Annotated in this window: 56 protein-coding genes (1 of these 56 running past the window's edge); 35 read left to right on the top strand and 21 right to left on the bottom strand. The window is 65.8% G+C overall.

What is annotated here, in order from left to right; genetic code table 11:
• Positions 1-7, top strand: the 3' end of a protein-coding gene (locus tag VGN93_RS16880; protein ID WP_319322659.1) for a pyridoxal phosphate-dependent aminotransferase. 1,196 nt of this gene lie to the left of the window's left edge; only the last 7 of its 1,203 coding nucleotides appear in the window; its start codon lies off the left edge, out of view; its stop codon occupies positions 5-7.
• Between the two features lie 116 nt (positions 8-123).
• Entirely contained in the window at positions 124-372 is a 249-nt protein-coding gene (locus tag VGN93_RS16875) for a hypothetical protein (protein ID WP_327508361.1), read from the top strand.
• Here VGN93_RS16875 and VGN93_RS16870 read toward each other — a convergent pair.
• The 5 genes from VGN93_RS16870 to trxB form a co-directional block, all read right to left on the bottom strand.
• Positions 369-1,463, bottom strand: coding sequence for a calcium:proton antiporter (locus tag VGN93_RS16870; protein ID WP_327508360.1), 1,095 nt, complete (start codon positions 1,461-1,463; stop codon positions 369-371). The two genes, VGN93_RS16875 and VGN93_RS16870, sit on opposite strands and share 4 nt — an antisense overlap.
• A gap of 248 nt (positions 1,464-1,711) precedes the next feature.
• Positions 1,712-2,833: an alkene reductase gene (locus VGN93_RS16865; protein ID WP_327508359.1), complete on the bottom strand. Its 1,122-nt coding sequence runs from the start codon at positions 2,831-2,833 to the stop codon at positions 1,712-1,714.
• Between the two features lie 29 nt (positions 2,834-2,862).
• Complete coding sequence (locus VGN93_RS16860; protein WP_319322651.1) at positions 2,863-3,168, bottom strand: metalloregulator ArsR/SmtB family transcription factor; 306 nt, start codon at positions 3,166-3,168, stop codon at positions 2,863-2,865.
• Between the two features lie 515 nt (positions 3,169-3,683).
• A complete protein-coding gene (locus tag VGN93_RS16855) occupies positions 3,684-4,580 on the bottom strand; it encodes a LysR family transcriptional regulator VtlR (RefSeq protein WP_256117466.1) in 897 nt (298 codons plus the stop codon).
• A gap of 113 nt (positions 4,581-4,693) precedes the next feature.
• A complete protein-coding gene (trxB, locus tag VGN93_RS16850) occupies positions 4,694-5,683 on the bottom strand; it encodes a thioredoxin-disulfide reductase (RefSeq protein ID WP_327508358.1) in 990 nt (329 codons plus the stop codon).
• A 248-nt stretch (positions 5,684-5,931) separates the two neighbouring features.
• On the opposite strand from trxB, the gene VGN93_RS16845 reads away from it, so the two are divergent.
• Positions 5,932-6,399 carry an Lrp/AsnC family transcriptional regulator gene (locus VGN93_RS16845; protein WP_319322644.1) on the top strand — a complete coding sequence of 156 codons (468 nt, stop codon included), beginning with the start codon at positions 5,932-5,934 and terminating at the stop codon, positions 6,397-6,399.
• Here the strand turns inward: VGN93_RS16845 and VGN93_RS16840 are convergent.
• Positions 6,371-7,354, bottom strand: a complete 984-nt coding sequence (locus VGN93_RS16840) for a mitochondrial fission ELM1 family protein (RefSeq protein ID WP_327508357.1) — start codon at positions 7,352-7,354, stop codon at positions 6,371-6,373. The two genes, VGN93_RS16845 and VGN93_RS16840, sit on opposite strands and share 29 nt — an antisense overlap.
• Before the next feature lies 1 nt (position 7,355).
• The gene (locus VGN93_RS16835; protein ID WP_327508356.1) at positions 7,356-9,578 is read right to left on the bottom strand and encodes a glycosyltransferase; all 2,223 of its coding nucleotides are present in this window, start codon (positions 9,576-9,578) and stop codon (positions 7,356-7,358) included.
• 128 nt (positions 9,579-9,706) lie between these two features.
• Here VGN93_RS16835 and VGN93_RS16830 point away from each other — a divergent pair, with 128 nt between their 5' ends.
• The gene (locus tag VGN93_RS16830) at positions 9,707-10,438 is read left to right on the top strand and encodes a hypothetical protein (protein ID WP_327508355.1); all 732 of its coding nucleotides are present in this window, start codon (positions 9,707-9,709) and stop codon (positions 10,436-10,438) included.
• 57 nt (positions 10,439-10,495) lie between these two features.
• On the opposite strand, the gene fcl is transcribed toward VGN93_RS16830, so the two are convergent.
• From fcl to greA, 4 genes are all read right to left on the bottom strand, one after another.
• Positions 10,496-11,428: a GDP-L-fucose synthase gene (gene fcl / locus VGN93_RS16825; protein WP_327508354.1), complete on the bottom strand. Its 933-nt coding sequence runs from the start codon at positions 11,426-11,428 to the stop codon at positions 10,496-10,498.
• Position 11,429: 1 nt separating this feature from the next.
• Positions 11,430-12,500, bottom strand: a complete 1,071-nt coding sequence (gene gmd, locus VGN93_RS16820) for a GDP-mannose 4,6-dehydratase (protein ID WP_327508353.1) — start codon at positions 12,498-12,500, stop codon at positions 11,430-11,432.
• An 80-nt stretch (positions 12,501-12,580) separates the two neighbouring features.
• Entirely contained in the window at positions 12,581-13,621 is a 1,041-nt protein-coding gene (locus tag VGN93_RS16815) for a glycosyltransferase family 10 domain-containing protein (RefSeq protein ID WP_327508352.1), read from the bottom strand.
• A gap of 81 nt (positions 13,622-13,702) precedes the next feature.
• Positions 13,703-14,179 (bottom strand): transcription elongation factor GreA, encoded by a 477-nt coding sequence (gene greA, locus VGN93_RS16810; protein WP_256117457.1) that lies wholly within the window; start codon positions 14,177-14,179, stop codon positions 13,703-13,705.
• Between the two features lie 228 nt (positions 14,180-14,407).
• On the opposite strand from greA, the gene VGN93_RS16805 reads away from it, so the two are divergent.
• Genes VGN93_RS16805 through VGN93_RS16785 form a run of 5 tightly spaced genes read left to right on the top strand, consistent with a single transcriptional unit; the run spans position 14,408 to position 19,025 of the window.
• A complete protein-coding gene (locus tag VGN93_RS16805) occupies positions 14,408-14,671 on the top strand; it encodes a hypothetical protein (protein WP_327508351.1) in 264 nt (87 codons plus the stop codon).
• A 10-nt stretch (positions 14,672-14,681) separates the two neighbouring features.
• Entirely contained in the window at positions 14,682-15,305 is a 624-nt protein-coding gene (locus VGN93_RS16800; protein WP_327508350.1) for a hypothetical protein, read from the top strand.
• A 10-nt stretch (positions 15,306-15,315) separates the two neighbouring features.
• Positions 15,316-16,281, top strand: coding sequence for an SDR family oxidoreductase (locus tag VGN93_RS16795; RefSeq protein ID WP_327508349.1), 966 nt, complete (start codon positions 15,316-15,318; stop codon positions 16,279-16,281).
• A gap of 60 nt (positions 16,282-16,341) precedes the next feature.
• Complete coding sequence (locus tag VGN93_RS16790) at positions 16,342-17,571, top strand: putative DNA modification/repair radical SAM protein (RefSeq protein WP_327508348.1); 1,230 nt, start codon at positions 16,342-16,344, stop codon at positions 17,569-17,571.
• Positions 17,571-19,025: a UdgX family uracil-DNA binding protein gene (locus VGN93_RS16785; protein WP_327508347.1), complete on the top strand. Its 1,455-nt coding sequence runs from the start codon at positions 17,571-17,573 to the stop codon at positions 19,023-19,025. Before VGN93_RS16790 ends, VGN93_RS16785 begins: the two co-directional genes overlap by 1 nt.
• Here VGN93_RS16785 and VGN93_RS16780 read toward each other — a convergent pair whose 3' ends face one another.
• From VGN93_RS16780 to carB, 3 genes are read right to left on the bottom strand one after another with little or no spacing between them, the layout of a single operon-like run.
• Positions 19,026-19,220, bottom strand: a complete 195-nt coding sequence (locus VGN93_RS16780; protein WP_256117451.1) for a DUF2283 domain-containing protein — start codon at positions 19,218-19,220, stop codon at positions 19,026-19,028.
• A complete protein-coding gene (locus tag VGN93_RS31325; protein WP_414714100.1) occupies positions 19,217-19,474 on the bottom strand; it encodes a DUF4258 domain-containing protein in 258 nt (85 codons plus the stop codon). The genes VGN93_RS16780 and VGN93_RS31325 overlap by 4 nt, the downstream gene beginning before the upstream one ends.
• A gap of 10 nt (positions 19,475-19,484) precedes the next feature.
• Positions 19,485-22,967: a carbamoyl-phosphate synthase large subunit gene (gene carB / locus VGN93_RS16775; protein WP_319322619.1), complete on the bottom strand. Its 3,483-nt coding sequence runs from the start codon at positions 22,965-22,967 to the stop codon at positions 19,485-19,487.
• A gap of 251 nt (positions 22,968-23,218) precedes the next feature.
• Between carB and VGN93_RS16770 the strand changes: the two genes are divergently transcribed.
• Positions 23,219-24,400 carry an FAD-dependent oxidoreductase gene (locus VGN93_RS16770; RefSeq protein WP_327508346.1) on the top strand — a complete coding sequence of 394 codons (1,182 nt, stop codon included), beginning with the start codon at positions 23,219-23,221 and terminating at the stop codon, positions 24,398-24,400.
• A gap of 7 nt (positions 24,401-24,407) precedes the next feature.
• On the opposite strand, the gene blaOXA is transcribed toward VGN93_RS16770, so the two are convergent.
• On the bottom strand, positions 24,408-25,214 hold the full coding sequence (gene blaOXA / locus VGN93_RS16765; protein ID WP_327508345.1) for a class D beta-lactamase: 807 nt from the start codon (positions 25,212-25,214) through the stop codon (positions 24,408-24,410).
• 110 nt (positions 25,215-25,324) lie between these two features.
• Between blaOXA and VGN93_RS16760 the strand changes: the two genes are divergently transcribed.
• Positions 25,325-26,212 (top strand): LysR family transcriptional regulator, encoded by an 888-nt coding sequence (locus tag VGN93_RS16760; RefSeq protein ID WP_327508344.1) that lies wholly within the window; start codon positions 25,325-25,327, stop codon positions 26,210-26,212.
• A 3-nt stretch (positions 26,213-26,215) separates the two neighbouring features.
• On the opposite strand, the gene VGN93_RS16755 is transcribed toward VGN93_RS16760, so the two are convergent.
• Together VGN93_RS16755 and VGN93_RS16750 are read right to left on the bottom strand one after the other, a co-directional pair.
• A complete protein-coding gene (locus tag VGN93_RS16755) occupies positions 26,216-27,244 on the bottom strand; it encodes a zinc-dependent alcohol dehydrogenase family protein (RefSeq protein WP_327508343.1) in 1,029 nt (342 codons plus the stop codon).
• A 52-nt stretch (positions 27,245-27,296) separates the two neighbouring features.
• Positions 27,297-27,956 carry a dihydrofolate reductase family protein gene (locus tag VGN93_RS16750; protein WP_327508342.1) on the bottom strand — a complete coding sequence of 220 codons (660 nt, stop codon included), beginning with the start codon at positions 27,954-27,956 and terminating at the stop codon, positions 27,297-27,299.
• A gap of 259 nt (positions 27,957-28,215) precedes the next feature.
• On the opposite strand from VGN93_RS16750, the gene ypfJ reads away from it, so the two are divergent.
• Positions 28,216-29,151, top strand: a complete 936-nt coding sequence (ypfJ, locus tag VGN93_RS16745) for a KPN_02809 family neutral zinc metallopeptidase (RefSeq protein WP_319322607.1) — start codon at positions 28,216-28,218, stop codon at positions 29,149-29,151.
• On the opposite strand, the gene VGN93_RS16740 is transcribed toward ypfJ, so the two are convergent.
• Entirely contained in the window at positions 29,135-29,446 is a 312-nt protein-coding gene (locus tag VGN93_RS16740; RefSeq protein WP_327508341.1) for a phosphoethanolamine transferase domain-containing protein, read from the bottom strand. The genes ypfJ and VGN93_RS16740 overlap by 17 nt on opposite strands.
• Before the next feature lie 133 nt (positions 29,447-29,579).
• Here VGN93_RS16740 and VGN93_RS16735 point away from each other — a divergent pair, with 133 nt between their 5' ends.
• Together VGN93_RS16735 and VGN93_RS16730 are read left to right on the top strand one after the other, a co-directional pair.
• Positions 29,580-30,833, top strand: coding sequence for a TCR/Tet family MFS transporter (locus VGN93_RS16735; protein WP_327508340.1), 1,254 nt, complete (start codon positions 29,580-29,582; stop codon positions 30,831-30,833).
• A 157-nt stretch (positions 30,834-30,990) separates the two neighbouring features.
• Positions 30,991-32,370 carry an MATE family efflux transporter gene (locus VGN93_RS16730; RefSeq protein ID WP_327508339.1) on the top strand — a complete coding sequence of 460 codons (1,380 nt, stop codon included), beginning with the start codon at positions 30,991-30,993 and terminating at the stop codon, positions 32,368-32,370.
• A gap of 77 nt (positions 32,371-32,447) precedes the next feature.
• Here the strand turns inward: VGN93_RS16730 and carA are convergent, their stop codons facing one another.
• Positions 32,448-33,656 (bottom strand): glutamine-hydrolyzing carbamoyl-phosphate synthase small subunit, encoded by a 1,209-nt coding sequence (carA, locus tag VGN93_RS16725; protein WP_327508338.1) that lies wholly within the window; start codon positions 33,654-33,656, stop codon positions 32,448-32,450.
• A gap of 323 nt (positions 33,657-33,979) precedes the next feature.
• On the opposite strand from carA, the gene VGN93_RS16720 reads away from it, so the two are divergent.
• From VGN93_RS16720 to VGN93_RS16700, 5 genes are all read left to right on the top strand, one after another.
• Positions 33,980-34,429 carry a GatB/YqeY domain-containing protein gene (locus tag VGN93_RS16720; RefSeq protein WP_319322599.1) on the top strand — a complete coding sequence of 150 codons (450 nt, stop codon included), beginning with the start codon at positions 33,980-33,982 and terminating at the stop codon, positions 34,427-34,429.
• A gap of 251 nt (positions 34,430-34,680) precedes the next feature.
• Positions 34,681-35,019, top strand: a complete 339-nt coding sequence (locus VGN93_RS16715; protein WP_327508337.1) for a hypothetical protein — start codon at positions 34,681-34,683, stop codon at positions 35,017-35,019.
• A 199-nt stretch (positions 35,020-35,218) separates the two neighbouring features.
• Entirely contained in the window at positions 35,219-37,186 is a 1,968-nt protein-coding gene (gene dnaG, locus VGN93_RS16710) for a DNA primase (protein ID WP_327508336.1), read from the top strand.
• A gap of 245 nt (positions 37,187-37,431) precedes the next feature.
• On the top strand, positions 37,432-39,294 hold the full coding sequence (gene recQ / locus VGN93_RS16705) for a DNA helicase RecQ (protein WP_327508335.1): 1,863 nt from the start codon (positions 37,432-37,434) through the stop codon (positions 39,292-39,294).
• A 73-nt stretch (positions 39,295-39,367) separates the two neighbouring features.
• Positions 39,368-39,841, top strand: a complete 474-nt coding sequence (locus tag VGN93_RS16700) for a VOC family protein (RefSeq protein WP_319322595.1) — start codon at positions 39,368-39,370, stop codon at positions 39,839-39,841.
• A 34-nt stretch (positions 39,842-39,875) separates the two neighbouring features.
• Here the strand turns inward: VGN93_RS16700 and VGN93_RS16695 are convergent, their stop codons facing one another.
• Positions 39,876-40,646, bottom strand: coding sequence for an SDR family oxidoreductase (locus VGN93_RS16695; RefSeq protein WP_327508334.1), 771 nt, complete (start codon positions 40,644-40,646; stop codon positions 39,876-39,878).
• 127 nt (positions 40,647-40,773) lie between these two features.
• On the opposite strand from VGN93_RS16695, the gene VGN93_RS16690 reads away from it, so the two are divergent.
• The 7 genes from VGN93_RS16690 (at position 40,774) to VGN93_RS16660 (ending at position 47,593) form a co-directional block, all read left to right on the top strand.
• On the top strand, positions 40,774-41,502 hold the full coding sequence (locus VGN93_RS16690; RefSeq protein ID WP_327508333.1) for a class I SAM-dependent methyltransferase: 729 nt from the start codon (positions 40,774-40,776) through the stop codon (positions 41,500-41,502).
• A 127-nt stretch (positions 41,503-41,629) separates the two neighbouring features.
• Positions 41,630-42,085 carry a GFA family protein gene (locus VGN93_RS16685; protein WP_327508332.1) on the top strand — a complete coding sequence of 152 codons (456 nt, stop codon included), beginning with the start codon at positions 41,630-41,632 and terminating at the stop codon, positions 42,083-42,085.
• A gap of 34 nt (positions 42,086-42,119) precedes the next feature.
• Positions 42,120-43,307, top strand: coding sequence for a glycine C-acetyltransferase (locus VGN93_RS16680; RefSeq protein WP_327508331.1), 1,188 nt, complete (start codon positions 42,120-42,122; stop codon positions 43,305-43,307).
• 33 nt (positions 43,308-43,340) lie between these two features.
• Entirely contained in the window at positions 43,341-44,378 is a 1,038-nt protein-coding gene (gene tdh / locus VGN93_RS16675) for an L-threonine 3-dehydrogenase (protein WP_319322590.1), read from the top strand.
• Between the two features lie 14 nt (positions 44,379-44,392).
• Positions 44,393-44,533 carry a hypothetical protein gene (locus tag VGN93_RS16670; RefSeq protein ID WP_319322589.1) on the top strand — a complete coding sequence of 47 codons (141 nt, stop codon included), beginning with the start codon at positions 44,393-44,395 and terminating at the stop codon, positions 44,531-44,533.
• Between the two features lie 422 nt (positions 44,534-44,955).
• Positions 44,956-47,010: an RNA polymerase sigma factor RpoD gene (rpoD, locus tag VGN93_RS16665; RefSeq protein WP_327508330.1), complete on the top strand. Its 2,055-nt coding sequence runs from the start codon at positions 44,956-44,958 to the stop codon at positions 47,008-47,010.
• 1 nt (position 47,011) lies between these two features.
• Positions 47,012-47,593, top strand: coding sequence for a GNAT family N-acetyltransferase (locus VGN93_RS16660; RefSeq protein WP_327508329.1), 582 nt, complete (start codon positions 47,012-47,014; stop codon positions 47,591-47,593).
• A 15-nt stretch (positions 47,594-47,608) separates the two neighbouring features.
• Here the strand turns inward: VGN93_RS16660 and VGN93_RS16655 are convergent, their stop codons facing one another.
• The gene (locus tag VGN93_RS16655) at positions 47,609-48,928 is read right to left on the bottom strand and encodes a glycerate kinase (RefSeq protein WP_327508328.1); all 1,320 of its coding nucleotides are present in this window, start codon (positions 48,926-48,928) and stop codon (positions 47,609-47,611) included.
• An 89-nt stretch (positions 48,929-49,017) separates the two neighbouring features.
• Between VGN93_RS16655 and VGN93_RS16650 the strand changes: the two genes are divergently transcribed.
• The 9 genes from VGN93_RS16650 (at position 49,018) to VGN93_RS16610 (ending at position 55,119) form a co-directional block, all read left to right on the top strand.
• Complete coding sequence (locus VGN93_RS16650; protein ID WP_327508895.1) at positions 49,018-49,314, top strand: DUF1244 domain-containing protein; 297 nt, start codon at positions 49,018-49,020, stop codon at positions 49,312-49,314.
• A gap of 200 nt (positions 49,315-49,514) precedes the next feature.
• Positions 49,515-49,748, top strand: coding sequence for a DUF2312 domain-containing protein (locus tag VGN93_RS16645; RefSeq protein ID WP_327508894.1), 234 nt, complete (start codon positions 49,515-49,517; stop codon positions 49,746-49,748).
• Entirely contained in the window at positions 49,748-50,209 is a 462-nt protein-coding gene (locus tag VGN93_RS16640) for a DUF427 domain-containing protein (protein ID WP_327508327.1), read from the top strand. The genes VGN93_RS16645 and VGN93_RS16640 overlap by 1 nt, the downstream gene beginning before the upstream one ends.
• Before the next feature lie 28 nt (positions 50,210-50,237).
• Entirely contained in the window at positions 50,238-50,870 is a 633-nt protein-coding gene (locus tag VGN93_RS16635) for a flavin reductase family protein (protein WP_327508326.1), read from the top strand.
• Between the two features lie 53 nt (positions 50,871-50,923).
• Positions 50,924-51,910 carry a 2-hydroxyacid dehydrogenase gene (locus VGN93_RS16630; protein ID WP_327508325.1) on the top strand — a complete coding sequence of 329 codons (987 nt, stop codon included), beginning with the start codon at positions 50,924-50,926 and terminating at the stop codon, positions 51,908-51,910.
• A 127-nt stretch (positions 51,911-52,037) separates the two neighbouring features.
• A complete protein-coding gene (locus tag VGN93_RS16625) occupies positions 52,038-52,556 on the top strand; it encodes a YbjN domain-containing protein (RefSeq protein WP_327508324.1) in 519 nt (172 codons plus the stop codon).
• A 110-nt stretch (positions 52,557-52,666) separates the two neighbouring features.
• Positions 52,667-53,656 (top strand): tripartite tricarboxylate transporter substrate binding protein, encoded by a 990-nt coding sequence (locus tag VGN93_RS16620; RefSeq protein ID WP_327508323.1) that lies wholly within the window; start codon positions 52,667-52,669, stop codon positions 53,654-53,656.
• A 6-nt stretch (positions 53,657-53,662) separates the two neighbouring features.
• Positions 53,663-54,337 (top strand): cyclase family protein, encoded by a 675-nt coding sequence (locus VGN93_RS16615; protein WP_327508322.1) that lies wholly within the window; start codon positions 53,663-53,665, stop codon positions 54,335-54,337.
• Positions 54,334-55,119, top strand: a complete 786-nt coding sequence (locus VGN93_RS16610; protein ID WP_327508321.1) for a glucose 1-dehydrogenase — start codon at positions 54,334-54,336, stop codon at positions 55,117-55,119. Before VGN93_RS16615 ends, VGN93_RS16610 begins: the two co-directional genes overlap by 4 nt.
• Positions 55,120-55,184: the final 65 nt, after the last annotated feature.

Raw genomic sequence — 55,184 nt, 5'->3', positions numbered from 1 at the left:
CAAGTAAGGACCTTCAGCCTCGACATCGAAACCCGCCGGAGACGGCGGGTTTTTTGTTTTGGGGCCATGACATTTCCGCTTTCGCTTCCGATATAGGAAAGAGACGAACATCGGAGCAGGACCATGAAAGCCAAGCCACTCCCCATCGCCGGCCTCGTGAGCCTTCTCGCCGCCACATCCGCGCTTGCCGCGGACGGTTATGGCAAAGCGGAACGGGGCGACGGGACGCCGCGCGGCCGCGTCGTCGTCAGCGACCGCGTCGAGGCGATGTCCTTCTACGATTATTTCCTGAACAATCCGGACAAGTCCCGCACCCTGCGCTTCGATCCGGGCGAATATTACAAGGGCCTGACCCGCGAGTACGACCGCTAAAGGCCGATCATCGTCAGCATGATGAAGGTGGCGAAGAGGATGAAGTGCGTCATGCCCTCAATGGCGTTCGTCTCGCCGTCGTTGAGGTTGATGGCGGCGGCGATCAGCGTGATCGTCACCATCACCGTCTGAACGGGCGTCATCGCCATCACGAAGGGCTGGCTAGTATAGAGCGCGATCGCCTCCATCACCGGCACCGTCAGGATGACGGTGGAGAGCGAGGCGCCCATGGCGATGTTGACGACCGATTGCATGCGGTTGGCAAGCGCCGCGCGCAATGCCGTCAGGATTTCGGGCGCGGCCGAGATCGCCGCCACGACCACCGCCATCAGCGCCGGCGGCGCGCCGGAGCCCTTGAGGCCGACGCCGAGCAGCACGGACATGACTTCGGCAAGCGCGCCGATCAGCACGACGCCGAGAACGATGATGATAATCGAGAAGGTCGCCGGTTCGTTCTCGTCCAGCGCCTTGCTCGGCAGACCTTCCTTCCGCTCGGCGCGCGGATAGGCGTAGCTGAAGAAATAAGAGTGCGGGCCAACCTGCATGCGCAGGAAGACGCCGTAGAGCGCGATCATCGCGCCGATGGTGAAGGCGGAATAGAGGTGCCAGCTTTCGCGCGGCACGAATTCCGGCACGACCATGGAAATGCCCATGGCCGTCAGGATCATCACGCCGTAGGTCTTTCCCGAATCGTCATTGTAGGGCTGTTCGCCATGGCGGATGCCGCCGAGCAGGGCCGCGAGGCCGAGGATGCCGTTGATGTCGAGCATCACCGCGGCATAGATCGTATCGCGCACCAGCGTCGGCGAGGTTTCGCCCTGCATCATGATCGCCAGCACGACGACCTCCACCAGCACCGCCGCCAGCGTCAGGATCATCGTGCCATAGGGATCGCCGACCTTGGAGGCGAGGATTTCCGCGTGGTGCGCGATGCGGGTCGAGACGAGGATGATCGCGACGACCAGCGCGAAGGCCGCGACGAGCAGCGGCAGGCGCCCCATCTCCAGGAGGCTGTGTTCCGTCGCATAGGCGAGGATTGCGGCCGCGAGGCCGACGAACAGGAAACGTTCCTTCATGAGGCTGGAGAGCATGGGCGGGCGGGCTCCTCGGCAGATGCGGCTGCCCTAGATGTAGCCGAGCCGCGCCAAAAGGAAACGCCCGCGGTGTAGGAAACCGCGGGCGTTTTTTACCCTCCCCTTGAGGGGGAGGGTCGGGCCGAAGGTCCGGGGTGGGGTGATACACGCCGACGTCGGAGTTTGCCGCGGGGTCACCCCCACCCGCCGCTTCGCGGCGACCTCCCCCTCAAGGGGGAGGTAGGCCAGGCTGGGGTCGCCTGAAATCAGGCGACGTTTTCCAGGATCGGGTAATCCGTGTAGCCCTTGGCGCCGCCGCCGTAGAAGGTGCCCTGGTCGGGGGCGTTCAGCACGGTGTCGTTCTTCAGGCGCTCGACGAGATCGGGATTGGCGATGAAGAGCTTGCCGAAGGCGACGAGGTCGGCCTTGTTTTCTTCGATGGCGTCGATCGCGAGTTCGCGGTTGTAGCCGTTGTTGACCATCCAGGCCGCCTTGCCGCCGGCAGCCTGGTAGGCTGCGCGCAGTGCCGCATAGTCGAACGGCGTGTCGCCCTGCTGGTGATCGCGTGCGCCGCCCGTGGCGCCTTCGATGACGTGGATATAGGCGAGGCCATATTTGGCGAGGCCTTCGACGACATGGGTGAAGAGCGGCTGCGGGTTCGGATCGGAAGAATCGTTGGCGGGCGTTACCGGCGAGATGCGGATGGCCGTGCGGCCGGCGCCGATTTCGGCGGTGATCGCATCGACGACCTGGAAGAGCAGGCGGGCGCGGTTTTCGATCGAGCCGCCATATTCGTCGGTGCGCTGGTTGCTGCCGGAGCGCAGGAACTGGTCGATGAGGTAGCCGTTGGCCGCGTGGATCTCGACGCCGTCGAAGCCGGCATCGATCGCGGCGCGGGCGGCGCGGCGGTAATCCTCGATGAGGCCCGGAAGCTCGTTAAGCTCAAGGGCACGCGGCTCGGAGGTTTCGGCGAAGGTGCCGCTGCCGTCCTCGTTGATGAGGTAGGTCTTCGACTTGGCGCGGATCGCCGACGGGGCGACAGGTTTGCCGCCGTTCGGCTGGAGCGTGTCATGCGAGATGCGGCCGACATGCCACATCTGCACAACGATCTTGCCGCCGGCCTTGTGCACGGCGTCGGTGACCTGCTTCCAGCCTTCGAGCGCTTCCGGCTTGTAGAGGCCCGGCACGTCGGCATAACCCTGGCCCTGGTGGGTGATGGCGGTCGCCTCGGTGATCAGCAGGCCGGCGGAGGCGCGCTGCTCGTAATAGGCGGCGTTTAGCGTGTTCGGCACGGCGCCCGGCGAACGGTTGCGCGTCAGCGGTGCCATGACGATGCGGTTGGCGAGCTGGATGTCACCGATCTTGAGAGGGTCGAAAAGCGTGGTCATGAAGGATCCTGTTCTGGCTTGGGAAGCGCTCAGAGTGCGCTGTTGATGTGGTGGAGGAAGGCCGCGATCTTTTCGTCGTCGCGTTTGAAGAACACCCACTGGCCGACCTTGCGCGTGGTCACGAGACCGGCGCGCTGCAAGGTGGCGAGGTGGGCGGAAACCGTGGACTGCGAGAGGTCGCAGCGCTTCTCGATCTGGCTGGCGCAGACGCCGAATTCCAGCGGATGCTCCTGCCCGGCGAAATGCACGCCCGGCTCCTTCAGCCAGGCAAGAATCTCCAGCCGTTTCGGATGGGCAAGCGCTTTGAGGATTTCGTCGGTGTCGGGCGCGGTCATGTCTATCGTGATCTGTCGATGGTTATATCGGGTATGTCCGATATTGGGTTCGCCACGTGCCGATACAAGGGGAGCGCTCAAAAAAATCGGCAAAAAAAGAGGGCCACAAGCGAAGCTTGGGCCCTGCAGTTGTGAAGGTTTAAGAACCTCCAGAGGGGAACAGCCAACGCGCGGCACTGGGAGGAGAAAGACCGCAAGTGCGTTGACTGACATGAATATGGGGGAGGCCCGGCCTTTCTTCAAGAGAAGGACGTGCCAAGTTTTCTAACAATGTTGAAAATTTTGCCTTGGTTAACGAAAGGCAAAAAAAGAGGGCCACAAGATCAACTTGGGCCCTTTATAGTTTTGAAGGTAATAAAACCTCCAGAGGGGAACAGCTGCTGCGGTGGCACTGGGAGGAAAAAGCCACCAAAATGCATCAGCTGGGCGCGATATGGTGGTTTTTTGGGCATACATCAATCATTTAATGTGCATGCCAGCCATGCATTGGGCGCAGGCCTTGCCGATCGCCCGTTTTAGAAGTTCCAGTTGCGCGCCTTGGCGACGATGAAATCCCTGAAAACCTTGAGTTTCGCGGAGTTCTTCATCTCGCTCGGATAGCAGAAATAGGTATCGAAGGACGGGATGTCGGCGCTGACCGGCAGTTGCAGGAGGCCGGGATCGCGCCCGACAATATAGTCCGGCAGCATCGCGACGCCGATGCCGAGCAGGCAGGCGCGCTTGATCGACGTCTGGCTGTTGATTTGCAGGATCGAGGGGCGGGGATTGTCCGAATCACGGCCCGCGATCTCCAGCCAGTTGACGTCGAGCAGGTAGTTCGGCGCAGGCTCCCCGAAGGTGATGATCTTGTGGTTGTCGAGATCGTCGATCGACTGCGGCTCGCCGTAGCGGTTGATGTAGGAGGGTGCGGCATAGACGTGCATGTGCACGGTGAAGAGCTTGCGCTGGATGAGGTCCGACTGCTGGGGTTCGCGCAGCCGAATGGCGCAGTCGGCGTGGCGCATGTTCACGTCCAGCTCCTCGTTGTCGAGGATGAGCTGAACCTGCATGTCCGGGTAAAGCGCGAGGAATTCCTGCACCTTGTCCGTCAGCCAGCCCTGGCCGAGGCCGACCGTGGTGGTGATGCGCAGCTTGCCGCTCGGCTTCTCGGTGTTTTCGGTGAGCTGCACGCGCACGCTTTCGAGCTTCATCAGCACGTCGTGGGCGGTGCGATAGAGGATTTCGCCCTGCTCGGTGAGGATCAGGCCGCGGGCATGGCGGTGGAAGAGCTTGATGCCGACATCCTGCTCCAGCGCACTCACCTGGCGGCTGATGGCCGACTGCGAGAGGTGCAGCTTGTCTGCCGCATGCGTGAACGAGCCGGCCTCGGCCGCGGCATGAAAAATCCGCAGCTTGTCCCAATCCAGCGGCATTCTATCCCCCATATGTCTTTATGGCGGGGAACCGTGGGTTTCCCGCCTGGTCGCTGATCAACTGTTCCCACGTGGGAGGTCGGATCAATTCCGCCTCCCTTAGTTGGCGGCTTCTACTCGGCCGCAATTGCGACAGGCATATGACCTGCAAGGTATTTTTCGGTTTCCAGAGCCGCCATGCAGCCCATGCCGGCGGCCGTGACCGCCTGGCGATAGATGTCGTCGGTGACGTCGCCTGCGGCAAAAACGCCCGGCACGTCCGTCGCCGTGGAATCGGCCGCCGTCCACAGATAGCCGTTCGGCTTCTGGCGCAGCTTGCCCTTGAACAGGTCTACCGCCGGCGCATGGCCGATCGCCACGAAGACGCCGTCGATGGCGACGTCGCGTGTCTCGCCGGTCTTGACGTTGCGCAGCTTCACGCCGTTGACGGAGGCCGGCATCGGCGGCTTGGGGTCGGCGCCGAGATATTCGACGACCTCATGGTCCCAGACGATCTTGACGTTGTCCTTGGCGAACAGGCGCTCCTGAAGGATCTTTTCCGCGCGGAAACCGTCGCGGCGGTGCACGACCGTCACCGTCTTGGCGAGGTTCGAGAGGTAGAGCGCCTCCTCGACGGCCGAATTGCCGCCGCCCACGACGATGACGTCCTTGTTGCGGTAGAAGAAGCCGTCGCAGGTGGCGCAGGCCGACACGCCGAAACCCATGAACTTGTGTTCGGTCTCGATGCCGAGCCACTTCGCCTTGGCGCCCGTCGCGATGATCAGCGCGTCGGCGGTCCATTCGGTGCCGCTGTCGGTGGAGATGCGGAACGGGCGCACGTTCATGTCGACATTGGTGACGAGGTCGTTGACGATCTCGGCGCCGACATGCTGCGCCTGCTTCAGCATCTGCTCCATCATCCACGGGCCCTGCACCGGATCGGCGTAGCCCGGATAGTTCTCCACGTCCGTGGTGATCATCAGCTGGCCGCCCTGTTCCATGCCGGCGATCAGCACGGGTTCCAGCATGGCGCGGGCGGTGTAGATGGCGGCGGTGTAGCCGGCAGGGCCGGACCCGATGATGAGCACCTTTACATGGCGGCTAGAAACAGAAGGGCCGGGCATGGTCGTTCCTTTCGGGGTTCTCGCCCCAATCGCCGATCCGCGCGGTTGCGCGCAGGCATCGGCCAGCGTGTCGTTGTTCGACCTTCATTTATGAAGGGAGTGCCGCGAGTTTCAAGTGCGCGCGCGGCTTTGCCAACAGACAAGCGAAGGCGCGTGACATATTTGTGCCTCTTGCACTAACAATGTTGCGCTGATGCGGCGATTCGGGTCACATCCGGTCGTCATCCTGAAAGGTTTCGAAAAGTCCCATGTTCCGTGCCGAACTCGACGCCATCGACATGCGTATCCTGAAAGAGCTTCAGGCCGACGGCCGGATGACCAATGTGGAGCTGGCCACCCGCGCCGGAATTTCCGCGCCGCCCTGTCTGCGCCGGGTGCGAAAACTGGAGGAGGCGGGCATCATCGAGGGTTATACGGCGCTCCTGAATGCGCCGTCGCTCGGTTACGATCTCGTCGCCTTCTGCATGGTCGGGCTGAAGCATCAGTCGGAGGCGAACCTCAAGGCCTTTGCGGCCGCCACCGGCGAATGGTCGATGGTGCGCCAGGCCTGGATGGTCTCCGGCGACAGCGATTTCCTGCTGCACTGCGTTGCCGAAAATCTCACCCGCTTCCAGGATTTCGTCATCGAGGTGCTGACGGCCAATGCGCAGGTCGATACCGTGCGCACCATGCTGACCATCCGCCAGGTCAAGAAGGTCGGGCTGGTCGAGCTCTGAAATCCCGAAAACGCGACAGGATTTCTTCCGCAAGCGCCGGCGTGGAATTCACCAGCGCGTGGCCGCCGCTGGCCGGTGCCTCGGGAAACCGGCCGATGGTGGCTTCCCGGGAAAGTGCCGCGATGAAGCGGTCTATCTTGTCGTGCCGGCCGGAGGGCTGGAAAATCTGCACGGGCACGCCGAGGGCAGCAGCCTCGCCCACCATATTGGTCGAATCGCCCGTGACGACGATCTCGTCGGCCCAGGCGAGATAGGCGAGCAGCGGGTTTTCACCCGTGCCGTCCCAGAAGCGGGCGTTCGGTTCCTTCGCGAGATCTGCGAGCGCCTTGGCGAGCGAGGGCGGCGTGCGGCGCGAGGCCGTGATCATCAGACCACATCCCTCGTGGAGTTTTGCGCGCAGCCCGCGGAGCAGGCGGTCGATGTCGCCTTGCGTGAATCGATGATGCCGGCCGTTGCCGCCGACGAGTACGGCGATCCTCGGCCGGGGCAGGGGTGCGAGCGCCGCTTCAAACGCGGCATGCGCTTCCGCCAGCCGTTGCGGCGAGAGCCGGTTGGGGGCGGTGGTGACGACGAGCACATCGTCGCCGCGCGGTGCGTCGTGCTGCTGCACGATCATCAGGTCCGCGCCGTGCCGGCGGGTGCGCGGGTCCTTGAAGAGCACGCAGAAGGTCGCCGGCGACAACGCTTTCAGCTTGCGCAGATAGGGCACCGCGCGCCGGCCGGTCGCGAGGCAGATGTCGGGCCAGGGTGGCGCGAGCGGCGAGCCCGGTTTCGACGGTGCGTCCTTCGGGTCGATCGGCCCCCAGGGCATCAGCCAGGTGAAGGCGCGGCGCGGCGTCACGCGGCGCAGGACCGGTGTCGCGCCGAGCGCTTCCGCAAGGCCGATCAGCGGCTGTTCGTCGCCGGCCTTGCCGTCCGTCAGGACCCAGACGACGGGGGCGCCGGTTTCCGCCATCTCAGGACCGCGGCCCCGACAGGAGCTTTTCGTAGACGGAAAACTCCTTTTCCAGCATCTGCCGGGTGGTGAAATTCGCCAGCACATGTCGCCGGCCGTTTTCGCCCATGGCGGCCAAGCGCTCGGGGTTGGAAAGGGCGTCTTCCAGTGCCGCAGCCAGCGCTGCGATGTCGCCGGGCGGTACGAGCCAGCCGGTCTCGCCGGGCAGCACGGTTTCGAGGCTGCCGCCGTGGTTCGTGGCGATGACGGGTGTTCCCATCGCCTGGGCTTCGATCGCGGCGCGGCCGAAGGCTTCCGGGTCCGTGGAGGCGGAGACGGCGAGGTCGGCGGCGGCGAGGATGGCGGGCACGTCGCGCCGGCTACCGGTGAAATGCAGGCGGCCTTCGAGGCCGAGGCGGGCACTGTCGCGCTGCAATTCGGCAACCAGTGCCTCCGAACCGCCACCGATGAAGGCGAGGCGCAGGTCTGGCCGGGCAAGGCGGGCCGCGGCTTCCACAAGCACGGTATGGCCCTTCCAACGGGTGACGCGGCCGACCATCACCACCAGCGGTCCGTTCGCCGTCGCCCCGAGTTCGGCCTTCAGAACCGCCCGTGTCTCGGCGGAAATGTTTGCGGGGTCGAAGAGTGCCGGCTCGACGCCGCGGGGTGCGACGACTACGCGGGCCTCCGGAAAGCCGTATACCTCGGTGATGTGCCGGCGGATGAACTGCGAGTTGGCGATGACCAGCGGCGCGCGCAACATGGCGCTGTTGTAGAAGCGTTTCAGGGCATTGCCGTGGCTGTAGACGCCGTGAAAGGTGGTGACGAAATGCACCGGCCGTTTCGCGAGACGCCGCGCCAGCAGGCCGACCCAGGCCGGCACGCGGCTGCGGGCATGGATGATGTCGATGCCTTGCGCGTCGACGAGCCGCGCGATGGCGCGCGCGGCGGAAACCGCGGCGAAGGGCGATTTCCTGCCGACCGGGATTGTCACATGCCGGGCGCCGGCAGCCTCTGCCGCCACAACCAGCGGGCCGCCGGCGCTGGCGATCCAGTTTTCCACGCCGAGGGTGCCGAGATGGCCGGCCATTTCCACCGCGCTGCGCTCCACCCCGCCATCGCCAAGCGCCGGCAGGAGCTGGATGATGCGCGGCGCCGCGGCCTCTTCGCCGCGTACGGCAAAATCCTTGATCTTGCGCTGCCAGGTCTGTTCGCGGGCGTGCCGGGCGGCGTTTTCGCCGAGGCGCTCGCGCAGCGCGCGGTCGCCGAGCAGCCTGTCCAGCGCCGCGGTTACCGAGGCGCCGTCGGCGCCGTCGCAGAGCAGGCCGGTCTCGCTGTCGAGCACGGCGTCGGACGCGCCGCCATCGCGGCCGGCGAGGCTCGGCACGCCAAACCAGGCGGCTTCGAGATAGACGAGGCCGAAGCCTTCGACGGAGTTGCCCTCGCGGCGGGCGGGCATGGCGAAGACATCCGCCAGCTGGAGAAGGGCGGCCTTTTCCGCCTCCGAGACGCGGCCGTGGAAGACCACGGTAGCCGCGACGCCGGCCTCCCGGGCGAGGGTTTCCAGCCGCGCGCGATCCGTGCCGTCACCGGCGACGTGCAGCTTCAGGCCGGGATAGGCGGGACCGAGTTTCGCCACCGCTTCGATCAGCTTGTCGACGCCCTTGCGCGGCTCCAGCCGGCAGAGCGTCATGACCTGCAAACCGTCGCCATGGAGGGCGCGCAGCGCCTGCAGCCTTTCGGGATCGGCCTCCGACTGGGCAGGAACGGTGGGGGTGACGACGCGCAGCCGTTCGCCCTTCACATAAGGGGCTGCAAGGCCGGCGGTGAAGGAGGAATTGGCGATGACGTCCGTCGCCTTGGCCATGGCGGCGCGGATGCGCTCGGCCTTGCGCGGGGAGGGTGCTGCCGGGAACTCCATGCCGTGGGCGAGCACGGTGATCGGCACGGCGACGGCGCCGAGGTTTTCGACGCTCTTCCAGGTGTCGGCGATGATCTGGTCGAAGGCGCCGGAGCGGGCGAGTTTCTCCGCCGCGCGCGCCTTGCGCCAGCGCCGCAGCGGTTTCCAGCCGGAAAAGCGCGTGATGCGGAACGGCCGCTTCGGGTCCGCCGCGTCCGCTTTGCCATCGGCGAGAACCGTGACCGCGTGCCCGCTTTCCTGAAGCGCGAGCGCCATCGATCCCATCATGTTTTCGATCCCGCCGACGTCGGGCGGGAAACATTGCGTCAGTATAAGGATGTTCATCGTGATGATAGGCTGTCGGGGCTCGATGGGGCTGCCCGCGCGCGACGGCGGCGGCATGTTTCGCAGAACTCCTATCACCGCGGGCCGATATGGTCTATGGAGGCGCGCGCGACAGGAGACGATGACGAATGCAGACGATAGCATGCATGAAATGGGGCACGCGGTATCCGGCGGATTATGTCAACCGCCTGTGGTCCATGATCAGGCGCAACACGGTTCGCCCGACCCGGCTCGTTTGTTTCACGGAAGATCCGAGCGGCATCGACCCGGCCGTCGCCGTCTTCCCGCTGCCGCCGATCAATATTCCCGAGCGCGTCGCCTGGAAGCCGTGGCGCAAGATCTCGCTGTGGCAGGCGCCGCTCGCCGATCTCGAGGGCGACGTGCTGTTCGTCGATCTCGACGTGGTCATCACCGGGCCGCTCGACGACTTTTTCGATTATGCGCCGGGCCGATTCTGCATCGCGGAAAACTGGACCCAGCTTGGTAAGGGCATCGGCAACACCTCGGTCTATCGCTGGACCGTCGGTACCAACACGCACATCTTCGACGATTTCATCCGCGACCCGGATGCCAAGGTCAACAAGCACGTCATCTCGCAGCGCTACGTCTCCGCGGCTGCCGAAGGCATGACCTACTGGCCGGCCGAATGGTGCGTCAGCTTCAAGCACACGCTTTTGCCGCGCTGGCCGATGAATTTCTTCAAGGACGTGCCGCTGCCGCCGGCAACCCGCATCGTCGCCTTCACCGGCAAGCCGGACCCGGACGAGGCGGTGATCGGCGAATGGCCGGTCAAGGCGTGGTGGAAGAGGGCGTATAAGCATGTGCGGCCCACGAAGTGGATCGACGAGAACTGGCGCTAGGTTTTTGTTTTGCCGCATTGTCCGACGCCAAAGCGATGCCGCTTTGGCTGGAAATGCTCAGCGCACATTCTCCAGATACCACTGATAGGCGCGGGAAATCCCTTCGCGCAGGTCCGTGGCCGGCCGCCAGCCGAGGCGGGCCAGCTTCTCGTTCGACATCAGCTTGCGCGGCGTGCCGTCCGGTTTCGACGGGTCGGTCTCGATCCGGCCCTCAAAGCCGACGACGTCAGCGATGAGCTTCATCAGGTCGAGAATCGGGATGTCTTCGCCCGAGCCGACATTGATGTGCTCGTAGTCCTCGTAGTTCTTCAGGATGAAGACCAGCGCATCGGCGCAGTCCTCGCTGAACAGGAATTCGCGGCGCGGCGTGCCGGAACCCCAGATCGTCACATGGTCGAGGCCGGCAAGCTTCGCCTCATGCGCCTTGCGGATCAGCGCCGGCACGACGTGGCTGGTCTGGAGGTCGAAATTGTCGTGCGGGCCGTAGAGGTTCGTCGGCATGGCGGAGATGAAGCGGGCGCCATGCTGCTTCATATAGGCCTGACACAGCTTGATGCCGGCGATCTTGGCGATCGCGTACCACTCGTTGGTCGGCTCCAGGTCGCCGGTGAGCAGCGCGTTTTCCTTGATCGGCTGCGGCGCGAATTTGGGATAGATGCAGCTCGATCCGAGGAACAGCAGCTTTTCGACACCCGCTTCGTGGGCGGATTTGATGACGTTCAGCTCCATCGTCAGGTTGCGCTGGAGGAACTCTACCGGGTTGCGGTCATTGGCAAGGATGCCGCCGACCTTGGCGGCCGCCATGACCACGGCGTGCGGCCGGTGTTCTGCGAGGAAGCGCTCGACATCGGAGCGTTCTTCGAGATCGACCGCGTCGCGCTGGGCGAAGAGAATCTCGCAATTCTCCGCTTCCAGACGCCTGGCGACGGCGCTGCCGACCATGCCGCGGTGGCCGGCGACCCAGACGCGTTTTCCCGTAAGTTCATACATGTCAGAGGCGGCCCTTGTCGGAGAACTCTTTCTGCATGAGCTTCAGATCTTCCCGCACCATTTCACGGGCCAGATCGAGCGCGCTCGTCTCGTGGCGCCAGCCGAGCACCGTCTCGGCCTTTTTCGGATCGCCGAGCAGGAGGTCCACTTCCGTCGGGCGGAAGTAGCGCGGGTCGATGCTGATCAGGCATTTGCCGGTCTCGGCATCAAAACCCTTCTCGTCGACGCCCTGGCCTTCCCAGCGGATGGTCATGCCCACTTCGGCAAAGCACCATTCGGCGAACTGGCGCACAGTCGTCGTCGTGCCGGTCGCCAGCACGTAGTCGTCGCCCTGCGGCTGTTGCAGCATCAGCCACATGCCGCGCACATATTCCCTGGCGTGGCCCCAGTCGCGCTTGGCATCGAGATTGCCGAGGAAGAGCTGGTCCTGCTGGCCGAGCTTGATGGCGGAGACGGCGCGGGTGATTTTTCGCGTGACGAAGGTTTCGCCGCGCAGCGGGCTTTCGTGGTTGAAGAGGATGCCGTTCGAGGCGTGCAGGCCATAGGCTTCGCGGTAGTTCACGACGATCCAGTAGGCGTAGAGTTTTGCCGCCGCATAGGGCGAGCGGGGATAGAACGGTGTCGTCTCGCTCTGGGGAACCTCCTGCGCCTTGCCGTAGAGTTCGGAGGTGGAGGCCTGGTAGAAGCGCGTCTTCTTCTCCAGCCCCAGGATGCGGATCGCCTCCAGCATGCGGAGCGTCCCGATCGCATCGGCGTTTGCGGTATATTCCGGCGTCTCGAAGCTCACCTGCACATGGCTCTGGGCGGCGAGGTTGTAGATCTCGTCCGGCTGGGTCTGCTGCACGATGCGCACGAGGTTCGTCGCATCCGTCATGTCGCCGTAATGCAGAAAGAACTGCGGATCGGGCTCGTGCGGATCCTCGTAGATGTGCTCGATGCGCCCGGTATTGAACGAGGAGGAACGGCGCTTGATGCCGTGCACGATGTACCCCTTGTCGAGCAGCAATTGCGCGAGATAGGCGCCATCCTGACCCGTTACGCCCGTAATCAAAGCCACCGGTTTCTTGGACAAGTCTGTTCTCCAGGGTGAAGGTGCAAGCGGCTTAAACCCGAACGCCCGGGCGATCAACCGCCGAATCCGGGCGGCGGACGTTATCGCGCCAGAAGGCCGGCGATGCGGTTCTTCAGGTGAAGCGCCTCGCGGAAGGCAAAATCGCCTGCCGTCAGCAGCGGATGGCCCTTGCGGGACGCGCGCTGGCTCTTCAGCACGGCCGTGCCGTTGCCGCGCGCCGTGGTGCCGTTTCTGGCGACGACATTGGCGATCAATGTCAGGATATTGTGGTCTTCCAGCACGCGGCGGCGCGCTTCGAGGATGGCGGGCAGGCGCTTCTCGTATTCGCCGTTGTCGATTGCGGCGCGCATGATGGCGAGGGCCTCGTCCGGCTTGCGGATGTCGATCGCGATGAAGCTCTCGGCCGGGAAATAATCAGCGGCGTTCGGCGCGCCGAAATAGAAGGGCAGCGACAGGCCGAGGAAGGGGTCGGCGAGCTTTTCGGTGAAATGGTGCGGGGCGAGGTGGTTCTCGATCGCGAGATGATACTTGTAGGGATCGATCGATTCCGCCTTGTCGTCGACCGGCCGGTGGCCGCGGCCGAAGACGTCGAGATCGGGCATGCGCGCGGCCATGGCCTGCGTGAAATCGTAGCGCAGCCGGTGCAGCGTGTGGCCCTGCCGCTTGGTCGAGCAGACCGTGCCGATGACTTTGGTCTTTTCCGGAAAGTGCCCGGCAATTTCATCGGCCGTCATCAGGTGCTGGCTGCCGTTGCCGTAGAACCAGCGCAGGCCCGCCTGGCTGTAGATCCGGCCGGGATGGCGCAGCGCAAAGGGTTCCTGGCTCGTCACCACATGGCCGAACTGCCGCGTATAGGCGCGGCTGTAGATCTTGATGCCGGAGGGTTCCGTCGTGAAGAGGATGGTGTTTTGCTGCGCGCAGGCGAGCGTTTCCACCCGCATCGGGCGGCGTTCGCTACCCGCAGGCGGCATGTTCTCGTAGACCGCCAGCCAGTCGTAGTCACGCGCATCCGGATCGAAGGTGAAGGTTACGCCGTGGCGTTGCGCAAAGCCCGCCGAAAGCTGCCGGGCAAGCGGGCTTATGCCATGCGCCCGGTTGATCGGCCCCATGACCTTGACCACGGTGGCAGTGCTGCCGCCACCGGCTGGGCTATTGTCTTCCTCGGAAAGAATGGCGGTTCTCCTTCGAACGGCCGCTCGCGATCACCCCCAGGTGACGGCGAGGATCTCGTAGGCCTTGGCGCCGCCGGGAGCGTTCACTTCGATCGAATCGCCGACTTCCTTGCCGATCAGCGCGCGCGCGATCGGCGAGGAGATGGAGATGCGGCCCTGCTTCACGTCGGCTTCCTGGTCGCCGACGATCTGGTAGACCTTCTCTTCCTCGGTGTCCTCGTCGACAAGCTTCACCTTGGCGCCGAACTTGATCTTGGCGCCGGACATCTTGGAAAGGTCGATGACTTCGGCGCGCGCGACGTAGTCCTCGACCTCCGCGATGCGGCCTTCGTTGTGGCTCTGGGCTTCCTTGGCGGCGTGGTACTCGGCGTTTTCCGACAGGTCGCCATGGGCGCGTGCTTCGGCGATCGCTTCGATGATTCTCGGACGCTCTTCCTGCTGACGCCAGCGCAGTTCTTCCTGCAGCTTGACGAAACCGCCGTGAGTCATCGGTACCTTTTCAACCATTTTATCCCGTCCTTCAGCCCGCGTCGCGCGGGCTCCCGCCCGCATGAACGCAAAAGAAAACGGTCTCCGGAGAAGATTCCCCGGAACCGTCGAAAGCATTTGAACGATCCTTATAGCAGATCGAGTCGCACGAAAGCCAGTTTTTTCGCCGCAGGTGCGGCATGCGCCCACAGCGCCCGGAACAATCGGCCCCGTCTTCCAGTTAGCCGAATATAGCGGGAGGCGTGCATGACGATCGACAATTCGGTGCAACTGGAAGGCAGGATCAACGCGCATCGGCGCCTGCTCGTCGAGCTGGTTTCGGTGGTCGCCGCCATTCCGGAGGCGCGCGCCGCACTCGTCTCCATGGCGCGCGACAGCGAAACGGTGTCCGACCATGAAGAGGACCCCGGCATCGAACCCGACGCCGCCTTCGCCGCCCAGCAGATCGCCGACGACGAGATCCGCGCGATCCTCAAGGCCGCGATGGCCCGCCTCGAAACAAGGACATGAGGAGCAGACCATGAGCGTGATGCAGAAGATTTCCGGCTATTTCAAGCAGTTCGCCGGCGAAGTGTCGGGCAACCAGGCCATGCATGACGAAGGACGCCGCGAGGCGGCGGATGCCGGCTATCAGGAGAAAAACGAGCAGGTGGTGCCCGTCGAGCCGCGCACGGTGGCGGGCGCGGAAAGCGTCATATCGGCCGAGACCGGCCGCGAAAAGGTCATCGCTGCCGACGCGGTGCCGCAATTCGATTTTTCACAGGAGGCTGCCGCACCGCCGCGGGACGCCGCGGTCGGCGTGACCGATTATTCCGATACCGAGCAGCTGAAACTCTACCGCCTCGTTCCGATCGCCTCGTCGACGGACACCAACTGGGACATCGCGCCGAACCAGGGGGAGGTGGTGGTGCGCGCCCGCTCCTCGGGCGATGCCCGGGTGGTCGCAGCTGAAGCGGAGCTCGACTACATGGAAATCGACGCGCTGCCCGGGGACGGCAATTCCACCACGTCGTCCAGCGCCTTCCGCAACGAGAAACTCTACACGGTCATCGACGAGACCGACCCGTCCTATCCGCTGGACGGCCCGCGCGAAGTCGTTGCCGGCACGGTCCGCGTCGACAACATCCGCCCCACCGAGCTTTGAGGGAGCCCCCATGACCCGCAGCCAATCCGCCCGCACGGCGGCCAAACAGCGTGACATCCAGGACGAAGTGGCGGCGGCCGACCGCAAGCCGGAGACGGGCAAGTCCGAGGCCATGCAGGCCGGCGCGCGGCTTTATCCCGTCCCGCCCTTTCCCCAGCAGCACCAGCCGAAACCCGGCAACGAGGCGAAGCTCGATCCGGCGCCGATGTATGACGCGCCGTTCTACAAGGGCTCGGAAAAGCTGAAGGACAAGGTGGCGCTGATCACGGGCGGTGATTCCGGCATCGGCCGCGCCGTTGCCGTGCTCTTCGCCCGCGAGGGGGCGGATGTGGCGATCGCCCATCTTGCCGAAGGCGGCGATGCGAAGGAGACGATCGCGGCGGTCGAGGCGGAGGGCCGGCGCTGCATCGCGCTCGCCGGCGACGTCAAGGACAAGGCGTTCTGCCGGGAAGCCGTCAAACGCACGGTGAAGGAACTCGGCCGGCTCGACGTCCTCGTCAACAATGCCGCCTTCCAGGTCCATGCGGAGGATATCCTGGATCTTTCGGAAAAACATTTCGACGAGACGCTGAAGACCAATCTCTACGGCTATTTCTTCATGGCGCAGGCGGCGGTGCCGCATATGGAACCGGGTTCGGCGATCGTCAACACCGGCTCCGTCACCGGCCTCGAAGGCTCCAAGGCTCTGCTCGACTATTCGATGACCAAGGGCGGGATCCATGCCTTCACCCGCTCGCTGGCAAGCCAGCTCGTGCCGCGCGGCATCCGCGTCAATGCGGTGGCACCCGGCCCCGTCTGGACACCGCTCAATCCCTCCGACAAGGCGGCCGAAGACGTCGCGAAATTCGGCGCCGACACGCCGATGAAACGCCCCGCCCAGCCGGAGGAACTGGCGCCCGCCTATGTCTTCCTCGCCTCGCCGCAATGCTCCAGCTACATCACCGGCGAAGTCCTTCCCATTATCGGCGGCTATTGAGCCGCCGATGACAACCGCTTTCCCATTGACTGCGCCCTCTGGAACATATAGTGAACAAATATGAAAAAATCGCTGCAACAACGCCTGGCCATCCTCTCGGATGCCGCCAAATACGATGCCTCATGCGCTTCCAGCGGAACCGTCAAGCGCGATTCCGTCGCGTCCGGCGGGCTGGGCTCGACGGAAGGGGCGGGGATCTGCCATGCCTATGCGCCGGACGGGCGCTGCATTTCGCTGCTCAAGATCCTGCTCACCAATTTCTGCATCTTCGATTGCGCCTATTGCATCAACCGCTCCTCCAGCAATGTCGAGCGCGCCCGCTTCACGCCGGAGGAGGTTGTCTGGCTGACGCTGGAATTCTATCGGCGCAACTATATCGAGGGTCTGTTTCTGTCCTCCGGCATCATCCGTTCGCCTGACCATACGATGAGCGAGATGGTGCGGGTGGCCCGCGAGCTTCGCACCGTGCACGGCTTTCGCGGCTATATCCATCTCAAGTCCATTCCTGACGCCGCACCGGAGCTGATCGAGGAGGCGGGGCTTTATGCCGATCGCCTCTCGCTCAACATCGAGTTGCCGACGGATGCAGGCATCGGCCGGTTCGCGCCGGAAAAGCGCCCCGAGGGCATCCGCCGGGCCATGGGCGACCTGCGCCGCAAGATCGAGGCGGCGGACGATCCCACCCTCCAGACCAAGCGCCGCAAGCGCTTCGTGCCCGGCGGCCAGAGCACGCAGATGATCGTCGGCGCCGATGGCGCGGACGATGCGACGATCCTGAAGACGAGCGCCCGGCTTTACGGCAGCTACGGCCTGAAGCGCGTCTATTATTCCGCCTTCAGCCCCATTCCCGATTCCTCGCGCGCGCTGCCGCTGATCAAGCCGCCACTGGTGCGCGAGCATCGGCTCTACCAGGCCGACTGGCTCTATCGTTTCTACGGTTTCGGCGTGGACGAGATCACGGCATCGACCGGCGGCATGCTGGATCTCGACATGGATCCCAAGCTTGCCTGGGCGCTTGCCAACCGCGATGCCTTTCCGATGAACGTCAACCGGGCGGAGCGCGAAGGGTTGTTGCGCGTGCCGGGTCTCGGCACGAAGACGGTGGATGCCATCCTTTCCAGCCGCCGCTTTCGCCGCCTGCGGCTGGAGGACCTGGCGCGGCTCGGCGTGTCTTTGCGCAAGGTGCGCGCCTTCATCGAGGCGGAGGGCTGGACGCCGCGGCGGCTGGCCGACCGCGCCGACCTGAAGACGCTTTTTGCGCGCAAACCGGAACAGCTTTCGTTGCTCTGATGCACACGATCCCTCTTCTCGGCCGGGGCGATTTTCCCGAATGGCGCGATGCCGCCCGCGCGCTCGCCTCCGCCGGCATCTCGCCGCGCGAGGTGGATTGGCGGATCAACGGTTCTGACGAGGCGCTTTTCGAGCCCGACCCCTTGCCGGATTTGCCCAAGCCGGAGGGTGCGGCGCCACTCACCGTGCCGCCCGCCTTCCTGCCGCTGGCCGAAGCCGTGGTCTGCCATACGGAGCCGGGCCGCTTTCACCTGCTCTACCGGCTGCTCTGGCGCCTGCAGGCCGATCGCCGCCTGCTGGAGCTGACGGCGGACAAGGATGTCGCCTGGGCGCGCCTGCTGGCAAAGAATGTCGACCGCGACAGCCACAAGATGACGGCCTTCGTGCGCTTCAAGGAGATCGCCGGCGAAACGCAGGGCCGCCGGCGGTTTTTCGCCTGGTTCGAGCCGACCCATTTCATCGTCGCCCGCACCGCCCCCTTCTTCCGCCGGCGCTTCGCCGACATGGACTGGATCATCGCCACGCCGAAGGGCACGGCAAGCTGGGACGGCGAAAGCCTGATCTTCGACATGCGGCCCGGCGAAGACCCGGGCCACGGCGACCCGACCGACGATCTCTGGCGCACCTACTATGCCAGCATCTTCAATCCGGCCCGGCTGAAGCTGAAGGCCATGCAGGCGGAAATGCCGAAGAAATACTGGCGCAACCTGCCGGAAGCCGATCTCATCCCGGCACTGATCGCCAATGCCGAGGCGAATGTGCGCGCCATGGCCGAGCGCGCCGCCAGCGATCCGCCGCTCTTCCACTATCGCCTCCAGGAGGCGGCGCAGACCGTAGCCCAGATAATCCCCGCCGGGGCCGGCACGATCGACGCCGTGCGCGAGGAGGCGCGGCACTGCACGCGCTGCCCGCTGCATTGCACGGCGACGCAGACCGTCTTCGGCGAGGGCCCGCAGCAGGCCTCCCTGATGATGGTCGGCGAACAGCCCGGCGACCAGGAGGATCTCGCCGGCCGCCCCTTCGTCGGCCCGGCGGGCAAGGTTTTCGACGCGGTGCTGAAAGAGGCCGGCATCGCCCGCGAAACGCTCTACCTCACCAATGCGGTGAAACATTTCAAATATGAGCCGCGCGGCAAGCGCCGCATCCACCAGAAACCGGACCGGGGTGAAATAGACCATTGCCGCTGGTGGCTGGCAAAGGAGATCGAACTGATCAAGCCCCGCCTGATCGTGGCGCTCGGCGCCACCGCGCTTTATGCGCTCAGCGGCGAACAAAGGCCGCTCAACCAGCTCCGCGGCAAGCCGATCACCATGCAGGGCGACATGGTCCTATACCCGACCATCCACCCCTCCTACCTGCTCCGCCTGCCGGACGAGAACGAACGCCAGCGCCAGCACGCCCTCTTTGTCGAGGACATGCGGCTGGTGGAGCATCTGAAGGAGACGATGGTGTAGTTATGCAGCCTGCGAAAGCAGATCCTTGGGCAGATGCGCCCGCGCGTCGAGCACTTCGAGGCCGACGATCCGCCCGTCCTTGTCGAAATCAAGCATGATGCCCTGCGAGACCTCTTCCGTCTCGATGATGTCCTCATGCGAGAAGCGGATATAGGCCGCGTCCACGACGGGGTCATATTCGACTTTCACGGTCATGCCGGCTTCCTAGCGCCTCTATCGATAAATGCGGATATAATTCGTACCTCATCGCTCGCTTCAACACAAACAACGCGCAATATGCGCCCTTCGAGTGCGGCTATCGCGCGATAGCGTCGCTCCACCTCGGGTCCGGACGGATCGCTCAAACGCCAGTCCGGTGCACGAACGGTTGCCTCGATCCAGGCTGGATCAAGCTTGCGCTCCCGCATCACGGTTTCCGCGTGAAGCGAGTAGCGCAAGGGCTTGTCCATCGGTGGCCTCTCAGAAATACGACTGCAACGGCCGTACTTCGAGCTGGCCCTGCTTGAGGGCCCTGATCGCCTGGGCGGCGGCAAGCGCGCCGGCCATGGTGGTGTAGTAGGGGACCTTCTGCATCAGGGCGGCGCGGCGGAGCGACTTGGAGTCGGAGATCGCCTTGTTGCCATCGGTCGTGTTGATGACCAGCTGGACCTGGCGGTTGCGGATGGCGTCCTCGATATGCGGGCGGCCTTCCTGCACCTTGTTGATCTTGATCGCCTCGATGCCCTTTTCGGCGAGGAAGCGGGCGGTGCCGGAGGTCGCCATCACCTTGAAGCCGATGCCGGTCAGGATGTTGATGGCCGGCAGCACGCGGTCCTTGTCCTCGTCGCGCACCGAGACGAAGACCGTGCCTTCGCGCGGCAGGTCGACGCCGGCGCCGAGCTGGGACTTCGCGAAGGCCAGCGCGAAGTCGGTGTCGAGGCCGATGACCTCGCCGGTCGAGCGCATTTCCGGACCGAGCAGCGTGTCGACGCCCGGGAAACGGGCGAAGGGGAACACGGCTTCCTTGACGGCGATGTGCTTCAGGTTGCGCGGATCCGGCTTTTCGCCATAGGCGGCGATCGCCGCATCCAGGCTCTCGCCGGCCATGATGCGGGCGGCGATCTTGGCGATCGGCGCGCCGATGGTCTTGGCGACGAAGGGCACGGTGCGCGAGGCGCGCGGGTTCACTTCGAGCACGTAGATCGTGCCGTCCTTGATGGCATATTGCACGTTCATCAGGCCACCGACATTCAGGGCCTTGGCGAGCGCCTTGGTCTGGCGTTCCAGCTCGTCGACGGTCTCGCTGGAAAGCGTGTGCACCGGCAGCGAGCAGGCCGAGTCACCCGAATGGATGCCGGCCTCCTCGATATGCTCCATGATGCCGGAGACGAAGACGTCCTTGCCGTCCGAAATGGCGTCGACGTCGACTTCGACCGCGTTCGACAGGTAGCTGTCGAAGAGCAGCGGGTTCTTGCCGAGCAGCGTGTTGATCTGGCCGGTCTTGTCGTTCGGGTAGCGCTGCTTGATGTCTTCCGGCACGAGGCCGGGCACGGTGTCGAGCAGGTAGGTCTGCAGCATCGATTCCGAATGGATGATCTGCATGGCGCGGCCGCCGAGCACGTAGGACGGGCGCACGACGAGCGGGAAGCCGATTTCGGCTGCGACGAGGCGGGCCTGCTCGACCGAATAGGCGATGCCATTGTTCGGCTGGGCGAGGTCGAGCTTCTGCAGGAGCTTCTGGAAGCGGTCACGGTCTTCGGCAAGGTCGATCATGTCGGGCGCGGTGCCGAGAATCGGGATGCCGTTCTTTTCCAGCGCTTCGGCAAGCTTCAGCGGCGTCTGGCCGCCGAACTGTACGATGACGCCGACCACTTCGCCGTTGGTCTGCTCGGCCTTCAGGATCTCGATGACGTCTTCCGCCGTCAGCGGCTCGAAATAGAGGCGGTCGGAGGTGTCGTAGTCGGTCGAGACGGTTTCCGGGTTGCAGTTGATCATGATCGCTTCATAGCCGGCATCCTTCAGCGCGAAGGCGGCGTGGCAGCAGCAATAGTCGAACTCGATGCCTTGGCCGATGCGGTTCGGGCCGCCGCCGAGGATGACGACCTTCTTGCGATCCGAAATCCCGGCTTCCGAGCGCGTGGCGCTGGCAAAGGGCGTCTCGTAGGTCGAGTACATATAGGCGGTCGGCGAGGCGAATTCGGCCGCACAGGTGTCGATGCGCTTGAAGACCGGGCGCACGTCGAGGCGGTTGCGCAATTCGGCGACTTCCTTCGGGCGCTTGGCCGAAAGGGTGGCGAGGCGCGCGTCGGAAAAGCCCAAGGCCTTCAGCATGCGCAGGTTTTCGGCGTCATCCGGCAGGCCGTGCTCGCGGACGCGGGCCTCCATGTCGACGATCGCCTTCAATTGCTCGATGAACCACGGGTCGATCTTCGACCCCTCGTGCGCCTCTTCCGGCGTAAGACCAAGGCGCAGCGCCTGGGCGACCATGCGCAGGCGGTCCGGCGTCGCGGTGGAAATGGCAGCGCGGATGGCATTCTTGTCGTTGCCGTCGCCAAGCCCCGGAATTTCGATCTCGTCGAGGCCGGTCAGGCCTGTTTCGAGGCCACGCAGCGCCTTTTGCAGCGATTCGGCGAAGGTGCGGCCGATCGCCATCACTTCGCCGACGGACTTCATGGCCGTCGTCAGCGTCGGCTCGGCGCCGGGGAATTTTTCGAAGGCGAAACGCGGGATCTTGGTCACGACGTAATCGATTGACGGTTCGAACGAGGCCGGGGTGGCGCCGCCGGTGATGTCGTTCTCCAGTTCGTCGAGCGTGTAGCCGATGGCGAGTTTTGCCGCGATCTTGGCGATCGGGAAGCCGGTTGCCTTGGAGGCCAGAGCAGAGGAGCGCGAGACGCGCGGGTTCATCTCGATGACGACGAGGCGGCCGTTCTCCGGGTTGACGGCGAACTGCACGTTCGAACCGCCGGTCTCCACCCCGATCTCGCGCAGCACCGCGATCGAGGCGTTGCGCATGATCTGGTATTCCTTGTCCGTCAGCGTCAGCGCCGGAGCGACGGTAATCGAGTCGCCCGTGTGCACGCCCATCGGGTCGATGTTCTCGATCGAGCAGATGATGATGCAGTTGTCCGCCGTGTCGCGGACGACCTCCATCTCGTATTCCTTCCAGCCCAGCACCGATTCCTCGATGAGGACTTCCGTGGTCGGGGAGGCGTCGAGGCCGGAATTGACGATTTCGAAGAATTCCGAGCGGTTATAGGCGATGCCGCCGCCGGTGCCGCCCATCGTGAAGGACGGCCGGATGATGGCGGGAAGGCCGATCGTGTCCAGCGCCTGCGCGCCGATCGCCATGGCGTGGCTCATGTAGCGCTGCTTGCGGTCGGTTTCGCCGAGGTTCCACTGGTTTTCCAGCTCGTCCAGTGCCTTGTCGAGCGCATCGCCTGACAGTTCGGCCTTGACCCTGGTGCGTTCGGCCTCATGCACCTTGCGGTCGACGTCCTTGATCTCGGTGGCGTTGGCGAGCAGCGATTTCGGCGTTTCCAGGCCGATGCGGGCCATCGCCTCGCGGAAGAGCGCGCGGTCTTCGGCCATGTCGATGGCGGCGGGCTTGGCGCCGATCATCTCGACATTATAACGGTCGAGCACGCCCATGCGCTTCAGGGAAAGCGCCGTGTTGAGCGCCGTCTGGCCGCCCATGGTCGGCAGCAACGCGTCCGGCCGTTCCTTGGCGATGATCTTGGCGACGACTTCCGGGGTGATCGGTTCGACATAGGTGGCATCGGCCAGCCCCGGGTCGGTCATGATCGTCGCCGGGTTGGAGTTGACGAGGATGACACGATAGCCTTCCTCTTTCAGCGCCTTGCAGGCCTGGGTGCCGGAATAGTCGAATTCGCAGGCCTGGCCGATGACGATCGGCCCCGCGCCGATGATGAGGATCGATTTCAAATCTTGGCGCTTGGGCATGGTTCTATCCGTTCTTCCGCGTGCGCGAAAATCCGGCCATGGCGATGGGTTCACCGGCCGGGCGCGCAAAAATGGTCTGTCAAGGCTAGAAGCGGCTTATAGGCAAATGCGCAGGCGAGCGGAACCCCGAAAATCGCGCAATCGACAGGAAAAGTGCCGCCCTGTTTCCAGCGCCCCGCCCGCCCGATATACCCATGGTTCGAACGGCCGGAGGCAAGGCCGGAAGATATGTCGATCTGGGAGGCCGGACCATGCTGCCGCAAGAAACGGATGTCCTGATCGTTGGGGCAGGGCCGACCGGCCTTGCCTTGGCCGTCACCCTGCAACAGGCCGGCGTCCCCCATGTCATCGTCGACCGGCTGGCCGCCGGCCAGAACACCTCGCGCGCCGCCGTCATCCATGCCCATACGCTGGAAGTGCTGGAGCATATCGGCGTCACCGACGTGCTGGAGAGCCGCGGCCTGCCGCTCACGCGCTTTGCGCTGCGCGAGCACGACAAGGCGCTGCTGGAACTCGACTTCTCCATGCTGCCGTCGCGCTATGCGCAGATCCTGATGATCCCGCAGGACGAGACGGAGGCGATCCTTGCCGAGCGGCTGTCGAGCCTGGGCGGCACGATAGACCGCGGCATCTCGGCGACGACGATCGAGCCGGACGCGACGGGTGCGGTCGTCCATCTCGATACGCCGGAGGGTGTCAAGACCGTCCGCGCCCGCTACGTCGTCGGTGGCGACGGCATGCACAGTGTGGTGCGAAGCGCTGCCGGTATCACCTTCGATGGCGAGACCTACAGCGAATCCTTCATGCTCGCCGACGTGCACATGGACTGGGCGCTGAGCAACGAGGTGGCGCTGTTCTTCTCACCGGAGGGCATGGCCGTCGTCGCGCCGCTGCCGGGCGGGCGCTACCGTATCGTGGCACCCGTCGAGGAGGCGCCGGAGGTGCCCGGGGTGGCCTTCGTGCAGGCGCTGCTGGATGCGCGCGGCCTGCGCAAGGGCGTCAGCCGGGTGCGCGACGTGATCTGGGGGTCGCGTTTTCGCGTGCACCACCGGGTCGCCTCGCGCTACCGCTCCGGGCCGTTCTTCCTCATGGGCGATGCCGCGCATGTGCATAGCCCGGCCGGCGGGCAGGGCATGAACACGGGGCTCGTCGATGCCGTCGTGCTCGGCCGGCTGCTGGCCGATGTGCTTCTCGGCAAGGCGCCGGAGGCGGCGCTGGAGCTTTATGAGGAGAAGCGCCGGCCGGCGGCGGCCGAGGTTCTGGAACTCGCAGGCCGCCTGACGACGATCGCGACGGTCCGCAGCCGCATCGGCCGGGCCTTGCGCAATATCGCCCTGCGGCTTCTCGGCATGTCGCCCGTCTTTTGCCGTAAGCTCGCCCTCAACGTCTCGGGCCTCGCCCGCAAGGGGCTCGGAATGGTTCCGAGGCGGTGAGCGCGGGTCAGTCCGTCGCGAGAATGCCGGGCAGTTCCTTCAGGATGCTGTCGCGCGCCCTGAGGCTGGTGCGCGGCTCCTGCTTTTTCTCGTCCTGTATTAGCCGGGCGAAGACGACGGTGCGTTCATCGCGCCGCGCCCAGCCGACATACCAGCCCCACGGCGTATTATAGTTGAAACTGCCGTCGGCCTGGCGCGGATAGGCCATGCCAGTCTTGCCCTGTACGCCCCAGCCGTCCTCGATATCGCGTCGCTCGACGATCTCCATCGCCCTGTCCATCGCGTCGGCGGCGACCGGCAGTTCGTGGTTCACCAGCTTCTTCAGGAACTCCACCTGTTCGCGCGGCGAGATTTTCAGCGAGGAGGCGATCCAGGCGCGTTCCAGGCCGTTGTCCTTGCCGGGGTCGCCCGCCATGTCGGCATTGCCGTAGCCGAAGGCATCGGCATAGTCGCGCAACTGCTGGTAACCGAGGAATTCGGCGATGCGCTGCGAATACCAGACGACGGAATATTCCATCCAGCGTTTCGGGCTCGTCGGCTGCCGCCAGGCGTCGCCGCCCCAGTCCGGATAGCCCTTCATGAAGGGCAGCACCGGCTCCTCGGCGTCTTCGAGGTAACCCGAATCGTAGCCCATCACGGCGAGCGGCACCTTGAAGGTGGAGGCGGGTGTCACGCGGGTCGCGCAATCGCCCTGTTCCAGAAATACCTCGTCGCTTCCGGCATCGGCAACGATTGTACAAATAATGCGGGCTTCGGCCGGCATGCTGAAACCCGCGGCCAGCAGGGCGCCGGCCGCGAAAAGACGGATGTCCATCACGTTTTCCTCGAATTTTGAATGGCTTGCGCATTCTGGATAGCAATGCTTTGATGATCTGACAAAAGATCAATACTGGTCTCAGCCATTAGGAAAACTGGGGCATTGCCATGGTTCGGCCATATCTGCCGCTGAACGCCTTTCGCGCTTTCGAGGCGTCTGCCCGGCACTTGAGTTTTACCCGGGCGGCCATCGAGCTGAACGTCACGCAGGCCGCCGTCAGCCATCAGGTGAAGAGCCTGGAGGACCAGCTCGGCGTCGTGCTCTTCAAGCGCCTGCCGCGCGGGCTGATGATCACGGCGGAGGGCGAAAGCCTGCTGCCGGTGCTGCGCGACAGTTTCGACCGCATGGCAGATGTCGTGGAGCGTTTTCGCGGCGGGCATGTGCGGGAAATCCTGACGATCGGCGCCGTCGGCACCTTTGCCGTCGGCTGGCTGCTGCCGCGGCTGGCCGGCTTCCGCGAGCGCCATCCCTTCGTGGAGGTGCGGCTTTCCACCAACAACAACCGCGTCGATCTCGCCGCCGAGGGCCTCGATTTCGCCATCCGCTTCGGCGCGGGCGCCTGGCATGGCACGGATGCGGTCCGCCTGTTCGATGCGCCGCTCTCGGTGCTCGCGATCCCCACCGTGGCGCGCGACCTGACGGAGCCCGCCGACCTGCTCGGCATGACGCTGCTGCGCTCCTACCGCCGCGACGAGTGGACGCGCTGGTTCGAGGCCGCCGGCCTGCCGCGCACGCCGCCGCCGCAAAACGCCATTGTCTTCGACACCTCGCTCGCCATGATGGAAGTGGTGCTGCAAGGGGCGGGCGTCGGGCTCGCGCCGCCCTTGATGTTTTCGCGGCTGCTGGGGGCGGGTGCCGTCGTGCAGCCGTTCAAGACCAGCGTGACGCTCGGCAGCTACTGGCTGACCCGCCTGCAATCGCGCAGCGTCAGCCCCGCCATGTCGGCCTTCGCGGCCTGGCTGGAACAGGCCGTGGCGGAGGAGGGGCTGGACTGAAGCCTATGCCAGCCCCGGCATGACGAGCACCTTCACCTCGCCCGGCCGCGGCGGATTGGCCACCGCATCGGGGAGTCCGTCGAGCCCGATGCGGCGGGAGATCAGGCGGTCGACCTTGATCGTGCCGGCCGCGATGAGGGCCGCGGCGCGGCCATGCGTGAAGGGGTTGAGGAAGGATGTGAGGATCTTGACCTCGCGGAAGAGCAGGTCGAAGGGCTCGAATTCCACCTTCTCGCCCTGCGGCATCACGCCGAGAAGGACGACCGTGCCGCCGTTGCGGGCGAGTTTCGGCGCCTGTTCCATCGTTTCGGCCACGCCGGCGCATTCGATGACCACGTCGGCGCCACCCGGCAGCAGGCCGGTCTTTCCGACTATGCCTTCGATGACGTTTCCGGCGGCGGGGTCGAAGGAACCGGTTGCGCCGGTCTCCTCGGCGAGTTGGCGGCGCACGGCCTGGCGGGTGACGAGGATGACGGCGGCGGCACCGGCAAGACGGGCGAGTTGCACGACCAGCATGCCGATCACCCCGCCGCCGAGCACCACGACGGAACTGCCGGGCTGGATTCCCGCCATGTCGATGCCGTGCAGGCAGCAGGCGAGCGGTTCGCAGAAGGCGCCGTGTTCCGGCGGCAGCGAGAGCGGCAGTTCATGGGCCTGCTTCTGCGGCACGAGCACATAGTCGGCAAAACCGCCGTCCCGATGAATGCCGATCGCCTGCAGGTTTTCGCAGAGGTTGACGCGGCCGCGCTGGCATTGCGCGCAGCGGCCGCAATGGATGTTGGGGTCGCCGGTGATGCGCATGCCGGGGCGGAAGTGCAGCACTGCATCGCCGACTGCCTCGACGATGCCGGAAAACTCGTGGCCGAGCGTCACCGGCGGCTGGCAGGGGAACTCGCCGTGGAAGAGGTGGCGGTCCGTGCCGCAGATGCCGGCGGCCTCGATGCGCACGAGCAGGTCGTCCGCGCCGGGCACCGGCCTTTCCACCTCGCGCACGAAAAAACCGCCGATCGCCTCCAGCCGTGCCGCCTTCATGCCGTCCTCCCCTGTTCCTCGGGTGGAATAGGAGCGGGAACCGCAGGCGCGGTCAAGTCAGGTTGCGGCGACGCTCCAGCTCGGCATCCGTCGGCGTGTCGAACTCGAAGGAGCCGGTGGCGACCTCGCCGGCGCGGGCATATTTGCTGATGACGACGCCGGTGTCGGTGCTGCGTGAATCGACCAGTGTCAGCGCACGCGGGAAGGCGGTGTCGCCGAAGAGCCGCTTGCCCTTGCCCAGGATGACGGGGAAGGTGAAGACGTTGATCTCGTCGACGAGGTCGTTTTCGAACAGCGCCTTGAGAAACTCCGTCGAGCCCTGCGTCAGGAGGTCCGGTCCGTCCTCGCTTTTCAAGGCCTTCACGGCGGCGATCGCATCCGCGCCGAGTACCCGGCTGTTCTGCCAGGTGGTGCTGAAAGCCGGGTTGCGGGTCGCGACATATTTGGTGACACGGTCGAAGAGCGGGCCGATCGGGTCGTCCTTGGCGGCGTAGGGCCAGTGGGCGGCAAAGATGTCGTAGGTCTTGCGGCCGAGCAGCAGGTCGAAGGGGTTTGCGAACATCTCGCCGACCGCGGCACCGCCCTTCTCGTCGAAGAGCGGAGCCACCCAGCCGCCGAACCGGAAGCCGCCGATCGGGTCCTCCTGCGGTCCGCCCGGCGCCTGCATGACGCCGTCGAGGCTGACGAATGCGCCGACAATGATCTTTCTCATGGGTCTTCTCCTCTCGTGATCGCTTGACCGATATCTAGAGACGCGCGGCAAAAGGGCGATCCGACACGGCGCCGAAAAATTATCAGCCGCAGGCCGGCTGTTCGCAATGCCGGCTGGCCGCATCCTGACGACGGTTTTGCACCGGCGCCGAGGTCCGCTTTTCGTTTTGCAAGGCGCCCGGCAGGCCCTATAAGCTGGTGCTGAGGAACGATTTCACGTTGTGGACGTTCGTCGGCAATCAATTCGGGGAAAACACGCCATGGAATGGAAAGGTCGCCGTCAGTCGGGCAATGTCGAGGACCAGCGCGGGGCCGGGCCTACGGCGGGCGGGAGCAATCCGTTCGGCCGCGGCAATGGCGGCTTCCGCATCCCGATGGGCGGCCGCCGCGCCGGCGGCGGCATGAGTATCGGCACGATCATCTTCCTCGTCGTCATCTACTTCATCTTCAAGGCGATGGGCATCGACCTGTTGCAGGTGATGGGCGAGGGCGGCGGGCAGGTCGCGAGGCCCGGCTTCGAGCAGACCGAAAGCGCCAGCCAGCGCTCCTCGCCGCAGGAGGAGGAACGCAAGGCCTTCATGGCGACGGTGCTCGCCGAGACGGAAGACACCTGGAACGGCATCTTCCAGACGGCCGGCGAACGCTACGAGGAGCCCAAGATGGTGCTTTTCTCGGGCTCCGTGCAGTCGGCCTGCGGCTTTGCCTCGGCTGCTTCCGGCCCGTTCTACTGCCCGGGCGACCGCAAGCTCTACCTCGACATGAGCTTCTTCGACGAACTCGCCGACAAGTTCGATGCGTCGGGCGATTTCGCGCAGGCCTATGTCGTCGCGCATGAGGTCGGCCATCACGTGCAGAACCTCACCGGCGTGCTGCCGCGCTTCAACCAGCAGCGCCAGCGCATGAGCGAGGTCGAGGCCAACCAGATGTCGATCCGCGTCGAGCTCCAGGCCGATTGCTACGCCGGCATCTGGGGCAAATATACCGAGCAGAAGGGTCTTCTGGAGCGCGGCGACCTGGAGGAGGCGCTGAACGCCGCCACCCAGATCGGCGACGACACGCTGCAGAAGCGCACGCAGGGTTACGTCGTGCCGGAAAGCTTCAACCACGGCACATCCGAGCAGCGCCGCCGCTGGTTCAAGCGCGGCTTCGATACCGGCCGCGTCGATGCCTGCGATACGTTCAAGGGCGACGTGTGATGAGGGATGCGCCGGCGGCATTGCCGCCGTCGGCGACCTTCAGGTCTTCCTCGACGATCGAGGCATATTTGCCGGAATGGGTGAGTGCGACCGCCGGCGCCACCACGAGCGTCGGCACGGCGGGCGCTAGATTGCCGCGCAGCTGCCGGAAGAACGGCAGGTGCACGACCTTCGCCCACAGCAGGAAGGCCGCCGGAATGCCGGCGAAGGCCAGCATGTGAAAGCCGAAGCGCAGCGGCTGGAAGGTCGCGGCTCCCCCCTGCGGCGCGGAACACGCCGTCATCGTGCGCTGCATCAGCGGGCCGCATCCCAATCATCAAAAATTTTGCGATGTTCACGGATTGTTTCGCGGGGAAAACTGAAATACAACGCCGTGGTCGATATTTTCGCCCACCGCGACGGGCGCCGATCATTCCAGAGGTGACGCCATGATCGATGCCAGGTCCACCCGGCGGGGGCTCTTTCTCGTCTTCATGATCATGTTCCTCGACGTGATCGGCATCGCCATCATCATGCCGGTGCTGCCGACCTATCTGCGCGAGTTGACGGGCGACACCATCAGCCAGGCGGCGATCGACGGCGGCTGGCTGCTGCTCGTCTATGCCGGCATGCAGTTCCTCTTCGCGCCGTTCATCGGCAACCTGTCGGACCGGTTCGGCCGGCGGCCGGTGCTGCTTGCCTGCATCCTCACCTTTGCCATCGACAACCTGATCTGCGCGCTCGCCACCAGCTACTGGATGCTCTTCGTCGGCCGGGTGCTCGCCGGCATCAGCGGCGCGAGTTTCGGCACCGCGGCCGCCTATATCGCCGATGTCTCCACCGACGAGACGCGCGCCAAGAATTTCGGGCTGATGGGCATCGCCTTCGGCACCGGCTTCGCGCTCGGGCCGGTCATCGGCGGCCTGCTCGGCGAATTCGGGCCGCGCATCCCCTTCTATGGGGCCGCGGCGCTCGCCTTCCTCAATTTCGTCGCGGCCTGGGCGCTGTTGCCGGAAAGCCTCGCGCCCGCCAACCGCCGCCGCTTCGAATTCGCCCGCGCCAATCCGCTCGGCGCGCTCTTGCAGATGCGGCAATATCCGGGCGTGCTGTGGGTCGGGCTCGTCTTCTTCTGTTACTGGCTGGCCCATGCCGTCTATCCCGCCGTCTGGCCCTTCGTCGCAGCACTCCGCTATGGCTGGAGCGAAGGGCAGATCGGGCTGTCGCTCGGCGTTTTCGGCATCGGCGGCGCGGTCGTCATGGCCTTCGTGCTGCCGCGTGTCGTGCCGAAACTCGGCGAATATCGAACGGCGATCGTCGGCCTCGCCTTCGCCGTGCTTGCCCTCTCCGGTTATGCCGCCTCCTGGCAGGGCTGGATGGTCTATGTGGTGATCGCGCTGACGGCGCTGGAGAGCCTGGCCGACCCGCCGCTGCGCTCGATCGCGTCGGCCCGCGTTCCGCCATCGGCCCAGGGCGAATTGCAGGGCGCGCTTTCCAGCGTCTCCAGCATCACGACGATCATCGGGCCGCTGATCTTCACGCAGGTCTTCAGCCACTTCACGGGGCCTGTCGCGCCCGTGGTCTTTGCCGGCGCGCCCTATGCTCTGGCGGCGCTGGTCCTCTTCGTCGGCCTCGTGATCTTCGTCGTGAAACTGCGCGGCGCCGGTGCGGGCCCGAGCGAAAATCTCGCCGCTGAATCGCCCTGAAGCGCTTTCAACCGTGACGGTTTGACGAAATTTTCGCGCGAAACCGGCGCGAGAAGCCCAATCCAGCGCATTTTTGATGAAAAGATCACAGCTACTCGATTGATCGCGGCGGGACTTTGTGATCCGAAGCGTCACGAAAGTGAGAATTATGATGCACATGGCCACGCACCGCGCGGACAACAGCTGGCGCGCCCATTTCCGGGCGACCTTGACCCTCGGCGTGCCGTTGATCGGCGCGCAGCTCGCCCAGCTCGGCATTCACACGACGGACGTGGTCATCCTCGGCCGCCTGGGTGCTGCGCATCTGGCGGCGATCGTGCTGGCGAGCCAGTTCTTCTTCACCATCTTCATCCTCGGCTCCGGCTTCGCCAATGCCGTGATGCCGATGGTGGCGCAGGCCTATGGCCGGGGCGAGGCCGTCTCCGTGCGCCGCTCGGTGCGCATGGGCATGTGGGTGGTGCTGATCTACGCTGCGCTGATGATCCCGGTCTTCTACAATGTTGAAGACATCCTGCTCTATGCCGGCCAGAAGCCGGAGGTGGCGGCGCTCGCCGGCAGCTACCTGAAGATCGCGCAATGGGGCATGGCGCCGGCGCTGCTGTTCATGACGCTGCGCGGCCTCGTCAGCGCGCATGGCCGGGCGGGCATCGTGCTCTATGTCACCATCGCCATCCTGACGATCAACGCCTTTTTCGCTTATGCGCTGGTGCTCGGCCATTTCGGCATGCCGGCGCTCGGCATCGAGGGGGCGGCGATCGTTTCCGTCGGCGTCAACGTGCTGAGCTTCGTGCTGCTCACCGCCTATATCCAGCTTCGGCCGGAAATGCGCCGCTACGAGCTCTTCGTGCGCTTCTGGCGGCCGGACTGGCCGGCCTTCCGCGAGGTCGTGCAGCTCGGCCTGCCGATCGGCTTTACCATGCTGGCCGAAGTCACCCTCTTCACCGGCGCCTCGCTGCTGATGGGCAATATCGGCACGCTGGAACTGGCGGCCCACGGCATCGCGCTTCAGCTCGCCTCCATCGCCTTCATGATCCCGCTCGGCCTGGCGCAGGCCGGCACGGTGCGGGTCGGCGTGGCGCATGGGCGCGGCGACCATCTCGGCATCGTGCGCGCCTCCTGGGCCGTGCTCGTCGTCGCGGCTGCCATCGCGGTCGCGGGCGGCCTGCTTTTCGCGCTGATCCCGACGACGCTCGCTTCGGTCTTCCTCGACAAGGCGGGCAAGGATTCGGCCGCGGTTCTGGCGATCGCCGGCCCCTTCGTGGTGATCGCCGGCATCTTCCAGCTCGTCGATGGCTTGCAGGCCATCGCCGCCGGCCTATTGCGCGGCCTGAAGGACACGCGCATCCCGATGCTCCTGGCCCTCATCTCCTACTGGCCGATCGGCTTCCTCTGCGCCTGGTTCTTCGCGTTTCCGGGCGGCTTCGGCGGCATCGGCATCTGGTTCGGCTTCGTCGGCGGCCTCGGCGCCGCCGCCATCCTGCTCAACTGGCGCTTCTACCGGCTGTTGAAGCACAGAAGCGCTGTCCTGCCGGCTTAGGCCCGATCGGTTAAGCGAACAAAAAAGGCCCCGGGCGCGATGTCCGGGGCCTTTTCGTCTGGATGGTCTGGAACCGCTTACGCCCGTTCCGGAATGGCCTCTTCGCCCTTCTTCGCGCGCACCATGTTGATGAAGCGGCGGAAGAGATAGTGGCTGTCCTGCGGTCCGGGGGAGGCTTCCGGGTGGTGCTGCACGGAGAAGACCGGCTTGCCGACGAGGCGCAGGCCGCAGTTCGACCCGTCGAACAGCGAGACATGGGTTTCTTCCACGCCCTCCGGCAGCGAGGTGGAGGCGACGGCGAAACCGTGGTTCATCGAGACGATCTCGACCTTGCCGGTCGTGTGGTCCTTCACCGGATGGTTTGCGCCATGGTGGCCCTGATGCATCTTTTCGGTCGTGGCGCCGACGGCAAGGCCGAGCATCTGGTGGCCGAGGCAGATGCCGAAGATCGGGATGCCCGTCTCGATCAGCGTCTTGATGACCGGCACGGCATATTCGCCGGTCGCCGCCGGGTCGCCCGGACCGTTCGACAGGAAGATGCCGTCCGGCTTCTGGGCCAGCACTTCGTCCGCGCTGGAGGTTGCCGGCATGACGGTGACCTTGCAGCCGAGGCCGGCGAAGAGGCGCAGGATGTTGCGCTTCACGCCGTAGTCGAGCGCGACGATGTGGTATTTCACGTCGGCGTCGGCGAGGTCGTCATAACCTTCGTTCCACACCCAGGGCTCTTGGCTCCAGCGCGAGGACTGGCCGGAGGAGGCGACCTTGGCGAGGTCGAGGCCGACAAGGCCGCCCCAGGCTTTCGCCTCCGCCTTCAGCGTCTCGATGTCGAAGACGCCGTTCGGGTCATGGGCGATCACGGCGTTCGGGGCACCGTTTTCGCGGATCCAGGCGGTGAGTGCGCGCGTGTCGATGCCCGAGAGACCGATGATGCCGCGGGCCTTCAGCCAATCGTCGAGGTGTTTTGCGGCGCGGTAGCTCGAAGGCGCGGTGATGTCGGCCTTGAAGATCGTGCCGACGGCGCCGTGGCGGGCGGCGGGCGTCAGGTCTTCGATGTCCTCGTCATTGGCGCCGATATTGCCGATATGCGGGAAGGTGAAGGTGACGATCTGGCCGAGATAGGAGGGGTCGGTCAGGATTTCCTGGTAGCCCGTCAGCGCCGTGTTGAAGCAGACTTCGGCGGTCACCTTGCCGGTGGCGCCGATGCCCTTGCCTTCGATCACCGTGCCGTCGGCGAGGACGAGCAGGGCGGTCGGTTTTTCGGTGGTCCATGCGGGGGTCGAGGTCATGAGTATCCCGTTTCCGGTGCCGGGCGTAAGGCTTGAAAGCCGGGCGGCCGCGCACCATTTATCTCGCAAGGCAAGGGCGCGCGGAAACCCGCGTTGGTTCGCCCTGATTGCCAAATTTCGTGCAGGTGCCGGAAAATAGACAAAGCGGATGACGGGGTCAACCGCCGCCTGTGGATTGCGTGGAATTATAAAGCGTTGAAATTCAATCGCTTATGTAATCCGTTTGCCCGCGGCCCCTTTGCCGGTCTATGAGCATGCACGAGAAAGCACTATCGAAGACCGCGCGCGCATCCGGCGCCGGGCGGCTTCCTATGGAGAAAATGATGCGCGAGCAATTCGCAAATGCGCTGAAGGATGCGCTGAAGGCCAAGGATTCCTGCCGCGTTTCGACGCTTCGGTTGATCCAGGCAACGATCAAGGATCGCGATATCGCCAATCGCGGCGTGGGCAAGGGCCCGGTCGCCGACGACGAGATCATGCAGATCCTCGCCAAGATGATCAAGCAGCGCGAGGAATCCGCCAAGATCTTCGGCGACAACGGCCGCCCGGAGCTTGCCGCCCAGGAGCGGCAGGAAATCGTCGTCATCGAAAGCTTCATGCCGGCGCAGATTCCGGAAGAGAAGATGAAGGAACTCTGTGCGTCGCTGGTCAGCGAAACCGGCGCGCATGGCCTGCGCGACATGGGCAAGTGCATGAATGCGCTGAAGGAACGCTATCCCGGCCAGATGGACTTCGCCAAGGCCTCCGGCGTGGTGAAGGAACTGCTGAAATAATCCGGCAGCGACCGGGTCTATCGGGAAGGGCGGCGTCAGCCGCCCTTTTTGTTTGTGGGCGTTTCGTGTCGCGGACGACACCGACGCCCTTGACGGGAACCAAAAACGCCGCGCACAGTTAAACCCCGCGAAACAGGAGCCTGACGATGCGCTCGCGCATCGGCCCGCCCCGGCGAAGTGCATGCTGTGCCGCCGGATTTGTTCATGCGTCGATGCCCCGGTGGCCGTTCTCGTCAATGGAGATCGAGCCGATGCGCGTGACCTTTCTTCTTTCCCTTGGCATGCTGGCTCTTGCCGGCCCCGCTCTCGCGCATGAGGCGGCGAGCGGCTGGCAATACGAGCAGTTCTGCTGCAACGGCAACAGCCACAATGGCGACTGCCAGATGATCCCGGCGACGGCCGTGCGCATCATCAAGGGCGGCTATCAGGTGACGCTCGCGCCCGGCGACCACCGGCTGGCCACCCGCACCCATATCTTCCGCCTGCCGCAGGATACGACCCGCCACTCGCCGGACGGCGAATATCATCTCTGCCTCTACCCGACCGAGGACACGCCGCGCTGTTTTTACGCGCCCGACATGGGTTTTTGATGCATAGCCTGTGAATTTCTGTGGGCAGCCGACCACAGCGACCTTTGCGCGTCAGAAATGACGCGCAAAGGTCGCTGTAGAATTTTGAATTTACTGCATAATTTTATCCTTAAACCGAAACCGATTTAAGGATAAAATTATGCAGTAGTGCTGGCGATAGCTTCCCCGCATGGTTATATGGAGCCTGATCGAGGTATCCATGCGCTTTTCCAACGCCTTCCTAGACGAGATTCGCGACCGCGTCTCCATTTCCGACGTGATCGGCAAGCGCGTGACCTGGGATCGCCGCAAGACCAATGTGTCGCGCGGCGACTATTGGGCCTGCTGCCCGTTCCATGGCGAAAAGTCGCCGAGCTTCCACTGCGAGGACCGCAAGGGCCGCTACCATTGTTTCGGCTGCGGCGTCTCCGGCGACCATTTCCGCTTCCTCACCGATCTCGACGGGCTGTCCTTCCCCGAGGCCGTGCAGCAGATCGCGGATCTCGCGGGCGTCGCCATGCCCCAGCCGGACCGCGAGGCCGAGCAGAAGGAGAAGGAGCGCACCGGGCTCGTCGAGGTCATGGAAATGGCGGCGCGCTTCTTCGAGGAGCAACTCCAGACGCCGGCCGGCGCCAAGGCGCGCGCCTATCTGCGCGACCGCGGGCTGACGGGCCGCACCATCGAGACCTTCCGGCTCGGCTATGCGCCGGAAAGCCGCAATGCGCTGAAGGGGTACCTGGCCGGCAAGGGTGTGCCGAAAGAGGCGATCGAGGCCTGCGGCCTCGTCGTGCACGGGCCGGACATTCCCGTATCCTACGACCGTTTCCGCGATCGCATCATGTTCCCCATCCTCTCCGTGCGCGAAAAGGTCATCGCCTTCGGCGGCCGCGCCATGTCGCCGGATGCCCAGGCGAAATACCTCAATTCCAACGAGACTGATCTCTTCCACAAGGGCAGCGTGCTCTACAATCACGCCCGCGCCCGAAAGGGCGCTCAAGGGGTTGACGGCGCCGGCACGATCATCGCCGTCGAAGGGTATATGGATGTGATCGCGCTCTACCAGGCGGGCATCGAAAATGCCGTGGCGCCGCTCGGCACGGCGCTGACCGAAAACCAGCTCGACCTCTTGTGGAAGATGACGCCGGAACCGGTGCTGTGCTTCGACGGCGATGGTGCCGGCATTCGCGCGGCAAACCGCGCCGCCGAACTCGCGCTGCCCTTCATCAAGCCGGAGCGCACCATACGCTTCGCGCTGCTGCCCGACGGCAAGGACCCGGACGACCTGGTGCGCAATGAGGGCCGCGCGCCCTTCGACAAGGTGATGGCCGCCGCCCGCCCGCTTGCCGAGATGATCTGGAGCCGGGAGGTGCAGGGTGCCTCCTTCGAGACGCCGGAAAGCCGCGCGGCGCTCGAAGCGCGCCTGCGCCAGGTGACGGCCGCGATCGTCGACGAGGACGTGCGGCGCCACTACCAGCAGAACATGCGCGACCGGCTGAACGCCTTCTTCCGCCCCGCCCAGCAGCGGCAGGGCGGCGGCAACTTTTCCGGCAACCGGCAGGGCAGGGGCGGCCGCAATGCGCCGCAGGGCAACGCGGTCTCCTCCGGCATATCGGATCGGCTGGCGCGCTCGTCGCTGGTGCGCGGCGGCGAGGGGCTGCCGCCCTTGCGCGAAAGCGTGCTGGCGCTCACCGTCGTCAACCATCCCGGCCTGTTCTTCAGCGATTACGACGAGATCGCCATCATCGAATACGAGCACCGCGACCTGCAACGGCTCTGGTCGTCGCTGCTCGGCATTGCCGGCGCCGTCGGTGCACGGCTTGCGCGCGACCGGCTGATCGAGGAGCTGGAGGCCGCCGGTTTCGACGCGCTGCTCAAGGGCCTCGACCAGCAGGTCCGCAACTCCCGCCTCTGGACCGCGACGGCGGAGGCCGCCGCCGAGGACGCCCGCGAAGGTTTTCTCCAGGCGCTCGCGCTGCACAAGCGCACCCGCGCACTGCTCTGGCAGCGCCGCGAACTGGAGCGGGAACTCGCCGTCTCGACCGAAGAGGGCGACGGCGAACGCGTGCCGCAAATCCTGCGCGCCCTTCAGGAGGTGCAGATGGAGACGATGCGCATGGAAAACCAGGAAGCCATCATCGAGGGTTTTGGCGTGTTGTCCGGTCGGGTGAAGGGGCCGGCGGGGAAGTAGGGGCGGCTCTGTGATGCTGGCGCAGGCGAACCCGGCCTGCCGGAGAAACCCGCAGAGGACGGCGCCCAACAGGGCGAAGGTCATGGAGAAGGCCATCGCATTTTCTCCCCTCTTTCAATTTATTTGCAACTTAGCCTTGAAATCAGAACAAATCAAGAACATTGTGTGCTAAGGCAAAAGCTGCGGGTCGCGCGGTTGCCGATGGTGGCGCACTTGGCCAGAATGGAGGAAGGAAGGTACCATCGATGACCCAGACCAAATCGTCCCGTTCTCTCTCCGTATTGTTCGACGTGCCGTCGGCGAGCCCACTCGACGTGCTGAAGCGCGTCTACGGCTACGACGCCTTCCGCGGCAAGCAGCAGGCGGTGGTGGAGCATGTGACGGGCGGCGGCGATGCGGTCGTGCTGTTTCCGACGGGGGCCGGCAAATCGCTGTGCTTCCAGATCCCGGCGCTCTGCCGCGAGGGTGTCGGCATCGTCATCTCGCCGCTGATCGCGCTGATGCGCGACCAGGTGGAGGCGCTGAAGCAGCTTGGCGTCAACGCGGCGGCGCTCAATTCCTCACTGACGCGCGACGAGTTCTTTGCCGTGCGCGATGCGATGCGCGCGGGCACGCTCGACCTGCTCTATGTCACGCCGGAGCGCATCGTCACGGACGGGTTCGCCGAGTTGGTGGCCGATGCCCGCATCGCGCTCTTCGCCATCGACGAGGCGCATTGCGTGTCGCAATGGGGGCACGATTTCCGGCCGGAATACCGCACGCTCGGCATGCTCGGCGCGCGTTATCCCGGCGTGCCGCGCATCGCGCTGACGGCGACCGCCGACCCGCACACCCGCGGCGATATCATCGAGCGGCTCGGCTTGCAGGACGCCGAGGTTTTCACCACCAGCTTCGACCGGCCGAACATTTCCTACGAAATCGCCGAGCGCGACCAGGCGCGCCAGCAGCTGTTGCGTTTCCTGGGGCGCCATCAGGGCGAGAGCGGCATCGTCTACTGCCTGTCGCGGGCCAAGGTGGAGGACACCGCCGAATGGCTGAACACGCAGGGGGTTCGCGCGCTGCCCTATCATGCGGGCTTCGACCGCGCGGTGCGCGATGCCAACCAGGATGCCTTCCTGAAGGAGGAAAATCTCTGCCTTGTCGCGACCGTCGCCTTCGGCATGGGCATCGACAAGCCCGATGTGCGCTACGTCGCCCATCTCGACTTGCCGGGGTCGGTGGAGGCCTATTACCAGGAGACCGGGCGCGCCGGGCGTGACGGCCTGCCGTCGGATGCGTGGATGGCCTATGGCATGGCCGACGTCGTGCAGCGCCGCAAGATGATCGACGAGGGCAATGCGGCCGACGAGATCAAACGCATCGAGCACGCCAAGCTGATGGCGCTGCTGGCCATTTGCGAGACGGCGGGCTGCCGGCGCAAGGCGATCCTGGCGCATTTCGGCGAGCCGCATGCCGGCCAGTGCGGTAATTGCGACACCTGCCGCAACCCGGTCGAGACCTGGGACGGTACAGAGGCCGCCATCAAGGCGCTCGCCGCCGTCTACCGCACCGGCGAGCGTTTTGGCGCGGCGCATGTGATCGACGTGCTGATGGGGTCGGTCAACGAGAAGACCGAGCGGTTCGGCCATACCGAAATGCCGGTCTTCGGTGCGGGCAAGGATATCGCGCCGCGCATCTGGCAATCGATCTTCCGGCAATTGCTCGCCTCCGGCCTGATCAGTGTCGACCATGCGGCCTATGGCGCGCTGAAGCTGGAGGAGGAGGCGCGCGCCGTCTTCCGCCGCGAGCGGGAGGTGTTTTTCCGCAAGGACCGGCCGCAGGCGGGCCGCAAGGGCAAGGCCGGCGGCTCGCCCGCCGCCCGGGAGCGCTCCAACCTTGCCGGCTCGGACCGCGCGCTTTTCGAGCTTCTGCGCGCCGAGCGCCTCGCCATTGCCAAGGACCTCGACGTGCCGCCCTATGTCGTCTTCCCGGACACGACGCTGATCGCGCTCGCCAAGGAGCGCCCAGGCGACCGCGAGGAGCTTCTGGATATTCCCGGCATCGGCGTCTCGAAACGCGACCGGTTCGGCGATGCCTTCCTGGCCGTCATCGAGGAGTTTGCCGGCTAGTTTTTTTCAAGAGCCTGTCGGAACGTTGGTGGCTCGTTCGTCCTTGCTGTAGGTCATCAAGGAGGACGTTACGATGAAGGTCACGCAGCATCTCTGGTTCGAGAAGGACATGGAGGCCGCCATCGGCTTCTATACGTCGCTGATCCCGGGCTCTTCGGTTCACTGGATTTCGCCGCTGCTCGCCGAAACGCCGAGCGGCCCGCCCGGCAGCGTCAAGATCGCGAGCTTCACGCTGGGCGACCAGCGCTACATGGCGATCGAGGCCGGACCGCTCGATCCGTTCAACCACAGCTTTTCCATCATGGTCGAATGCGAGACGCAGGGCGATCTGGACCGGCTGTGGGACGCGCTGAAGGAGGGCGGCTCGGTGGAGCAATGCGGCTGGCTGAAGGACCGCTGGGGCCTCTCCTGGCAGATCGCCCCGGCGCGGCTCGGCGAACTGATGAGCGACCCGGATCAGGCGAAGGTCAAGCGCGTCACCGAGGCGATGCTACAGATGGTGAAGCTCGACATCGCCACTCTGGAGGCTGCCGCTGCGGCGCGGTGATTGATCGCTGCTTAGCGTTCGTCGAGGGGCGCCTTTACATCCTGACCGTCATGCCGCCGTCCACCACCAGCACGTGGCCGTTGACGAAGGAGGCGGCGTCGCTGGCGAGGAAAAGGGCGGCGCCGGCGATTTCGTCGGCGCGGGCCCAGCGCTGGACGGGGATGCGCTGGCGCACGAAGGGCATCAGGTCCTCGTCGGCGGCGAGCGCGGCATTGGTTTCCGTGGCGAACCAGCCGGGCGCGATGGCGTTGCTGGTGATGCCGTGCGGGCCGTATTCGACGGCCATGCTGCGCATCAGGCCGGTCAGGCCCTGTTTTGCGGCGGGGTAGATGCCGTCGTTCGGCATGGCGACATGGCCGCCGATCGAGGTGACGGAAATCAGGCGGCCGTGGTCGTGGCGTTTCATCAGCGCTGCGGCGTCGCGGGCGAGGCTGGCGGCGGCGAGAAGATCGGCGCGGATCAACTCGTCGATCGCCTCGTCGTCCATTTCGGAGAGCGGCCGGCGGTCGCGGGCGCCGACATTGTTGACGAGCACGTCGAGCCGGCCGTGCGCCCGGTCGATGGCCGCAAGCGTCTCGCGCTGGGCGGCGCGGTCGGCGATGTCGAAGGCGCTCGCCGACGCGCCGCCGCCTGCTTCGGTGATCGCGGCGACGGCCGCCTCCAGCGTCGCGGCCGTCCGGCCGGTCAGCACGACATGGGCGCCCGCCTCCGCGAGCGCCTTGGCGATCTCGAAGCCGAGGCCGCGGGCGGCACCCGTCACCAGCGCCACGCGGCCCTTCTGGGAAAACCTGTCCAGTATCGTCATCGTCGCCCCCATTTTGGCCGTTACCGGACAGGCGCAGCCCGGTTCTGTCAACCCCTTCCGTCAACCCGGGCACGGCTTTGCCTGCCGGGAAAAAACGGCTATGCCCTGCCGGAAAAGGACGTTTGCCATGGCCCAGAACATCTACGATCAGCCCGCCTTTTTTGAAGGCTACAGCAACCTTCCGCGCTCGGTTCACGGCTTGGCGGGGGCGGCGGAGTGGGGCTCGGTGCGCGCGCTGCTGCCCGATCTCAAGGGCCGGCGCATCGTCGATCTCGGCTGCGGCTTCGGCTGGTTTGCCCGGCATGCCGCCGCGGAAGGGGCGGAAAGCGTGCTCGGGCTCGATCTTTCGGAAAACATGATCGCGCGCGCCCGGGCGGAAACCACGTCGCCGGCCGTGCGCTACGAGATCGCCGATCTCGACCGGCTCGACTTGCCGCAGGGCGCCTTCGACTTCGCCTATTCGTCGCTCGCCTTCCACTATGTCGCGGATTTCGACCGGCTGGTGCGCACGGTCCATGCAGCCCTCACGCCGGGCGCGTCCTTCGTCTTCACCATCGAACACCCGATCTACATGGCGCCATCCGCGCCGGACTGGGCGGAGATCGGCGGCCGAACGGTCTGGCCGGTCGATGGCTACCTCGTCGAAGGCCCGCGCACGACGGACTGGCTCGCCAAGGGCGTCGTCAAACATCACCGCACGCTCGGCACGACGCTGAACGCGCTGATCGCGGCGGGCTTCACGATCCGCCATGTTGAGGAGTGGCGGCCGAGTGCGGCACAGCTCGCCGAGCATCCGGAATGGCAGGTGGAGATGAACCGGCCGATGTTCCTGCTGATCGCCTGCGAGCGCGATTGAAAACAGCGAAAGGGCGGCGGGAGCCCTTTACGCGGCTTGCGGCTGCGCTAGAACTATTCCCGTGGATATCGTCGGCATCACGATCAAAAAGACAGGCCGGCGTCAAATTGCAAGTGGAGCCGAGACCATGGGAAAACTGAAATTGCCGCTCGACGGTTCCTGCCGCTGCGGGCGTGTCAAGATCCGTGTCAGCGCGCCGCCGCTCATCGCCATGGCCTGTCATTGCACGGGCTGCCAGCGCATGTCGGGCAGCGCCTATTCGCTGAGCGCGGCGATCCCGACTGCGGCTTTTGCCGTCGTCGAGGGCGAGCCGGTCGTCGCCGGTGCAAGCCCCGAGGCCGGCCATCATTTCTGCCCGGATTGCATGACATGGATGTTCACGCGGCCGCAGGGGCTCGATTTCTCCGTCAATGTGCGCCCGACCATGCTCGACGATGTGAGCTGGTACAGCCCCTTCGTCGAGACCTATACGAGTGAAAAGCTCGCCTGGGCGACGACGCCCGCCAGGCACAGCTATGAAAAATTCCCCCCGATGGAGGATTTTGAACCGCTGATGGCCGGTTATGCCGCGAGCATCGCCTGAGCCGCTCCTTTCTCAAAGCCGTGAGTGCGTGCCCATGACCTCCGCCTTCATCGCCCATCTGCAATCCGAAATCGCCGGCCTCAAGGCCGGCGGCCTCTACAAGGCCGAGCGGGTCATCACCTCCAAGCAGGCCGGCGAGATCACCGTGACCTCCGGCGAGCGCGTGCTGAATTTCTGCGCCAACAACTATCTCGGCCTCGCCGACAATGCGGAACTGGCGGAGGCCGGCAAGGCGGCGCTCGACCGCTACGGCTACGGCATGGCCTCGGTGCGCTTCATCTGCGGCACGCAGGAGGAGCACAAGCAGCTCGAGGCGCGCATCTCTGCCTTCCTCCGGCTCGAAGACACGATCCTCTATTCCTCCTGCTTCGATGCGAATGGCGGGCTGTTCGAGACGCTGCTTTCCGAGGAAGACGCCATCATCTCGGACGCGCTGAACCACGCCTCGATCATCGACGGCGTGCGGCTCTCCAAGGCGAAACGCTTCCGGTATGCCAACAACGACATGGCAGCCTTGGAAGAGGAACTGAAGAAGGCGGAAGGCGCACGCTTCAAGCTGATCGCCACCGACGGCGTCTTCTCGATGGACGGCATCATCGCCAATCTCGGCGGCGTCTGCGATCTCGCGGAAAAATACGGCGCCATGGTCATGGTGGACGACAGCCATGCGGTCGGCTTCGTCGGTAAACATGGCCGCGGCTCGGCGGAACATTGCGGCGTCGAGGGCCGCGTCGATATCATCACCGGCACGCTCGGCAAGGCGCTGGGCGGGGCTTCCGGCGGCTATACGTCGGGCAAGCGCGAGGTGGTGGAGTGGCTGCGCCAGCGCTCACGGCCCTATCTCTTCTCCAACACGCTCGCGCCCGTCATCGCGAGCGCCTCGCTGAAAGTCTTCGACCTCATCGACAATGGCGATGCGCTTCGCCAGCGGCTTTATGCCAATGCCGATCTCTTCCGCAGCGAGATGACGAAGCTCGGCTTCACGCTTGCGGGCGAGGGGCATGCGATCATTCCGGTCATGCTGGGCGATGCGGCACTCGCACAGGAGATGGCGTCCCGCATGCTGGCGAAGGGGGTCTATGTCATCGGCTTTTCCTTCCCCGTCGTGCCGCGCGGCCAGGCGCGCATCCGCACCCAGATGTCGGCGGCGCATAGCGAGGCGGACGTTCGCAAGGCGATCGCCGTCTTCGCCGACGTCGGGCGCGAGTTGGGTGTGATTTAAAGAATCCTCTGAATCCCTTGCGGAGATTTCGTCATGTCGAACATGATGCGTGCGCTGGTTAAAGCAAAACCTGAAGTCGGCCTCTGGATGGAGACTGTGCCGGTGCCGGAGGTCGGGCCGAACGACGTGCTGATCCGGGTCAAGAAGTCGGCGATCTGCGGCACGGACGTGCATATCTGGAACTGGGACCACTGGGCCCAGAAGACCATTCCGGTGCCCATGGTGGTCGGCCATGAATTCGTCGGCGAGATCGCCGAGATCGGTTCGTCCGTCACGAAATATCATGTCGGCGAGCGGGTGTCAGGCGAGGGACATATCGTCTGCGGCAAGTGCCGCAACTGCCGCGCCGGGCGCGGGCATCTGTGCCACTATACCAAGGGCGTCGGCGTCAACCGGCCGGGCTCCTTCGGCGAGTTCGTCTGCATTCCCGAGTACAATGTCGTGCCGATCCCGGACGACGTGCCGGACGAGGTGGCGGCGATCTTCGATCCGTTCGGCAATGCGGTGCACACGGCGCTTTCCTTCGATCTGGTGGGCGAGGACGTGCTGGTGACCGGCGCCGGCCCGATCGGCATCATGGGTGCGATGGTCGCGAAACGCTCCGGCGCAAGAAAGGTCGTGATCACCGATATCAATCCCGTACGGCTCGATCTCGCGCGAAAAGTCGGCATCGACTACGTGGTCGATGCCTCCAGCCAGGATCTGGCGCAGGTGATGGCCGAGATCGGCATGACGGAGGGCTTCGACGTCGGCCTCGAAATGTCCGGCGCGCCGCCGGCCTTCCGCTCGATGATCGATACGATGAACAATGGCGGCAAGATCGCCATCCTCGGCATCGCGCCGGACGGCTTCGGCATCGACTGGAACAAGGTGATCTTCAAGATGCTGACGCTGAAGGGCATCTATGGCCGCGAGATGTTCGAAACCTGGTACAAGATGATCGCCTTCGTGCAGGGCGGACTGGATCTCTCGCCGATCATCACCCACCGCATCAAGATCGACGCGTTCCGGGACGGTTTCGAGGCGATGCGCTCGGGCAATTCCGGGAAGGTCGTGATGGACTGGCATTAAGAGGGAGTTTTGGCGTGAAATACGAGGGAAGCTGCCATCGCAGTGCCATCGCCTTCGAGGTGGAGGGCGAATTCGATGCCGGGCTCGACTACAACATTGTGGCGATCGATCTTGAGACACTGCGTATCACCAAGGTGGCTGGGGGGTCGTTTTGAAACCCTGGCTTGCGAATCGCTATGGGAAACGCGCGGAGGCGCTGGGATTGCGGCTCTTGTCTTTTCGGGATTTGTGCCTACATGAAGGCACAATCGCCCGGATCCGCCGACATTCCTGTCCGCGAGCCCGAATCGTAAGCTTTTGCGGGTTTTTTGCCGGAAAAGCTTGACGGAACCGAAAATTCTGGGAATCACCATTGTTGGCTGAGAAGGAATGGGTACGGCGGATCGGGAAGGCATGTCAATTGTGTTGCCTCGGCAACACGTCCACAGTCCCGCGGGCCGGGATGTGGTTAATCGGGATTTAATTGTCAATCCGTTAGGTCAGGGACGCCGTGAGGCGATTGCGCATGCCGAAGGGCGATCGGCTGCGGAAACCCTGACCGCTTGAAAACTGGATGCTCAGGAAAGCGACGAAATAAATGGCGACAAAGGTCAAAGAGAACGAGGAAGTCGAAAACGAACGCGAAGGCGCATCCGACGGCCCACTTCTCGATCTTTCCGATGATGCAGTCAAGAAGATGATCAAGGCCGCCAAGAAGCGCGGCTATGTCACCATGGACGAGCTGAATTCGGTTCTGCCCTCCGAGGAAGTGACCTCGGAGCAGATCGAGGACACGATGGCCATGCTCTCCGACATGGGCATCAACGTCATCGAAGACGAGGAAGCCGAAGAGGAAAAGCAGGGCGGCGACGACGAGGCGAGCGACGACGACAACGAAAGCGAGGGCGGCGAGATCGCCTCTTCGAGCGGCACCGCGCTTGCGACCGCCAAGAAGAAGGAGCCGACCGACCGCACGGACGACCCGGTGCGCATGTATCTGCGCGAAATGGGTTCCGTCGAGCTGTTGTCGCGCGAGGGCGAAATCGCCATCGCCAAGCGCATCGAAGCCGGCCGCGAGACGATGATCGCCGGCCTCTGTGAGAGCCCGCTGACGTTCCAGGCCATCATCATCTGGCGGGATGAACTCAACGAAGGCCAGACGCTGCTGCGCGAGATCATCGACCTCGAGACGACCTATTCCGGTCCTGAGGCGAAGGCTGCCCCGCAGTTCCAGTCGCCTGAGAAGATCGAGGCGGACCGCAAGGCTGCCGAAGAGAAGGAACGCAATCGCAAGCCGCGTGCTGCCAACGACGACGACATCACCAATGTCGGCGGCGACAGCATGCCGCAGGAGGAGGAGGAAGAGGACGACGACGAGTCGAACCTTTCGCTCGCCGCCATGGAAGCGGAACTGCGCCCGCAGGTCATGGAGACGCTCGACACGATCGCCGAGACCTACAAGAAGCTGCGCAAGTTGCAGGACCAGCAGGTGGAAGCCCGCCTGCAGGCGACCGGCACGCTGTCGCCCGCCCAGGAGCGCCGCTACAAGGAGCTCAAGGACGAGCTGATCACGGCCGTCAAGTCGCTGTCGCTGAACCAGAACCGCGTCGACAGCCTCGTCGAGCAGCTCTACGACATCAACAAGCGCCTCGTGCAGAACGAGGGCCGCCTGTTGCGCCTGGCCGAAAGCTACGGCGTCAAGCGCGATTCGTTCCTGGAACAGTATTCCGGTGCGGAACTCGATCCGAACTGGATGAAGTCGATCGCCAACCTGGCCGCCCGCGGCTGGAAGGAATTCGCGAAAAGCGAAAACACGACGATCCGCGACATCCGCCAGGAAATCCAGAACCTCGCCACCGAGACCGGCATTTCCATCTCGGAATTCCGCCGCATCGTGCACATGGTGCAGAAGGGCGAGCGCGAGGCGCGCATCGCCAAGAAGGAGATGGTGGAAGCCAACCTCCGTCTCGTGATCTCGATCGCCAAGAAGTACACGAACCGTGGCCTTCAGTTCCTCGATCTCATTCAGGAGGGCAATATCGGCCTGATGAAGGCGGTCGACAAGTTCGAGTATCGCCGCGGCTACAAGTTTTCCACCTACGCGACGTGGTGGATCCGGCAGGCGATCACCCGTTCGATCGCCGACCAGGCCCGCACGATCCGCATTCCGGTGCACATGATCGAGACGATCAACAAGATCGTGCGCACCTCGCGCCAGATGCTGCACGAGATCGGCCGCGAGCCGACCCCGGAAGAATTGGCCGAGAAGCTCGCCATGCCGCTCGAAAAGGTCCGCAAGGTCCTGAAGATCGCCAAGGAGCCGATCTCGCTCGAAACCCCGGTGGGTGACGAAGAGGATTCGCATCTCGGCGATTTCATCGAGGACAAGAACGCGCTGCTGCCGATCGACGCCGCCATCCAGGCGAACCTGCGCGAGACGACGACCCGCGTGCTGGCCTCGCTGACGCCGCGCGAAGAGCGCGTGCTGCGCATGCGCTTCGGCATCGGCATGAACACCGACCACACGCTGGAAGAGGTCGGGCAGCAGTTCAACGTCACGCGCGAGCGCATCCGGCAGATCGAGGCGAAGGCGCTGCGCAAGCTGAAGCACCCCTCGCGGTCGCGGAAGCTGCGCTCCTTCCTGGACAATTGAGATGTCCAGCGCGGCCGTGATGCGCGAGCCTGTCACGCGCGTCGCGGTGGATGTCACCTTCCTGCGGATGGACGCGCCGCCGGCCGACCGCGCGCCGGCACTGCCGGATGGCGCCGGCGTGCTGCGCCTGGCGCGCTGTTCCGTGCCGTTCTACCGCTACCTCTACGACACGGTGGGCCGCGACTGGCTGTGGTGGCTGCGGCGCACCGTGCCGGACGATGAGATCGCGGCGCTGCTGGCGCGGCCGGATGTCTCGATCCATGTGCTCTACCAGGGCGGCGAGCCGGCGGGGTTCTACGAGCTGGAGCGGCGCGGCGGCGATGCGGGGATCAATCTCTCCTATTTCGGGCTGATGCCGCATGCGATCGGCGCCGGGCTGGGGCGGGCGCTGCTGCGGCATGCGGTGGATGCCGGCTGGGCGGAGAAGCCGCGCGCGGTGACGGTGAACACCTGCACGGCGGACCATCCGCGCGCGCTGCCGAACTACATCGCCGCGGGGTTCCGGGTGCTGCGCACCGTGCGGGAAGTGTGGCCGGTGCCGAACCGGCTGGGGCTGCGGATCCCGGAGCGGCTGCGGGTGTGATGGGCGGTCCCCGCGTTACCCCACCAGCACCGCCCGCACGTCGTTGACGTTCGTCAGGGTCGGGCCGGTCACCAGCAGGTCGCCCAGCGCGTCGAACACCCCGTAGCTGTCATGCGCGGCGAGCATCGCGCGCGGGTCGAGCCCGGCGGCGCGGGCCCGCGCCAGCGTGTCCGGCCCGCAGACGGCGCCGGCCGCGTCCGACTTTCCGTCGATTCCATCACTGTCCGCGCAGAGCGCCCAGATGCCGGGCGTGCCCTCCAGCGCGAGTGACAGGCCGAGCAGGCATTCCGTGCTGCGCCCGCCACGGCCTGTCGCGCCGGAGGCGCGCGGGCTGGGTTCGCTGGCGGGCAGCGTCACCGTGGTCTCGCCGCCCGAGAGGATGACGCAGGGCGCGCGCAGCGGATGGCCGTGCAGCGCCGCGCTGCGCGCGATGCCGGCCAGCACCTTGCCCAACTCCTTGGCCTCGCCCTCCAGCGCATCGCCCAGGGTCAGCGGCGTAAGGCCCATGTCGCGTGCAGCCGCCGCCATCGCTTGCAGCGCCATCAGCGGCGTCGCGATCATGCGCAGCGCCGCGCCGGCGAGGCGCGGATCGCCGGGCTTGGGTGATTCGTCCTGGCCTTCCGTCAGGTGCCGTTGGACGCCCTCGGGCAGCGTCATGCGGTAATGCGCGACCAGCGCGCGCGCCTCGGCGAAGGTGGTCGGATCCGCCACGGTCGGGCCGCTGGCAATCACCGCCGGGTCGTCGCCCGGCACGTCGGAGATCGCCAGCGTCAGCACCCGTGCCGGATGCGCCGCCGCGGCGAGCCGCCCGCCGGAGAAGGCGCTCAGGTGCTTGCGGATGCAGTTCATCTCGCCGATCGCCGCGCCGGAGCGGAGCAATTCCCGGTTCACGGCGATCATCTCGTCCAGCGTCAGCCCGGGTGCCGGCAGCGTCGACAGCGCCGAGCCACCGCCCGAGACGAGGAACAGCACGAGGTCCTCCGGCGTCAGCCCGCGCACCGCGTCGAGCATCGCCCGTGCCGCCGCGGCGCCGCTCGCATCCGGCACCGGATGGCTGCCGAAGCGCACCGCGATGCGCCGCTGCGTTGGCGGGACGGGCAGGTCGGCGCCGTAGGTGGTGACCACCAGGCCGGAGAGCGGCACATCCGGCCAGGCGGCCTCCACCGCGGCGGCCATCTTCGCCGCCGCCTTGCCGCAGCCGACCACCACCACCCGGCCGCGCGCGGGCGGGGGCGGCAGGTGCGGCGCCAGGCAGGTGAGCGGGTCGGCGGCGGCCAGCGCCGCATCGAAAAGCCGCCGCAGGGCCGCGCGCGCGGTTGCATCCGTCCAGGCCATGCCGATCCTCCTGCGGCCGACTATGGCGAAGCCGGCCCGGATGGGCCATCTAGCCGGTGCAGGAGGACCGAAGAATGCCCGTGCCCGAAATGGATCAGGCCACCCGGACGGAGCTGGAAGCCGCCGCCTTCCGCCGCCTGGTGCAGCATCTGCGCGAGCGGAGCGACGTGCAGAACATCGACATGATGAACCTCGCCGGCTTCTGCCGGAACTGCCTCAGCCGCTGGTACCGCGAGGCCGCGGTGGAGCATGGCGTGGCCATCGCCGATCCCGAGGCACGCGAGATCGTCTATGGCATGCCCTACAAGGAATGGCAGGCGAAGCATCAGCAGGAAGCGACCGCGGAGCAGAAGGCTAAATTCGCCAAGGCCAATCCCGGGCATTGATCGCAAACTCCGCTGATCGCCGTGCCAGCAGCGGGACGGTCTCAAACGGTCTTCGCGAACGGAGCGAGGCATTGAACAAGCCGCCCAGGCGTGGCACGACCCGCGCCTTTCGAGTGGGGGACCAGCGGGTGAGCGATACGGACGACCTTCAGGACGCCAAGGCCAGCCGCGACCGCCAGGTTGCCGACCCGGACCCCGCGGTGGGCGGCATCGCCGTGGACCGGCTGCGCTCGATCATCGAGCGCGTCGAGCGGCTGGAGGAGGAGCGCAAGGCGCTCGCTGGCGACATCAAGGACATCTTCGCGGAAGCGAAATCCGCCGGCTTCGACGTGAAGGTGATCCGCCAGATCATCTCCATCCGCCGGAAGGAGCCCGCCGAGGTGGAGGAGCAGGAGACGCTGCTCGACCTCTATCGCCGTGCGCTCGGCATGTGATGGAGCGCGCCGCCGACTATCCGCGTCCGCCGCGTCTGGAACGCAGCGCGCGGCGCGTGCGCGTGGTGCTCGGCGGCGAGACGATCGTGGACACCACCGCGGCCTGGCGGGTGCTGGAGACCACCCACCCGCCGAGCTGGTACATCCCGCCGGAGGCCTTCGCGCCCGGCAGCCTGGTGCCCGCCGCGGGCAGCAGCTTCTGCGAGTGGAAGGGCAGGGCGCGCTACTTCGACCTGGTCGCCGGCGGCCGGCGCGCCGAGCGCGCGGCCTGGGCCTATCCCGATCCCACCCCCGCCTTCGCGCCCATCGCCGGCCATGTCGCGCTCTATGCCGGCCGCGTCGATGCCTGCTTCGTGGCTGAGGAGCGCGTCACGCCGCAGCCCGGCGGCTTCTACGGCGGCTGGATCACGGCCGAGGTCGAAGGGCCGTTCAAGGGCGCGCCCGGCACCGAAGGCTGGTAGCGCGCGGCCACCTCTCCGGAGAGACGAGATGTTCTACGACCCGCGCGAGGGCCACGGCCTGCCGCACGACCCGATGAAGGCGATCGTCGCGCCGCGGCCGATCGGCTGGATGTCCACGCTGGACGAGCAGGGGCGGCCGAACCTGGCGCCCTACAGCTTCACCAACATGGTGCAGACGCGCCCGCCGATGATGGTGTTCGGCAGCGACGGGCTGAAGCACAGCGCGCAGAACGCGATCGCGACCGGAGAATTCGTGTTCAACCTCGTCACCCGCGAATTGTTCGACGCGATGAACGCCAGTTCCGACACGCTGGCCGAAGGCGAGAACGAGTTCCTGCATGCCGGGCTGGAGATGGCGCCCTGCCGGCTGGTGAAGCCGCCGCGCGTCGCCGCCAGCCCCGCCGCGCTCGAATGCAAGGTCGTGCAGTGGGGCGAGCTGCGCGACGTGGAGGGCAAGGAAACCAACGGCTTCTTCGTCATCGGCCAGGTGATCGGCGTGCACATCGCCGATGCCGCGCTGCGCGATGGCCGCTTCGACATGCTCGCCGCCGGCACCGTCGCGCGCTGCGGCTATCGCGACTACACGCAGGTGACGGCGCTGTTCTCCGCGCTACGCCCGACCGATCGCGGCGCCTACCTGCCGGGCCAGCGCGACCGCTGACGAGGGCGTGAGGGCGGTTGCGCGCCCGGCGCGGCTCGCGTTAGCTGCCAGGCATGCGGATCGCCGTGTTCAGCGCCAAGCCCTATGATCGTCGCTTCCTGGAGGCGGCTGCGCGGGGCACACACGACTTCACCTGGATCGAGGCGCGGCTCGATCCGTCCACGGCGCGGCTGGCCGAGGGCAGCGACGCGGCGTGCCTGTTCGTCAACGACCGCGCCGACGCCGCCGCGCTGGAGGTGCTGGCCGCCGGCGGGGTGAAGCTGCTGGCGCTGCGCTCGGCGGGCTTCAACCATGTTGACCTTGTCGCGGCGCAGCGCCTCGGCCTCGCGATCGGGCGCGTGCCGGCCTATTCGCCGGAAGCGGTGGCGGAACACGCGGTGGCGCTGATCCTGACGCTCAACCGCAACATCCATCGTGCCTACAACCGTGTGCGCGAAGGCAATTTCGCACTCGACGGGCTGCTCGGCTTCGACCTGCACGGGCGCACGGTGGGGATCGTCGGCACCGGGCAGATCGGCACGGCCTTCGCGCGCATCTTGCGGGGCTTCGGCTGCCGCCTGCTCGGCCACGACCCGCAGGAGAACGCGGACTGCATCGCGCTCGGCCTGGCGTATCGGCCGCTCGAGGAGCTGCTGGCGGAGGCCGACATCGTCAGCGTGCATTGTCCCCTCACGCCCGCCACGCGGCACCTGATGGATGCCGCGCGGCTGGGCTGCATGAGGCCGGGCGCGATGCTGATCAACACCAGCCGCGGTGCGATCCTCGACACCGCGGCGGTGATCCGCGCGCTGAAATCCGGCCGGCTCGGCCATCTCGGGCTCGACGTGTACGAGGAGGAGGAGAAGCTGTTCTTCGAGGACCTCTCCGGCACCGTCATCGCCGACGACGTCTTCGCGCGCCTGCTGACCTTCCCGAATGTGCTGATCACCGGCCATCAAGGCTTCTTTACCGAGGAGGCAATGCGCGCCATCGCCGATACGACGCTCGCGAATGTCGCGCGCTTCGCGGAGATGGGGCAGCCGCTGCATCCGGTGGCCTGAGCTGCAACTGCGGTGCTCACGGCGATCTGCACTTCCTGTTGTCGTGGGGGGCTTCTCGGCGAACGTTCCGTATCCAAGGATCGCAACAGGCCCCGCGCAGGCGCAGGGCAGCAGATGGGAGAGAACCATGTCCAACAGGCCGATCCCTTTCGGTGTCACGAGCCTGGCGCGGCTCGCCGCCGCGCTCGCCATCGCGGCGTCCCTGTCGGCTGGCGAGGCGAAGGCGCAGGGCGTCCAGCTCGTGGATGCCACCGACCCCCAACGGCTTGCGCAGATCTTCCAGGCGAACGGCTTCCAGGCATCCGTGGCCCGTGACAGTCGTGGCGATCCGATGATCCGCTCGGCCGCCGAGGGGGTGAGCTTCGTGATCTCCTTCTACGGCTGCCGCGAGAACGCCAATTGCCGGTCGATCCAGTACACGGTGTCGTTCCGGATGGAAAAGCCGCCGACCCTGGATGAGATCAACCGGTTCAACCAGACCCGCTCTCTGGGAGAGGCGTCGCTGACGAGTGCCGGCCTGCCGCGCCTGAGCTATTTCATGACGCTGGAAGGCGGCGTGAGCGAGGCGAACTTCCTCCATGCCTTCGGGCTGTGGCGCAGCGTGCTCAGCGCCTTCGTCAGGCATATCGGCTTCCGCGCGGGATAGGCCGGCGCCCGCGTGGCGTTTCGGGCGCCTCGCCTTGCGCCGTGCGTCAGGGCTGAATACCGTGGCCACAACTGCGGCCGGCAAGGCGAGCAGAGAGGGAGCAAGGCGCCATGACCACCATCACAAGGACCACCCGCCGCGGAGTCCTGGCCGCGGGGCTCGGCCTGCCGCTGATCGCGCCGGGGCTGGCGCGCGCGCAGGGCGGATGGCCTGGCGAGCGGCCGATCCAGATCATCGTGCCCTTCCCGCCCGGTGGCGGCACCGATGTCAACCTTCGCGCCATGACGAGCCATTTCGAGCGGCACCTGCCCGGCGCGCGCTTCGTTGTGGTGAACCGGCCCGGCGCCGGCGCCGAGATCGGCTACACCGCCGCCGCAACCGCCGCACCGGATGGCTACACCATCGGCACCGTCATCACGCCGAGCCTGCAGACCATCACCATCGAGCGTCAGCCGCGCTACACGCTGGACGGCTTCTTCTATCTCGGCACCATCGTCGCCGACCCGAGCGGCTTCCACGTTGCGCCGAACAGCGAATTGCGCAGCGTGGCGGATCTGGTCGCCGCGGCGAAGGCGCGCCCCGGTGCGATCTCGGTCGGCACCGCCGGCATCGGCTCCGACGACCACCTGCTGATCGTCGAGCTGGAGAATGCCGCCGGCATCCGGCTGAACCACATCCCCTTCGCCGGACAGGCGCCCACGGTGAACGCGCTGATCGGCGGGCACATCCAGGTCGCCTCGATGAACATGGGCGAGAGCGTCGCGCTGATCCGCGACGGCCAGGTGCGGCCGCTGGCCACGGCCGGCCAGCAGCGCTTCGCCATGACGCCGGCCGTGCCGACCTTCGCGGAGGGTGGCTACCCGCTGACCACCGGCGTGGTGCGCAGCCTCGTCGTGCCCGCCGCCACGCCGGAGCCGATCCGCACGCGGCTCGCCGCGATGGTGGCGGCGACGATGAACGACCCCGTCTGGATCGCCGAGGCCGAACGCCTGTTCATCCCGCTGCACTACATGGGCCCGGCGGAGACGCGCGCGCTGGTGATGCGCGAGGCGGCGCGGCTGCGCGAGGTCTGGCAGCAGCGCCCCTGGCGGGACAGCTGAGGCGCCATGCCACGCCTCGTTGACCTCTCCACCCCCGTTCGCACCGGGCATTTCCGCTGGAAGGTGGAGCGGCGGCTGGCCAAGGGCCACGAGACGGGGGAGGGCCAGGCCACCTGGGCCGGCTGGAACGTGCATGCCTTCACCCACATGGACAGCCCGCGCCATGTGGATCCCGAGGGCTTCACCACCGATGCGGTCACGCCGGAGATGACGGTCGGGCCGGGTGCGGTGCTGGACGTCTCCGACGTGCCCGCCAACAGCCCGATCGAAGTGGCACGCCTGCAGGCGGCGGGCGAGCATCTGCGCCCCGGCGACTTCGCGCTGATCCGCACGCGGTGGGATGAGCGCGCCAGCATCGACACGCCGGAGTTCTGGCTGCATGCGCCCTGGATGACGGCGGAGGGCGCGATCTGGCTGCGCGAGCGCGGCATCAAGGCGGTCGGCTTCGACTTCCCGCAGGACCACTGCATCCGCTTCTTCCTGACCGGGGAGAAGCGCCCGCCGCTGCCCGAGCACGTGACGCATTACCACCTGCTGGCGCGCGGCGTGATCATGTTCGAGTACCTCTGCAACATGGGCGCGCTGCGCCAGCCTCGGAATCAGGTGATCGGCCTGCCGATCCGCATTCCGGACTCCGACGGCGCGCCCGCGCGCGTCATCGCGATGGAGGAGGAGGCGTGAGCCGGCTCGCCGGGCGCACCGCGCTGGTCACCGGTGGCGGGGCGGGCATAGGCGCGGGCATCTGCGAGCGGCTGGCGGCCGAAGGCGCGCCGGTGCTGGTGGCCGACATCAGCCTCGAAGGCGCCACGCGCGTCGCCGAGGGCATCAACGCGGCGGGCGGGCAGGCGCTGCCCTTCCGCATGGACGTGACCTCCGAGGCCGATGCCGCCGCGGCGGTCGCGGAGGCGGAGGCGCGCTTCGGGCGGCTGCGCATCGCCATCTGCAATGCCGGCATCACCGACCGCATCCCGGTGCTGGAGATGAAGCTCGCGCAGTTCGAGCGCATCCTGCGCACCAACCTGGTCGGCTGCTTCCTCACCGCGCAGGCCGCCGCGCGGGCGATGGCGCAGGGCGGGGAGGCGGAGCGCGGCGGGCGCATCGTCACCGTCTCCTCCGTCTCCGGCCAGTTCGGCGGCACCGGGCGCGCCGCCTATGGCGCCAGCAAGGGCGGCATCGAGACGCTGACCAAGGTGCTGGCGGTGGAGCTCGCGCCGCTCGGCATCATCGTGAACGGCGTCGCACCCGGCCCGACGCAGATCGCCCGCACCGCCCACGGGCCGCGGCAGCGCGCCGCCTTCCTCGACCGCATGGCGGTGAAGCGCTACGGCACGCCGGCCGACGTTGCCGGCGCGGTCGCCTTTCTGTGCGGCGAGGACGGCGCCTTCGTCGCCGGGCACATCCTCAACGTCGATGGCGGCTTCGCCACGGCGGGGGTGATGTACGATCCGGCCGAGGGCGCCTAGAACATCTTCCGGCAGGTCGCGCGGGCCCCCACCCCGACCCTCCCCCGCATGCGGGGGAGGGAGGG

Source organism: Shinella sp. (assembly GCF_035998705.1).
Lineage (GTDB): Bacteria > Pseudomonadota > Alphaproteobacteria > Rhizobiales > Rhizobiaceae > Shinella.
This window is presented reverse-complemented; position numbering and strand designations above follow the sequence as displayed.

Excerpts from the sequence above, each read along its gene's own strand:
- VGN93_RS16875 (WP_327508361.1), top strand. The coding sequence starts at position 124 with ATGAAAGCCAAGCCACTCCCCATCGCCGGCCTCGTGAGCCTTCTCGCC.
- VGN93_RS16870 (WP_327508360.1), bottom strand. The coding sequence starts at position 1,463 with ATGCTCTCCAGCCTCATGAAGGAACGTTTCCTGTTCGTCGGCCTCGCG.
- VGN93_RS16865 (WP_327508359.1), bottom strand. The coding sequence starts at position 2,833 with ATGACCACGCTTTTCGACCCTCTCAAGATCGGTGACATCCAGCTCGCC.
- VGN93_RS16860 (WP_319322651.1), bottom strand. The coding sequence starts at position 3,168 with ATGACCGCGCCCGACACCGACGAAATCCTCAAAGCGCTTGCCCATCCG.
- VGN93_RS16855 (WP_256117466.1), bottom strand. The coding sequence starts at position 4,580 with ATGCCGCTGGATTGGGACAAGCTGCGGATTTTTCATGCCGCGGCCGAG.
- trxB (WP_327508358.1), bottom strand. The coding sequence starts at position 5,683 with ATGCCCGGCCCTTCTGTTTCTAGCCGCCATGTAAAGGTGCTCATCATC.
- VGN93_RS16845 (WP_319322644.1), top strand. The coding sequence starts at position 5,932 with ATGTTCCGTGCCGAACTCGACGCCATCGACATGCGTATCCTGAAAGAG.
- VGN93_RS16840 (WP_327508357.1), bottom strand. The coding sequence starts at position 7,354 with ATGGCGGAAACCGGCGCCCCCGTCGTCTGGGTCCTGACGGACGGCAAG.
- VGN93_RS16835 (WP_327508356.1), bottom strand. The coding sequence starts at position 9,578 with ATGAACATCCTTATACTGACGCAATGTTTCCCGCCCGACGTCGGCGGG.
- VGN93_RS16830 (WP_327508355.1), top strand. The coding sequence starts at position 9,707 with ATGCAGACGATAGCATGCATGAAATGGGGCACGCGGTATCCGGCGGAT.
- fcl (WP_327508354.1), bottom strand. The coding sequence starts at position 11,428 with ATGTATGAACTTACGGGAAAACGCGTCTGGGTCGCCGGCCACCGCGGC.
- greA (WP_256117457.1), bottom strand. The coding sequence starts at position 14,179 with ATGGTTGAAAAGGTACCGATGACTCACGGCGGTTTCGTCAAGCTGCAG.
- VGN93_RS16805 (WP_327508351.1), top strand. The coding sequence starts at position 14,408 with ATGACGATCGACAATTCGGTGCAACTGGAAGGCAGGATCAACGCGCAT.
- VGN93_RS16800 (WP_327508350.1), top strand. The coding sequence starts at position 14,682 with ATGAGCGTGATGCAGAAGATTTCCGGCTATTTCAAGCAGTTCGCCGGC.
- VGN93_RS16795 (WP_327508349.1), top strand. The coding sequence starts at position 15,316 with ATGACCCGCAGCCAATCCGCCCGCACGGCGGCCAAACAGCGTGACATC.
- VGN93_RS16790 (WP_327508348.1), top strand. The coding sequence starts at position 16,342 with ATGAAAAAATCGCTGCAACAACGCCTGGCCATCCTCTCGGATGCCGCC.
- VGN93_RS16785 (WP_327508347.1), top strand. The coding sequence starts at position 17,571 with ATGCACACGATCCCTCTTCTCGGCCGGGGCGATTTTCCCGAATGGCGC.
- VGN93_RS16780 (WP_256117451.1), bottom strand. The coding sequence starts at position 19,220 with ATGACCGTGAAAGTCGAATATGACCCCGTCGTGGACGCGGCCTATATC.
- VGN93_RS31325 (WP_414714100.1), bottom strand. The coding sequence starts at position 19,474 with ATGGACAAGCCCTTGCGCTACTCGCTTCACGCGGAAACCGTGATGCGG.
- carB (WP_319322619.1), bottom strand. The coding sequence starts at position 22,967 with ATGCCCAAGCGCCAAGATTTGAAATCGATCCTCATCATCGGCGCGGGG.
- VGN93_RS16770 (WP_327508346.1), top strand. The coding sequence starts at position 23,219 with ATGCTGCCGCAAGAAACGGATGTCCTGATCGTTGGGGCAGGGCCGACC.
- blaOXA (WP_327508345.1), bottom strand. The coding sequence starts at position 25,214 with ATGGACATCCGTCTTTTCGCGGCCGGCGCCCTGCTGGCCGCGGGTTTC.
- VGN93_RS16760 (WP_327508344.1), top strand. The coding sequence starts at position 25,325 with ATGGTTCGGCCATATCTGCCGCTGAACGCCTTTCGCGCTTTCGAGGCG.
- VGN93_RS16755 (WP_327508343.1), bottom strand. The coding sequence starts at position 27,244 with ATGAAGGCGGCACGGCTGGAGGCGATCGGCGGTTTTTTCGTGCGCGAG.
- VGN93_RS16750 (WP_327508342.1), bottom strand. The coding sequence starts at position 27,956 with ATGAGAAAGATCATTGTCGGCGCATTCGTCAGCCTCGACGGCGTCATG.
- ypfJ (WP_319322607.1), top strand. The coding sequence starts at position 28,216 with ATGGAATGGAAAGGTCGCCGTCAGTCGGGCAATGTCGAGGACCAGCGC.
- VGN93_RS16740 (WP_327508341.1), bottom strand. The coding sequence starts at position 29,446 with ATGCAGCGCACGATGACGGCGTGTTCCGCGCCGCAGGGGGGAGCCGCG.
- VGN93_RS16735 (WP_327508340.1), top strand. The coding sequence starts at position 29,580 with ATGATCGATGCCAGGTCCACCCGGCGGGGGCTCTTTCTCGTCTTCATG.
- VGN93_RS16730 (WP_327508339.1), top strand. The coding sequence starts at position 30,991 with ATGGCCACGCACCGCGCGGACAACAGCTGGCGCGCCCATTTCCGGGCG.
- carA (WP_327508338.1), bottom strand. The coding sequence starts at position 33,656 with ATGACCTCGACCCCCGCATGGACCACCGAAAAACCGACCGCCCTGCTC.
- VGN93_RS16720 (WP_319322599.1), top strand. The coding sequence starts at position 33,980 with ATGCGCGAGCAATTCGCAAATGCGCTGAAGGATGCGCTGAAGGCCAAG.
- VGN93_RS16715 (WP_327508337.1), top strand. The coding sequence starts at position 34,681 with ATGCGCGTGACCTTTCTTCTTTCCCTTGGCATGCTGGCTCTTGCCGGC.
- dnaG (WP_327508336.1), top strand. The coding sequence starts at position 35,219 with ATGCGCTTTTCCAACGCCTTCCTAGACGAGATTCGCGACCGCGTCTCC.
- recQ (WP_327508335.1), top strand. The coding sequence starts at position 37,432 with ATGACCCAGACCAAATCGTCCCGTTCTCTCTCCGTATTGTTCGACGTG.
- VGN93_RS16700 (WP_319322595.1), top strand. The coding sequence starts at position 39,368 with ATGAAGGTCACGCAGCATCTCTGGTTCGAGAAGGACATGGAGGCCGCC.
- VGN93_RS16695 (WP_327508334.1), bottom strand. The coding sequence starts at position 40,646 with ATGACGATACTGGACAGGTTTTCCCAGAAGGGCCGCGTGGCGCTGGTG.
- VGN93_RS16690 (WP_327508333.1), top strand. The coding sequence starts at position 40,774 with ATGGCCCAGAACATCTACGATCAGCCCGCCTTTTTTGAAGGCTACAGC.
- VGN93_RS16685 (WP_327508332.1), top strand. The coding sequence starts at position 41,630 with ATGGGAAAACTGAAATTGCCGCTCGACGGTTCCTGCCGCTGCGGGCGT.
- VGN93_RS16680 (WP_327508331.1), top strand. The coding sequence starts at position 42,120 with ATGACCTCCGCCTTCATCGCCCATCTGCAATCCGAAATCGCCGGCCTC.
- tdh (WP_319322590.1), top strand. The coding sequence starts at position 43,341 with ATGTCGAACATGATGCGTGCGCTGGTTAAAGCAAAACCTGAAGTCGGC.
- rpoD (WP_327508330.1), top strand. The coding sequence starts at position 44,956 with ATGGCGACAAAGGTCAAAGAGAACGAGGAAGTCGAAAACGAACGCGAA.
- VGN93_RS16660 (WP_327508329.1), top strand. The coding sequence starts at position 47,012 with ATGTCCAGCGCGGCCGTGATGCGCGAGCCTGTCACGCGCGTCGCGGTG.
- VGN93_RS16655 (WP_327508328.1), bottom strand. The coding sequence starts at position 48,928 with ATGGCCTGGACGGATGCAACCGCGCGCGCGGCCCTGCGGCGGCTTTTC.
- VGN93_RS16650 (WP_327508895.1), top strand. The coding sequence starts at position 49,018 with ATGGATCAGGCCACCCGGACGGAGCTGGAAGCCGCCGCCTTCCGCCGC.
- VGN93_RS16640 (WP_327508327.1), top strand. The coding sequence starts at position 49,748 with ATGGAGCGCGCCGCCGACTATCCGCGTCCGCCGCGTCTGGAACGCAGC.
- VGN93_RS16635 (WP_327508326.1), top strand. The coding sequence starts at position 50,238 with ATGTTCTACGACCCGCGCGAGGGCCACGGCCTGCCGCACGACCCGATG.
- VGN93_RS16630 (WP_327508325.1), top strand. The coding sequence starts at position 50,924 with ATGCGGATCGCCGTGTTCAGCGCCAAGCCCTATGATCGTCGCTTCCTG.
- VGN93_RS16625 (WP_327508324.1), top strand. The coding sequence starts at position 52,038 with ATGTCCAACAGGCCGATCCCTTTCGGTGTCACGAGCCTGGCGCGGCTC.
- VGN93_RS16620 (WP_327508323.1), top strand. The coding sequence starts at position 52,667 with ATGACCACCATCACAAGGACCACCCGCCGCGGAGTCCTGGCCGCGGGG.
- VGN93_RS16615 (WP_327508322.1), top strand. The coding sequence starts at position 53,663 with ATGCCACGCCTCGTTGACCTCTCCACCCCCGTTCGCACCGGGCATTTC.